Raw genomic sequence first — 57,671 nt, forward strand, 5'->3', positions numbered from 1 at the left:
GTCGTGGGAGGCGTTCGAGCGGGCCGGGATCGACCCGGCCGGGTTGAGGGGCAGCCAGACCGGCGTCTTCGCCGGCGTCATGTACCACGACTACGCGGCCCGTCTCGCCGACGTTCCCGAGGAAGTGGAGGGCTACCTCGGCACCGGCTCGTCGGCGAGCGTGGTGTCGGGCCGGGTCGCGTACACCTTCGGGTTCGAGGGCCCGGCGGTGACCGTCGACACGGCGTGCTCGTCGTCGTTGGTGGCGCTGCACCTGGCCGGTCAGGCGCTGCGCAGCGGCGAGTGCTCGATGGCCCTCGTCGGCGGGGTCACCGTGATGACCAACCCGGGCCTGTTCGTCGAGTTCAGCCGTCAGCGCGGAATGTCGCCGGACGGGCGGTGCAAGGCGTTCTCGGCCGCCGCGGACGGCACGGGCTGGTCCGAGGGTGTCGGGGTACTGCTGGTGGAGCGGCAGTCGGACGCCGTACGCAACGGCCATCGCGTCCTTGCCGTCGTGCGCGGAACCGCGGTCAACCAGGACGGCGCCAGCAACGGTCTCACCGCGCCCAACGGCCCGTCCCAACAACGCGTCATCCAGCAGGCCCTGGCCAATGCGGGTCTCGGTCGGCAGGACGTGGACTCGGTGGAAGGCCACGGCACCGGTACGACACTGGGTGACCCGATCGAGGCGCAGGCGATCATCGCCACGTATGGCCAGGACCGTACCGACGAACGTCCGCTCTACCTCGGGTCGTTGAAGTCGAACATCGGTCACGCGCAAGCCGCCGCCGGCGTGGCGGGCGTGATCAAGATGGTGATGGCGATGCGTGCGGGCGTGTTGCCGCAGACGCTGCACGTCGATGAGCCTTCCCCGCACGTGGACTGGTCGGCGGGTGCGGTCGAGCTGCTCACCGAAGCCCGCGCGTGGCCCGATACGGGCCGTCCCCGCCGGGCCGGTGTGTCGTCCTTCGGCGCCAGTGGGACCAACGCGCACGTCGTTTTGGAGCAGGGACCCGAACCGGTGCCCGCTGCCGGGCGCGGAGGACCCACGGCCCCGGAGCGCGTCCTGCCCTGGCTGTTGTCCGCCCGGACGAAGGAGGCCCTCGCCGGTCAGGCGCTGCGCCTCGCCGCTCTGGTGCGTGGTGACGACGCGCTCGGAACGGCTGACATCGGGCACGCCCTGGCGACATCCCGCGCGGTGTTCGAGGAGCGTGCCGTCGTCGTCGGGCGCGGCCGTGACGAGCTGCTGGCCGGGCTCGACGCGCTCGCCGAGGACTGGCCCGCGTCCGGCCTGGTGGTGGGTTCGGCCCGCCCCGATTCCCGGGTGGCGTTCTTGTTCACCGGCCAGGGCAGCCAGCGGATGGGAATGGGCCGCGAGCTGTACGAGGCGTTCCCGGTCTTCGCCGAGGCGTTCGACACCGTGGTGTTCGAACTCGACCGGCAGCTGTCCGGGCATGCGGCCTACTCGGTGCGCGATGTCGTGTTCGGAGCCGACGGCACGGAGGGCTTGCTGAACGAGACGGTCTTCACCCAGGCGGGTCTGTTCGCCCTCGAAGTCGCCGTCTACCGGCTCGCCGAGTCGTTCGGGGTGCGACCCGACTACCTGCTGGGCCACTCGATCGGCGAACTCGCCGCCGCCCACGTCGCGGGCCTCTGGTCGCTGCCGGACGCGGCGGTCGTGGTGGCCGCCCGCGGCCGGCTGATGCACGCGCTGCCCGCCGGCGGCGCGATGGTCGCCGTCTCGGTCTCCGAACAGGAGGCGCTGGACGGCCTGGCCGCCGCGGAACGGGACGACGAGCGCGGGAGCGTGACCGTGGCTGCGGTCAACGGCCCGACCTCGGTAGTCCTGTCCGGCGACGAGGAGCCGGTGTCGCGGGCCGCCGCCCGATTCGCGTTGGCGGGGCACAAGACGCGGCGGCTCCAGGTCAGCCACGCGTTCCACTCGGCGCGGATGGAACCGATGCTGGCGGAGTTCCGGCAGGTCTTGGCCACCGTCACCTTCGGTGCGACCACCGTGCCGCTGGTCTCCAACCTGTCCGGCGCGATCGCCGAGCCCGACGAACTGCGCACCCCCGAGTATTGGGTGCGGCAGGTGCGCGAGGCGGTGCGATTCGCCGATGGCGTGGCGGCACTCGACGCCGAGGGCGTCACGGCCTTTCTCGAACTGGGCCCGGAAGGCGTGCTGACCGCGATGGTGCGCGACTGCCTGGACGCGGGCACCGACGTCACCGCCGTACCGGTACTGCGCCGCGAACGCCCCGAGGTGGAGACGACCGTCGGCGCGCTGGGCGTTGTGCACGTGGCGGGCGTGCCCGTGCGGTGGTCGGCTCTCTTCACGGCGACGGGAGCCGGCGTGGGAACCGGAACGGAAGCCGGAGCCGGAACCGGAGGGCAAACGGGAGTGCGAACGGCGACCGCGAGCGTGGAACTGCCAACGTACGCCTTCCAGCGCCGGCGCTACTGGCTCGACAGCGCCTCTGCCCCGCACACGGACGCCACCGACCTCGGACTCGCCTCCGGCCGGCACCCGCTGGTCGGCGCGGCGGTTCGGCTCGCCGGCACCGACCAGGTCGTGCTCACCGGGCGGCTCTCGCTGTGTACCCACCCCTGGCTCGCGGATCACGCGGTCGCCGGCACCGTCCTGCTGCCCGGCTCGGCACTCGCCGAACTGGCCGTGCACGCCGCCGACACCGTCGGCTGCGCCCGGGTCGCCGAACTGACCCTGGAGGCACCGCTCGTGCTGCCCGAACGGGCAGGCGTACAGGTGCAGGTCGCGATCGGCGGCGTGCAGGGCGACGGTAGCCGCAGTGTCGAGCTGTACTCCCGGCCGGAGGACGACGCCAACGCCGATCCCGGCGACGGGGCGGTCTGGACCCGGCACGCGACCGGCACGCTGGCCGCAGCGGCCGATCCGGGCGCCGACGCCCCGGACCTCGACTTCGACCTCGCCACGTGGCCACCGGCCGGGGCCCGGCCCGTGGAACTGGACGGCTTCTACCCGCACCTGGCCGAGAGCGGATATGGCTACGGCCCGGCGTTTCGGGGCCTGCGCGCCGCGTGGCGCCTCGGCGACGAGGTGTACGCCGAAGTCGCGCTCCCCGACGAACTCACCAATTCCGCAGACCGATTCGGCCTGCACCCGGCGCTGCTCGACGCGGCCCTGCACGCCGCGAAACTCACCGGCGCGGGCGTCGAGGACGGTCTCGTCCGGTTGCCGTTCGCCTGGACCGACGTGGTCCTATTGGCCACCGGCGCCTCGGCGCTACGACTGCGGCTGTCCGTCGCCGGCCCCGAGCGGCTCGCCATCCAGGCCGCCGACGGAGCCGGCCGTCCGGTGCTCGCCGTCGGGCAGTTGGCGCTGCGTACCGTCTCTCCCGAGCAACTCGGCGCCGTGCGCGAGGACACGGGCGGGGCCCTCTACCGGATGAGCTGGGTGCCGGTCGACGTGACCGCAGTGCCCGCGGGTTCCATCGACCCCGGCGAGCCGACCATTCTCGACTGCGTGCCCTCCGCGGCCACGGACCGCGACGGGCTCGCGGACTCGGTGTCGGCGACAACCGCCGCTGTACTGGCGGGGGTTCAGCAGTTGCTCGCGGGTGAGGGCGGTCCGGAACCGCTGGTCGTGGTGACGCATGGCGCGGTGGCTGCGGCGGCCGGCGACACGGTGCCGGATCTCGCGCATGCCTCCGTGTGGGGGTTGGTGCGTTCGGCCCAGAGCGAGCACCCCGGCAGGTTGATGCTGGTGGACACGGACGACAGTCCCGAGTCCGCGATGCTGCTCCGAGCCGCCGTGCGCAGCGGCGAACCGCAGTCGGCGCTCCGCGACGGACAGGCGCTGGTACCCCGACTGGTCCGCTCCGGCCCGACCGGCCGCGATGGCGGCGCCCTGGTCCCGCCGCGCGGCGACTGGGCCTTGCGCACCAGGGGCACCGGCACCCTGGAGGGCCTGGCCCTTCTTCCCCCCGACGACACCGCACAACGGCCGCTCGGCGAGCACGAGATCCGGATCGCCATCCGGGCGGCCGGTCTCAACTTCCGGGACGTGTTGATCGCGTTGGGTGTGTATCCGGGTGCCGCGTCGATGGGCGGCGAAGGTGCCGGTGTGGTCACCGAGGTGGGCGCTGCGGTCGCCGAACTCGCAGTCGGTGACTCGGTGTTCGGGCTCTTCCCGGACGCGTTCGGGCCGCACGCCGTCGCCGACCACCGGATGGTGACGAAGCTGCCGGACGAGTGGTCGTTCGAGCGGGCGGCGTCGGTGCCGGTGGTGTTTCTGACGGCGTATTACGGCTTGGTGGAGTTGGGTGGTTTGCGGGCCGGTGAGTCGGTGTTGGTTCATGCCGGTGCGGGTGGGGTGGGGATGGCGGCGGTGCAGATCGCGCGTCATCTGGGTGCCGAGGTGTTCGCGACGGCGAGTGAGGGCAAGTGGGAGACGTTGCGGTCGCTCGGTGTGGACGACGCGCACATCGCCGATTCCCGCACGCTCGACTTCGAGGAGCACATCCGTACGGCCACCGGTGGGCGTGGTGTGGATGTGGTGTTGAACTCTCTCGCGGGTGAGTTCGTGGACGCCTCGCTGCGGCTCCTGGCCGATGGTGGCCGGTTGTTGGAGATGGGCAAGACCGACATCCGTGACCCGGACGCGGTGCACACCGCCCACCCGGGCACCACGTACCGCCCGTACGACCTGATGACGGTCGCCCCGGAGCACATCCGGGCGCTCTTCGCCCAGTTGATGCCGCTGTTCGGATCAGGCGTGCTGGCGCCGATCACGGTGCGGTCGTGGGATGTGCGGCGGGCGCCGGAGGCGTTCCGGTTCATGTCGCAGGCCCGGCACACCGGGAAGCTCGTGCTGCGGATGCCGGTGCCGCTCGATCCGGGTGGGACCGTCCTGATCACCGGCGGCACGGGCACCCTGGGGGGCCTGGTGGCCCGCCATCTGGTCACCCGACACGGCGTGCGCAACCTCGTACTGGCGAGCCGGCGCGGCCCCGACGCCCCCGAGGCGGACGCGCTGGTGGCGGAGTTGATCGACCTCGGCGCCGAAGTCGCGGTCGAGGCGTGCGACGCGGCCGATCGGGAAGCCCTCGCCGCGGTCCTGGCGCGGATCCCCGCAGGCGCGCCGCTCACGGCGGTTGTCCATGCCACCGGTGTCCTGGACGACGGCCTGATCGAGTCGATGACCCCGGAGCGTCTGGAGCGGGTCCTGCGATCCAAGGTCGACGGCGCGGTCAACCTGCACGAACTCACCGCCGAGCACGACCTCTCCGCCTTCGTTCTCTTCTCCTCGATCGCCGGCATGCTGGGTGGCCCCGGGCAGGCCAACTACGCGGCGGCGAACGCCTTCCTGGACGCGCTGGCCGTCCGCAGGCAGGCCGCCGACCTCCCCGGCACCTCCGTGGCGTGGGGGCTGTGGGCGGCCACGAGTGGCATGACCGGGCAACTCGGCCGGCAGGACCTCGCCAGGATGCACCGCTCCGGCATCGCCGCGATGACGGCCGAACAGGGCCTCGGGCTGCTCGACGCGGCCCTGAACGTCGCCGAGGCGAATCCGGCCGCGGTTCGATTCGACCTCGGTGCGCTGCGGAAGGCGGCCGAGTCCGGTGACCTGCCCGCGCCTCTGCACGGCCTGGTGCGCGCGCCGCTGCGTCGGGCCGCCGCGTCCGCCGAACCCGCGGAGTCGTCGACGCTCGCCCGGCAGTTGGGGGGCCGGTCCGAGGCGGAGCAGGAGCGCATCCTGGTCGACCTCGTCCGCGGCCACTGCGCCGCGGTGCTCGGGCACGCCTCGATGGAGGCGATCTCGTCCGACCGCGGCTTCCTGGAGTCCGGCTTCGACTCGCTCACCGCAGTCGAACTGCGCAACCGGCTCGGCACCGCCACCGGGCTGGGACTGCCCGCCACGGTGATCTTCGACTGCCCGACCCCACAGGCACTGGCCCGGCACCTCAAGGACGGGCTGGGCCTGGTGCGGGAAGTGGACCCGGTGGCACCGCTGGTCGGCGAGATCGACCGGCTCGAAGCGGCGCTCGCCGCCTCGCTCCCGGGCCCGGGCGAGGACCGGGCCGCGGTGCTGCGCCGGCTCCAGACGCTGCTGTGGCGGTTCGAGGAAGTACCGGACGAGGCGGCACCCGCCGCCGGCGACGACCGGCCGGGCGGCTTGAACGCCGCGACCGACGACGAGATGTTCACCCTGCTCGACAAGGAGTTGGGGCTCGACTGACCCTGCGGCCGGCCGCACCCGTCGGCCGCCGACCGATCCGGACCCCTCCGCCCTCTGGAAAGCGTGGACGATGAACGACACCGACACGGAGCAGAAACTCCGCGACTACCTCAAGCGCGCGGCCGAGGAGCTCCAGCAGACCAGGCGGCGGCTGGCCGCCGTCGAGGCGCGCGGCCGGCAACCGATCGCCATCGTGGCCATGTCCTGCCGTTTTCCCGGAGGAGTTCGCTCGCCCGAGGATCTGTGGCGGCTGGTGGCGGCCGAGGCCGACGTGATCTCCGACTTCCCGACCGACCGGGGGTGGGATGTCGAGGGGCTCTACGACCCGGACCCGAACGCGACCGGCAAGAGCTATGTGCGCCAGGCCGGTTTCGTCCACGACGCGGCCGACTTCGACGCGGAGTTTTTCGGTATCTCGCCGCGCGAGGCGCTCGCGATGGACCCGCAGCAGCGCCTGCTCCTGGAGACGTCGTGGGAGGCGTTCGAGCGGGCGGGGATCGATCCGGCCACGCTCAGGGGCAGCCGTACCGGTGTCTTCGTCGGGGCCGGCGCGACCCGCTACATCGAGAACCTGAGCGACCTGCCACCGGCCGTCGAAGGCTACTCGATGACCGGGAACGTCGCCGGCGTGCTGTCCGGCCGGCTCTCCTACACCTATGGGTTCGAGGGCCCGGCGATAACCGTGGACACGGCGTGCTCGTCCTCGCTGGTCGCGCTGCACCTGGCCGCGCAGGCCCTGCGACAGGACGAGTGCTCCTTCGCGCTGGTCGGCGGGGTGACGGTGATGTCGGACCCGGCCCTGTTCGTCGAGTTCAGCCGGCAGCGCGGCCTCGCGGTCGACGGGCGCTGCAAGGCGTTCGCCGCCGCGGCCGACGGCACCGGCTGGTCCGAGGGCGTGGGCGTGGTGCTGGTCGAGCGGCTGGCCGACGCGCGGCGCAACGGCCACCAGGTGCTCGCCGTGCTGCGTGGCAGCGCGGTCAACCAGGACGGGACCAGCAGTGGGCTGACCGCCCCCAGTGGCCCTTCGCAGCAGCGGGTGATCCGTCAGGCGCTGGAGAACGCCCGGCTGACGGCGGATCAGGTGGACGCGGTGGAGGCGCACGGCACCGGCACCGCGCTCGGCGACCCGATCGAGGCGCAGGCGCTGTTGGCCACGTACGGCCGGGACCGCGACCCGGCGCTGCCGCTGTGGCTCGGTGCGCTCAAGTCCAACCTGGGCCATTCGGCCGCCGCTTCGGGTGTGGCGGGGCTGATCAAGATGGTGATGGCGATGCGGCACGGCATCCTGCCCAGGACGTTGCACGTCGATGCGCCGACGCCGCACGTGGACTGGACGGCGGGCGCGGTCGAGTTGCTGACCGAGGCCCGTTTGTGGCCGGAGACCGGCCGGCCGCGCCGTGCGGCCGTCTCCTCCTTCGGGATCAGCGGTACGAACGCGCATGTCGTGATCGAGCAGGCCGCGCCCGCCGAGGAGGCGCCCCGAGCCGAAGGCGACGGCGGGTCCGCGGGTGGGGTCGAAGCGGCGGTGTCCGAAGCGGCGCCCGGCCTCCTACCCTGGCTCGTCTCCGCCCGCTCCGAACCCGGACTGCGCGCGCAGGCCCGCCGTCTGCTGGACCACATCCGGGCGCACCCCGACCTCACCCCGCTCGACCTCGCCTACTCGCTCGCCGCGACCCGCTCGGCGCTGGACGTCCGCGGCGCCGTCCTCGGCGCGGACCGCGCGGAACTCCTCGCCGGACTCGCCTCTTTGGCCGAGGGCGCTCCCGGTCCGGGAGTTCGGCAGGGCAGCGTGCGCGCCGACGGTCGGCTGGCGTTGTTGTTCAGTGGGCAGGGGAGTCAGCGGGTCGGGATGGGGCGTGAGCTGCACGACTGTTTCCCGGTGTTCGCGGAGGCGTTCGATGCTGCTGTTGTCGAGTTGGATCGTCGGTTGGTGGGGCATGTCGCGTATTCGGTGCGGGATGTGGTGTTCGGTGCGGAGGGTGCCGAGGGTTTGTTGGACGAGACGGTGTTCACGCAGGCGGCGTTGTTCGCCGTCGAGGTGGCGCTGTTCCGGTTGGTGGAATCGTTCGGTGTGCGGCCGGACTTCCTGTTGGGGCATTCGATCGGTGAGTTGGCCGCCGCGCATGTGGCGGGGGTGTGGTCGTTGGAGGACGCGGCCGTGGTGGTGGCCGCGCGGGGCCGGTTGATGCAGGCGCTCCCGGCGGGTGGTGCGATGGTCGCGGTGCAGGCCGCCGAGGCCGAGGTTCGTACCGCCCTGGAAGGCTCCGACACGGTCGGTGTGGCCGCGATCAACGGACCGACGTCCGTGGTGATTTCGGGCGACGAGGAAGCCGTTCTGGCGGTCGCCGCGCAGTTCGCGGAGCAGGGCCGCAGGACCAGGCGGCTGCGGGTGGGGCACGCCTTCCACTCGGCGCGCATGGAGCCGATGCTCGCGGAGTTCCGCAGGGTTCTCGAAGGCGTTTCGTACGCGGCCCCGCGGATCCCGGTGGTCGCCAACCTCACCGGCCGAATCGCCGAGGCCGAGGAACTGACCGACCCCGGCTACTGGGTGCGCCAGGTTCGCGAACCGGTCCGCTTCGCCGACGGGATCGGCTCGCTCTCCGCCCAAGGCACCACCGCCTTCGCGGAGATCGGCCCCGACGCTGTGGCCGGCGCGATGGCACGGGAGAACACCGATCCGCAGGCGGGCCCGACCGTCGTGACGTTCCTGCGCCGGGACCACGCGGACACGGCGACATCGATCACCGCGCTGGCCACCCTCCACACGGCGGGAATCCGGGTCGACTGGTCCGGCATTCTGGCCGGGCGCGGCGGCCGCCGCGTGGAGTTGCCGACCTTTGCCTTCCAGCGGCGGCACTACTGGCTCGCGACCGAGCACCCCGCCGTCCGCACCGCTGCCGCCCGAGAGACCGCCGGGATCGACCCCGAGGCCGGCCGGCGGTACACGGTGCGGTGGCGGCCGGTCGCCGAACCGCCGACTGCCAGGCTGTCCGGCGCCTGGATGCTGATCTCGTCGCGCGCGGGCGACACCACGTTCACCACGGCGTGTGGGCGCGCGCTCGAAGAGCGCGGCGCGCACGTCGAGCACGTCACCGTCGAGCCCGGCGCGCTGAACCGCGAGGCGCTGGCCGTACTGCTCCGGAATCACGCCGACGTTACCGGTGTCGTCTCGCTCCTCGGCCGCGAAACGGCCCCCGACCCCGACACCCCCGGGCTGAGCACCGGCCTGGCCGGCACCCTCGCCCTCGTCCAGGCGCTGTGCGACCTGGGTTCGGCGGCCAGGGTGTGGAGCCTGACCCAGGGTGCGGTGACCACCGGCCCCTCGGATCCGCTGCGGTATGTCGAACAGGCCCAGATCTGGGGCCTGGGCCGTACCGTCGCGCTGGAGCACCCCGCCCTGTGGGGCGGTCTGATCGACCTGCCCGACGCGCCCGACGCGCCGGCCTGGTCCCGGACGGCGGCGATGATCGCCGACGGCGCCGAGGACCAGGTCGCCGTACGCGCCGCCGGGGTGCGGGTACGGCGGCTGTCCGCCGCGCGGCCGGCGGGCCGTTGCGCCGACTGGCAGCCCGCCGGTCGGATCCTGATCACCGGAGGGACCACCGGCCTCGGCGCCCGGGTGGCCCGGTGGGCCGCGGAACGTGGCGCGGACGAACTGGTGTTGGTCGGCAGGCGGGGCGCGGACACCCCCGGCGTGGACCGGCTGACGGCCGACCTCGCCGATCTCGGCGCGCGGGCCATCGTGGTGTCCTGCGACCTCGCCGACCGGGCCGCACTGGCCCGGCTCGTCGCCGAGGCGGAAGCCGACGGCGATCCGATCCGGGCCGTCGTGCACACCGCGGGGCTCGCTCAGGACTGCGCCGTCCTCGACACCGACCCGCAGAGCTGCGCGGACATCCTCGCGGGCAAGGCGGTAGGTGCCGCGAATCTCGACGCGGTGCTGGGCGAACGGCCGTTGGACGCCTTCGTGCTGTTCTCCTCGGTCGCCGGCGTCTGGGGCGGCGGCGTCCAGGGCGCCTACGCCGCGGCGAACGCCGCCCTGGACGCGCTGGCCGAGCAGCGCCGCGGCCGCGGCCTGGCCGCGACCTCGATCGCGTGGGGTCCCTGGGCCGACGACGGCATGGTCGGCGCGGAGCGCGACGTGCAACGGCTGGCTCGGCGCGGCCTGCGCCCGCTCGACCCGGCCGACGGCCTGGCCGCGCTCGCCCGCGCGGCCGGCGGCCCGGAGGCGACGGTGGCCGTCGTGGACATGGACTGGCAACGGTTCGCCGCCGCCTTCACCGCGCTGCGACCCAGCCCGCTGCTGAGTGACCTCGCCCCGGCCACCGAAATTCCGGAGGGCGGCAGGCACGAGACCTCGACGGACTCCGAACTCGGACGCCGTCTCGCCGCGGCCCCGCCCGCCGACCGGCCCGCTCTCGCGCTCGACGCGGTACGCGCCCAGGTCGCGCAGGTACTCGGGCACGCCTCGGCGCGGACGGTCGACGCCGACCGCGCGTTCCGCGACCTCGGCTTCGACTCGCTCACCGCGGTCGAACTGCGCGACCGGCTCAGCGTCCTGATCGGCTTCCCGCTGGCCGTCACCACCGTCTTCGACCACCCGACATCGGCCGCGCTGGCCGCGCACCTGTGCGACGAACTGGCCGGTGAACAACGGTTCATCGGCTCGCCGGTCCCGGCCGCCGCCCGGGCCGCGCCGCACGAGCCGATCGCGATCGTCGGAATGGCCTGCCGGTTTCCCGGCGGTGTCGCCTCCCCCGAGGACCTGTGGCGGCTGGTCGCCGACGGCGCCGACGCGATCGGCCCCTTCCCGGCCGACCGGGGCTGGGACCTCGACGGCCTCTACCACCCGGACCCGGACCGTCCCGGCACCTCGTACACCCGACACGGCGGATTCCTACCCGGTGCCGCCGAGTTCGACCCCGGCTTCTTCGGGATCTCGCCGCGCGAGGCGCTGGCGATGGACCCGCAACAGCGGCTGCTCCTGGAGACCTCCTGGGAGGCGTTCGAACGCGCCGGGCTCGACCCGACAGCGCTCAGGGGCACCTCCACCGGCGTCTTCGTCGGCGGCTCACCCTCCGGCTACGGGATGGGCGCGCGCGGAACGGACGGCGCGGAGGGCTACGCGCTCACCGGCAGCGCGGGCAGCGTGCTGTCCGGTCGACTAGCCTACACCTACGGCCTCGAGGGCCCGGCGGTGACCGTGGACACCGCGTGTTCGTCCTCGCTGGTGGCGCTGCATCTGGCCGTCCAGGCGCTGCGGCGCGGCGAATGCGAGGCGGCCCTCGCCGGGGGCGTCGCCGTGATGGCGGTCCCGACGGGCTTCGTCGAGTTCAGCCGCCAGCGTGGGCTGGCCGGGGACGGCCGTTGCAAGTCGTTCGCGGCGGCGGCCGACGGCACCGGCTGGTCCGAAGGCACCGGCGTACTGTTGCTCGAACGGCTCTCGGACGCCCGCCGGAACGGGCACCGGGTGTGGGCGCTGGTCCGCGGCAGCGCCGTCAACCAGGACGGCGCCAGCAACGGTCTGAGCGCGCCGAACGGACCGTCGCAGCAGCGGGTGATCCGACTCGCTTTGGCCGACTCCGAGCTGACACCCGATCAGGTGGACGCGGTGGAGGCGCACGGCACCGGCACCACATTGGGCGACCCCATCGAGGCGCACGCACTGATCGCCACCTACGGGCGGGACCGGCCCGCCGACCGGCCGTTGCGGCTCGGCTCGGTGAAGTCCAACCTCGGGCACGCGGCGGCCGCGGCCGGCATGGCGGGACTGATGAAGACGGTCATGGCGCTGCGGCACGGCGTGCTCCCCAAGACGCTGCACGTGGACGCGCCGTCACCGCACATCGACTGGTCGGCCGGTGGGGTCGAGCTGCTGACGGAGCAGACGCCCTGGCCGGACACCGACCGGCCGCGCCGGGCCGGCGTCTCCTCGTTCGGAATAAGCGGCACCAACGCGCACGTGATCGTGGAACAGGCGCCCCCCGAACCGACGTTCCCGGACGCCCCCGAGCCCACGTACCCGGACGCCACCGCCCCGACGGACCCGGACACCCCCGGGGACGAGCCCCCGGCCACCGCCCCGCTGCCGTACCCGCTGTCCGCCCGCACCGCAAGCGACCTGCGCACCGTCGCCGACCGGCTCCGCAACCACCTCGGGCAGCACCCCGAACTCGACTTGGCCGACGTCTCCTTCTCGCTGGCCACCACCCGAACCCGGCTCGCCCACCGCGCGGTCGCCGTGGCCCGGGATCGGGACGGCCTGTTGCGCGCACTGGACGGCCTGGCCGCAGGCGAGGCACGCACGGGCGTCGCCGAAGGAACCGGCCCCGCCCGCGAACGCGCCGTATTCGTCTTCCCCGGCCAGGGCTCGCAGTGGGCCGGCATGGCCGCCGAACTCCTGGACGAGGAACGGCTGTTCGCCGAGCACATCGAGCGTTGCGCGGCGGCCCTGGCCCCATACGTCGACTGGTCGCTGACCGACGTGCTGCGCGACCCCGAGGGCGCCGGCCTGGCCCGGGTGGACGTGGTGCAGCCCGCCCTGTGGGCCGTGATGGTCTCCCTCGCCGAACTCTGGCGCGCGTACGGCGTCCGACCCGCCGCCGTCGTCGGCCACTCGCAGGGCGAGATCGCGGCGGCCTGCGTCGCCGGCGCGTTGACCCTCCAGGACGGCGCGAAGATTGTCGCGCTGCGCAGCCGGGCACTGCTCGACCTGTCCGACCGCGGCCTGATGGCGTCCGTCACCATGTCGGAAGCCGAGGCGACCGAGCGGATCGCGGCGCTCGGCGGCGGACTGTCCCTCGCCGCGGTCAACAGCCCCGGCCAGGTCGTTGTTTCCGGAGAGCCCGCGGCGGTACGGGCCATGGCCGCCGAGGCTGGACGCGCGCGGATCCTCCCGGTGAGCTATGCCTCGCACTCCGCGCACGTCGACGAGATCCGCGACCGACTGCGCACCGACCTCGCGGAGATCACCCCCGTGACCGGCCGGGTGCCTTTCCACTCGACGGTGACCGGCGGCCCGCTGGACCCGGCGGAACTGGACGCCGAGTACTGGTACACCAACCTGCGCCGCACCGTCCGGTTCGAGCAGACTGTCCGCGGCCTGCTGGAGCAGGGCTACGACACGTTCATCGAAGTGGGCCCGCATCCCACCCTGGTCAACCCGATCGAGGAGATCGCGGCAGCCCTCGGCGCCGAGCACGCGGTGATCGGCAGTCTGCGCCGCCACAACGGCGGCCTCGAACGCTTCCTGCTCTCGGTGGGCGAGGTGGCCGTGCGGGGCGTTGCGCCGCGGTGGAGCACCGTTTTCGCCGGCCGGCGCCCCGGCGTCGTCGACCTGCCGACCTATCCCTTCCACCGGCGGCGCTACTGGCTCGACGCGGCCGACGACACGGCCGCCGCGTACGGCGCCGCGACCGGCGACCCGACCGAGACCCGGTTCTGGGAACTGGTCGAAACCCAGGACCCGCAGGCCCTCGCCGACCTGCTCGACGCCCCCGACCGGCAGCCCTGGCAGGCGGTACTGCCCGCCCTGCACTCCTGGCGGCGCCGGGCCCGCGAGCAGCGGACGGCGGACGGTTGGCGCTACCGCGCCGGCTGGCAGCCCGCCCTCGACCTGCCCGGCGACCCCGCCGCCCCCACCGCCTGGCTGGCAGTCGTACCGGCGGTCCTGGCGGCGGACGAGGAAACCACGGCCCTGATCGCGGCTCTGGCCGACCGCAGCCCGACCGTCACTACCCTCATCGTCGACCCGGCCCGCGGCACCCGGGCCGAACTGGTCCGCAGCCTGGAGGAGGCCCGACCCCAGGGCCCCGGACCGATCGGGATCCTGTCCTTCCTCGGCCTCGACGGCACCGCGCACCCGCATACCGGGGCGGCCCCGGCCGGCCTCGTCGGCACCCTGCTCCTGGCCCAGGCCGCCGCGGACCTCACCGCCGACACCCGGCTGTGGTGCCTCACGCGCGGTGCCGTCGCCGTCGACGGCGAACCGGCGCCCCGGGACCCGCAACAGGCCCGGATCTGGGGCCTGGGGCGGGTGGCCGCACTCGAACTGCCGGACCGCTGGGGCGGCCTGATCGACCTACCGGAACACCTCGACGCGGCCGGCGCCGACCGGCTGCGCCAAGCACTGGTCAACGCCGCGCACGAGGACCAGCTCGCCCTCCGCGCGGCCGGGACCTCCGTCCGCCGGCTGGTCCGGGCTCCACTGCCCGCCGGCGACGCCGTCCGGGACTGGCGGCCGTCCGGCACCGTCCTGATCACCGGCGGCACCGGGCCGTTGGAGATCCGGCTCGCCCACCGGCTGGCCGAGCGCGGCGCCGAACACCTCGTCCTGGCCGGTCGGATCGATCCCGAAGCCGCCGCCCGCCTCGACGCGGAGGCGGGCAGCGCGAGCCCCCGATTCACCACCGCCGAATGCGACATGTCCGACCGCCAGGAGGTGACCGCCCTCCTGGCGCGGCTCACCGCGGCGGGCCACCGGATCACCGACCTGATGCACACCGCAGGAGACCCGGGCCTGGCCCCGCTGCTCGACACCGACCCGGCCGCGCTCGCCGACGTGCTGGCCGACAAGGCGTACAGCGCCCAACTCCTGGACGAGCTGCTCGACCCGGACGAACTGCGCACCGTCGTCTACTTCTCCTCGGTCGCCGCCTCCTGGGGCAGCGGCGAACACGGTGCCTACGCGGCCGCCAACGCGCACCTGGACGCCCTGGCCCAGCGGCACCGCGCACAGGGCCGACACGCCCTGTCCGTGGCCTGGCCGGTCTGGGACCTGTCGGCCGACGCGTACCCGGCCGGCGACCCCGAAGCGACCCGCGCCATCCGCCGGATCGACCTCGGCGGCCTGCGCCTGCTCGACCCCGAACTCGCCCTGACCGCACTCCAGCAGGCCCTCGACCACGACGATACCTGCGTGACCGTCGCCGACGTCGACTGGCCGGTCTTCACCGGCGCCTTCACCGGCCTGCGTCCCAGCCGACTGATCGACACCGTCCCCGAGGCCCGCACCGCCCTCGCCGCACTCGACGAGGAGACCCGCGCCGCCGCCGACCAGGCCGACGAACTCCGGCGCCAACTCCTCGAGTTGTCTCCGGCGGACCGCGCGCACCGCCTGCTGGAGCTGGTCAGCGCGCACACGGCCGCCGCGCTGGGGCACGACTGCGTCGAGGAGATCCGGGCCGAACGCGCCTTCAGCGAACTCGGCTTCGAATCCATCACCGCCGTCGACCTGCGCAACCGGCTGAACCGGCTCACCGGCCTGAACCTGCCGGCCACGCTCGTGTTCGACTACCCGACCCCGCTCGCCCTCGTCGACCTGCTGCTCGCCGAACTCCTGGAGGACGGCATGGCGGGCGCCGATTTCGTCCACGCCGAACTCGACCGCCTGGCCACCGGCCTGGCGTCGGCCACCGTCGGTGAGACGGATCGAGCCGGCATCACCAAGCGGCTCCAAACCCTGCTCGCCACCTGGAACGGCGGCACCGGCACGAACACCGGCGGCGCGACACCCGCCGGGCACAGCGTCGCAGAGGAACTCGAAGCGGCCTCGGACGACGAGATGTTGGCGTTCATCAACACCCGGCTGCGCCGCAGCACCTCGGCGGGATGAACGCCGTGAACCGTCCCGGCTCGCCGAACACCGTGACCCCAGTACCGGAGGACTGCCGTGGCCAATGAAGAGACCCTTCGCGAGTACCTGAAGTGGACCACGGCCGAACTGCACGACGCGCGGCAGCGGATCGAGGAGTTCGAGGCCGAGGCCGCGACCGGCGAGCCGGTGGCGATCGTCGGCATGGCCTGCCGCTTCCCCGGCGGTGTCGCCTCACCGCAGGACCTGTGGGAACTGGTCGACCGCGGCGAGGACGCGATCGGCCCGCTGCCCCGGGACCGCGGCTGGGACCTGGACCGGCTCTACCACCCCGACCCGGAACACCCCGGCACCAGCTACGCCGCGTCCGGCGGCTTCATCGTGGACGTGGCCGGCTTCGACGCCGACTTCTTCGGGATCTCCCCGCGCGAGGCCGTCGCGATGGACCCGCAGCAGCGGCTGCTCCTGGAGACCTCCTGGGAGGTCTTCGAGAACGCCGGGATCCTGCCGGCCACCCTGCGCGGCAGCACGACGGGCGTGTTCATGGGCACCAACACCCTGGACTACGGCTGGACGGCCGGCCGGGTGCCCGACGAGTACGCCGGACACCTGACCACCGGCACCGCCGCCGCCGTGCTCTCCGGCCGACTGTCCTACCTGTACGGGCTCGAAGGCCCCGCCGTGACCGTGGACACCGCGTGCTCGTCCTCGCTGGTGGCCCTGCACCTGGCCGTGCAGTCGCTGCGCAACGACGAGTGCTCGCTGGCTCTGGTCGGCGGCGTCACGGTGCTGTCGTCCCCCGGCCAGTTCCTCGGCTTCAGCGCCCAGCACGGACTGGCCGAGGACGGCCGCTGCAAGGCGTTCGCGGAGGCGGCCGACGGGATGGGCCTCGCCGACGGCGTGGGTGTACTCCTGGTCGAGCGGCTGGCCGACGCGCGGCGCAACGGCCGCCGGGTGCTTGCGGTGGTACGCGGCAGCGCGGTCAACCAGGACGGCGCCAGCAACGGCCTGACCTCGCCCAACGGCCCCTCGCAGCAACGGGTGATCCGGCTGGCGCTGGCCAACGCCGGTCTGTCGGCCGCCGACGTGGACGCGGTGGAGGCACACGGCACCGGCACCCGGCTCGGCGACCCGATCGAGGCGCAGGCACTCCTGGCCACCTACGGTCGGAGCCGCCCGGCGGACCACCCGCTCTGGCTCGGCTCGGTGAAGTCGAACATCGGCCACACCGGCGCCGCGGCCGGCGTCGCGGGCCTGATCAAGACCGTCCTGGCGATCCGGGCCGGGACCCTGCCGAAAACCCTGCACGCCGACGAGCGTTCGACGCGGATCGACTGGTCGGCGGGCGCGGTGGAGTTGCTGACCCAGGCGCGGGAGTGGCCCGCCACGGCCGACCGTCCGCGCCGCGCCGCGGTCTCATCGTTCGGGATCAGCGGTACGAACGCGCACGTGATCATCGAACAGGCACCGGCACCGAAGGCCGAGGCGGTCGCGGGGGAGGGGGCACCCGAGACGCTCCCGCCCATGACGGTGCCGTTCGTGGTGTCGGGCAAGTCGCCGGGGGCACTGCGAGCGCAAGCGGGTCGGCTGGCCGAATTCGTCGCGGCGCATGCCGAGTCGGACCCGGCGGAGATCGCGTCGGCGCTGGCTGCGTCGCGGTCGGTGCTGGAGTGCCGGGGGGTCGTACTGGCCTCGGGGCGCGCGGAGTTGACGGCGGGGCTGGCCGCGCTGGCCGCGGGGGAGTCCGCCGCGGGTGTGGTGTCCGGTGCGGCGCGGTCCTCGGGCCGGACGGTACTGGTGTTCCCGGGGCAGGGTTCGCAGTGGTTGGGGATGGCCGCGGATCTGCTGGACTCCGCAACGGTGTTCGCGGAGCGGATCGCCGCGTGCGAGGGCGCGTTGGCGCCGTTCGTGGATTGGTCGTTGACGTCGATCCTGCGGTCGGAGTCGGACGAGTGGCTGGACCGGGTGGACGTCGTGCAGCCCGTGCTGTGGGCGGTGATGGTCTCCCTGGCCGAACTGTGGCGCTCGTTCGGTATACGGCCGGCCGCGGTGGTGGGCCACTCGCAAGGGGAGATCGCGGCCGCCTGCGTGGCCGGGGCGCTGTCCCTGGCGGACGGCGCGAAGGTCGTGGCGCTGCGGAGCCGGGCGATTCTGGAGTTGGCGGGTGCGGGCGGGATGGTGTCGCTCGGCGTCCCGGTTGATCGTGCCGCCGAGTTGATCGCGGGGTACGAGGGTCGGATCTCGGTCGCGGCGGTGAACGGTCCGTCCTCGGTGACCGTGTCCGGTGAGCCGGCCGCCTTGAACGAAGTGCTCGCGGACTGCGAACGATCGGGCGTCTGGGCACGGCGGATACCGGTGGACTACGCCTCGCACTCGGTGCAGGTGGAGGCCATCCGTGATCGGCTCTCGACGGAACTGGCCGACACCGAACCGCTTGCGGCCACGGTGCCGTTCTACTCGACGGTCATCGCCGAGCGGGTGGAGGAGACCACCGCGCTCGACGCGAACTACTGGTACACCAACCTGCGGCAAACCGTTCGCTTCGAGGAGACGATCCGGCTGCTGCTCCGGCAGGGGTACGACGCCTTCGTGGAGGCCGGCGCCCACCCGGTGTTGACGACGCCGATCGAGAGCACCATCGAAGCCGCCGAAGCCCGCGCGGTGGTGTTCGGAACGCTGCGCCGAGGCGAGGGCGGACTCGACCGCTTCACCGCCGCGCTCGCGGAGGCGTACGTCAACGGCCTCGCCGTGGACTGGTCGCCGCTGCTGGGCGATCGCCCCACTGTCGACGTCGACCTGCCGACCTACGCCTTCCAGCGCCGGCGGTACTGGCTGCGCGACGTCTCGACGGGCGGCGCCGATGACGCGGCCGGACTCGGGCTCACCGGCGAGGGCCACCCCCTGCTGGGCGCCTCGGTGTCCCTGGCCGATGGGCAGGGACTCCTGCTCACCGGGCGGCTGTCGCTGTCCTCGCACCCCTGGCTCCAGGACCACGCGGTCGCCGGGACGGTGTTGCTGCCCGGCACCGCCTTCGTCGAACTGGCCATCCGGGCCGCAGATTCCGTGGGCTGGGGCCTCCTCGACGAACTGGTCCTGGAAGCACCGCTGGTGCTGCCCGAGCACGGCGGAGTTCAGATCCAGGTCGTGGTCGCGGCACCGGACGTCGACGGCGGTCGGACGGTCTCCGTGTTCTCGCGGACCGACGACGACACCGAGCGGGCCTGGGCCAGGAACGCCGTCGGGCTGCTGCGGCCCGAGTCCGCTGCGGTCGCCGCGCCGCCGAGCGCCGCCGCCTTCGATACGACCGAGTGGCCGCCCGTCGGTGCGCAGCCGATCCCGCTGGACGGCTTCTACGCCGACCTGGCCGACGTCGGCTACGCCTACGGCCCGTCCTTCCAGGGGCTGCGCGCCGCCTGGCGCGTGGCCGACAAGGTGTACGCCGAAGTGGCCCTCCCCGCCGAACAGCGGGAGAGCGCCGACCGCTTCGGGCTGCATCCGGCCCTCCTGGACGCCGCGCTACAGGCGGTGGCGCTGACCGGCGTCGGCGCGGGCGGCACCGCGGTCCGCCTCCCGTTCGCCTGGAACGACGTCCGGCTGCGGGCCTCCGGCGCGTCGTCACTGCGTGTCCGACTGTCGGTGAACGACGGTGACTCCGTGGCCGTCGAGGCCACCGACAGCACCGGCGGACCGGTGTTCTCCGCGATGGGGCTCACCCTGCGGCCGGTCGCCGCCGACCACCTGGCGCCCGCCGCCAGCGAGACGACCGACAGCCTCTATCACCTGGACTGGATCCCGGTTCCTTCCCCGGCGGCCGAACAGCCGAGCGCCGACACCGACCAGGTGGCCTGGCTCGACTGCACCCCCTCGGCGACCCCGATCGGCGACGGCCTCGCGGATGCCGTGTCGGCGGCGACGGCCGACGTGTTGGGGCGGATCCAGGAGTGGCTCGCGGCCGAAGGGGAGACCCGGTCGCGGCTGGTCGTCGTGACGCACAGCGCGGTGGCGGCGGGTCCGGGTGACGTGGTGGCGGACCTCGTGCACGCGCCTGTGTGGGGTCTGATCAGGTCGGCGCAGAGCGAGCATCCCGGCAGGTTCGTCCTGGTGGACACGGACGACACTCCGGCGTCCGGGACGCTGTCGGAGGCTGCCGCGTGGAGTGGGGAACCGCAACTCGCGCTGCGGCACGGCGGGATGCTCGCTCCCCGGTTGGCGCGGGTCGGTGGGTCTGCCGACGTGCTGGTCCCGCCGCCCGGGGCCTGGCGCTTGGACACGACCGGGACCGCGACGCTGGAGAACCTGTCGCTCGTCCCGGTGCCGCGGGACGCGGAGGAAACCGCACTCGATGCGGGGCACATCCGTATCGCGGTGCGGGCCGCCGGTCTCAATTTCCGGGACGTGTTGATCGCGTTGGGTGTGTATCCGGGTGCCGCGTCGATGGGTGGCGAGGGCGCGGGTGTGGTGATCGAGGTCGGTCCGGGGGTGTCCGAGTTCGCGGTGGGTGATCGGGTGTTCGGGATGTTCCCGTCGTTCGGTCCGACGGCGGTGGCCGATGTGCGGACCGTGACTTTGACGCCGGGTGACTGGTCGTTCGAGCGGGCGGCGTCGGTGCCGGTGGTGTTTCTGACGGCGTATTACGGCTTGGTGGAGTTGGGTGGTCTGCGGTCGGGTGAGTCGGTGTTGGTTCATGCCGGTGCGGGTGGGGTGGGGATGGCGGCGGTGCAGATCGCGCGTCATCTGGGTGCCGAGGTGTTCGCGACGGCGAGTGAGGGCAAGTGGGACACTCTGCGGTCGTTGGGTCTGGATGACGCCCATATCGCTTCGTCCCGGACGTTGGGGTTCGAGGACCGGTTTCGTTCGGCGACCGGTGGGCGTGGTGTGGATGTGGTGTTGAACTCTCTCGCGGGTGAGTTCGTGGACGCCTCGTTGCGGTTGGTGGCCGTTGGTGGTCGGTTCGTGGAGATGGGCAAGGCCGATGTGCGGGATGCGGGGGTGGTGCGGTCCGCGTATCCGGGGGTGGTGTCGTACGACGCGTTCGACTTGGTGGAGGCGGCGGGCGCGGATGGGATCGCGGGGTTGTTCGCGGTGTTGATGCCGTTGTTCGGGTCGGGTGTGTTGGTGCCGATCACGGTGCGGTCGTTCGATGTGCGGCGGGCGCCGGAGGCGTTTCGGTTGATGTCGCAGGCGAGGCATGTGGGGAAGGTCGTGTTGCGGATGCCGGTGCCGCTCGATCCGGGCGGGAGCGTTCTGGTCACGGGTGGCACGGGCACGTTGGGTGCTCTGGTGGCCCGTCGTCTGGTTGCGGAACACGGTGTGCGGAGTGTGGTGTTGCTCAGTCGTAGCGGTCCGAACGCCGCGGGCGCGGGGGAGTTGGTGGCCGAGCTCGGCGGTCTGGGTGCCCGGGTCGTTGTCGAGGCGTGTGACGCGGCCGATCGGGAGGCCCTTGCCGGGGCCTTGGCGCGGATACCTGTCACAGCCCCGCTCACCGCGGTCGTCCATGCCACGGGTGTGCTCGACGACGGCCTGATCGAGTCGATGACCCCGGAGCGTCTGGAGCGGGTCCTGCGATCCAAGGTCGACGGCGCGGTCAACCTGCACGAACTCACCGCCGACCAGGACCTCTCCGCCTTCGTCCTCTTCTCGTCCATCGCCGGTGTCTTCGGCGGACCGGCCCAGGCCAACTACGCCGCCGCCAACGCCTTCCTGGACGCGCTCGCCACCCACAGGCAGGGCGCGGGTCTGCCGGGCACCTCGCTCGCGTGGGGACTGTGGGGAGAGGCCACCGGGATGACCGGCCACCTCGGCCGTGACGACCTGAACCGGATGGCGCGCGGCGGCATCCTGCCCTTCGCCGCGCCACTCGGACTGCGGCTCTTCGATGCCGCTCGCGCCCTCCCGCAGGCGCTTCTGGTGCCGCTGCGCCTGGACCCGGCCGCGCTGCGCGCCCTGGCCGGGACGGGCGCGCTGCCGGGCGTGTTCAGCGGCCTGGTTCGCGGCCCGGCTCGCCGGGTCGCGGCGACCGACGCCGGTACGGGCGGGTCGACCTGGCAGCGGCGGACCGCCGCGCTCGCGCCGGTCGACCGCTTCCGCGTGCTCCTCGAACTGGTCCGTACGCATGTCGCCGCCGTGCTCGGCCACGGTGACCCGGCGGCCGTCGCCGCCGACCGCGGGTTCAAGGACCTCGGCTTCGACTCGCTGACCGCGGTCGAACTGCGCAACCGCCTCACCGCCGACACCGGGTTGCGGCTGCCCGCCACCCTGGTCTTCGACTACCCGACCCCGACCGCGCTGGCCCGGCACCTCGGCGCCGAACTGCCCGGTGCGCAGCCGAACGTGGTCGCCGCGACATCGGCGCCGGGGGCGACCGGCGCCGACGAGCCGATCGCGATTATCGGCATGGCCTGCCGCTTTCCCGGGGACGTTCGCTCCGCCGACGATCTGTGGCGCCTGGTCATGGCGGGTGGGGACGCGATCTCCGAGTTTCCCGCGAACCGCGGCTGGGACCTCGCGGGCCTCTTCCACCCGCAGCCCGATCACGCGGGCACCAGCTACACCCGCTCCGGTGGTTTCCTGCACGACGCCGACCGGTTCGACGCCGAACTGTTCGGCATCAACCCGCGCGAGGCGCTGGCGATGGATCCCCAGCAGCGGCTGCTCCTGGAGACCTCCTGGGAGGCCCTCGAACACGCCGGCATCTCGCCGGACACCCTCGGCGGCAGCCGGACCGGCGTGTACACCGGGCTGGTCGCGCAGGGGTATGCAAGTCGACTCGACCGGGCCCCGGAGGAGTTGGAGGGCTACCTGGGCACCGGCAATACGCCGAGCATCGGCTCCGGCCGGGTCGCGTACACCTTCGGCTTCGAGGGGCCCGCGGTCACCGTGGACACCGCCTGTTCCTCGTCGCTCGTCGCGGTGCACCTGGCGGTGCAGGCGCTGCGCGGCGGGGAGTGCTCGATGGCCTTGGCCGGCGGCGTGACCGTGATGTCGGAACCGGGACTGTTCGTCGAGTTCAGCCGCCAACGCGGCCTGGCGGCGGACGGCCGCTGCAAGGCGTTCTCGGCGGACGGCGACGGATTCGGCCCGGCCGAGGGCGTCGGCGTCCTGGTCGTGGAGCGCCTGTCGGACGCCGTGCGCAACGGGCATCGCGTGCTCTCCGTCATCCGCGGTTCCGCGGTGAACCAGGACGGCGCGAGCAACGGCCTGACCGCGCCCAACGGCCCGTCCCAGCAGCGCGTCATCCGGCAGGCGCTGACCGCCGCCGGCCTGTCGCCGCGGGATGTCGACGCGGTCGAGGGCCACGGGACGGGTACCGCGCTCGGCGACCCGATCGAGGCCCAGGCCCTGATCGCGACCTACGGCCGGGACCGGCCGGCGGAACACCCGGTCCACCTCGGCTCGGTGAAGTCGAACATCGGGCACACGCAGGCCGCGGCGGGCGTGGCCGGCGTGATCAAGATGGTCCAGGCGATGCGCGAGGGCGTGCTGCCGCCGACGCTGCACGTGGCGGAGCCGACACCGCACGTGGACTGGGCCGCGAGCTCCGTACGGCTGCTCGCGGAGGCCATGCCGTGGCCGGTCACCGGTCGCCCGCGTCGGGCGGCGGTCTCCTCGTTCGGCATAAGCGGCACCAACGCGCACGTCGTCCTGGAACAGGCCCCCGACACCGCGCCCGCCGACCTGCCGGGCGACCAACCGCCCTCAGGCGCCACCCGGGTCGCGGTTCGGACGAACGTCGCCGCGCTGCCCTGGGTGCTCTCCGGCCACACCGCCGAGGCGCTGTACGCGCAGGCGCGCAACCTCGCGACGTTCCTGCGGGAACAGTCCGGGCTCGCGCTGCCCGATGTCGCACACACGCTGGCGACCGCACGCGCGACGTTGCCGGAGAGGGCCGTGCTGACCGCCGCGGATTCGGCCGAACTCCTGCACAGCCTCCAGGCACTGGGGCGCGGGGAGACCGCACCGGGCGTGGTGACGGGCCCGGCGAGCGCCGACGGTCGGCTGGCGTTGTTGTTCAGTGGGCAGGGGAGTCAGCGGGTCGGGATGGGGCGTGAGCTGTACGACTGTTTCCCGGTGTTCGCGGAGGCGTTCGATGCCGCTGTTGTCGAGTTGGATCGTCGGTTGGTGGGGCATGTCGCGTATTCGGTGCGGGATGTGGTGTTCGGTGCGGAGGGTGCCGAGGGTTTGTTGGACGAGACGGTGTTCACGCAGGCGGCGTTGTTCGCCGTGGAGGTGGCGCTGTTCCGGTTGGTGGAATCGTTCGGTGTGCGGCCGGACTTCCTGTTGGGGCATTCGATCGGTGAGTTGGCCGCCGCGCATGTGGCGGGGGTGTGGTCGTTGGAGGACGCGGCCGTGGTGGTGGCCGCGCGGGGCCGGTTGATGCAGGCGCTCCCGGCGGGTGGCGCGATGGTCGCGGTGCAGGCCGCCGAGGCCGAGGTTCGTACCGCCCTGGAAGGCTCCGACACGGTCGGTGTGGCCGCGATCAACGGACCGACGTCCGTGGTGATTTCGGGCGACGAGGACGCCGTCCTGGCGGTGGCTGCGGAGTTCGCCGCGCAGAACTGCAAAACCCGGCGGCTGCGGGTCGGCCACGCCTTCCATTCGGCGCTTATGGAGCCAATGTTCGCCGAGTTCCGTACCGTCCTGGAGACGGTGTCCTTCGGCGAGCCCACGATCGCCATCGTTTCCAACCTGACCGGCCGAATCGCCGAGGCCGAGGAACTGGCCGACCCGGACTACTGGGTGCGCCACATCCGCGAACCGGTCCGCTTCGCGGACGGAGTCGCCGCGCTTGCCGCCGCCCGGGTCACAGCGGTTCTGGAGGCGGGGCCCAACGGCGTCCTCACCGCGATGGCCCGCGAAAGCCTTCCCGTGAAGCCCGGCATCGCCGTGGTGCCCGTGTTGCGTTCCGAACGGACGGAGCCGGCCGCGCTCATCGGCGCGCTCGGCGCCGCGCACCTCGCCGGAATCGCGGTGAACTGGTCGGCCTTTTTCGCCGGCACCGGAGCGCGGACCACCGAACTCCCCGGCTACGCCTTCCAGCGCCGCCGCTTCTGGCTCGAACCGGTCACCCCCGGGCCGGCCGCCTCCGGCGCACCGGCCGACGCTGACCCGGCGTTCTGGGCCGCCGTCGAGCGCGGCGACGGCGATCAGGTGGCCGACGCACTCGACCTGAGCGACGAGGCGCGGCGCGGATCACTCACCGCACTGCTGCCCGCCTTCGCCTCCTGGCGGCGAAGCCGGCGCGAACGCACCCTGCAGGACACCTGGAGCTACGAAACGACGTGGCGGCCGTGGACGCCGGAGGGCGGACGACGCCTCAGCGGAACCTGGTTGTTGATCAGTCGAGCCGAAGCCGAGCCGGTCACCGCGGACGGCCGGGACGACGCGAACGACCCGGACGGCCCGAACGCGGTGGCGGCTCAGCGGTGTGCCCGTGCGCTCACCGAGGCCGGCGCACAGGTCGAGACGCTGATACCGACCCACGCCGAACGGGAGCGCGAGGCACTGGCCGAGCGGATCCGTATGGCGGGTCCGCTCGCCGGGGTCGTGACGCTGCTTACCGGCGATCCCGGGACGCACCCCGAACACCCCTCCCTCACTACCTGGTTCACCGACACCGTGACGCTGGTCCAAGCCCTCTCCGACGCGGGTCGCACCGCTCCGCTGTGGTGCGTGACCGAAGGAGCCGTAGCCGTCGGCGGCGACCCCGCATCCGGGGCCGCGCCCGCGCAGGTCTGGGGCTTCGGCCGGGCTGCGGCATTGGAATTACCCACCGCCTGGGGTGGGTTGGTGGACGTGCCCACCGGCGCCGACGACCGGGTGTGGTCCCGGTTGGCCCAAGCCGTCGCCGCGGACGGCGCGGAGGACCAGATCGCGCTGCGCGCCACCGGCGCCTGGGTCCCCCGGTTGCGTCGCACCACCACGGACGGCCAGGGCCCGGGCCCCGGCTGGGTGCCCGCCGGCACCATCCTGATCACCGGTGGTACCGGCGGCCTCGGTGCCCAGGTGGCCCGCTGGGCCGCCGCAGGAGGCGCGGAACACCTGGTGTTGACCGGCCGGCGCGGTCCGCTGGCCCCGGGGGCCGACGAACTCGTCGACGAACTCACCGCCCACGGCGTCCGGGTCACCGTGGCGGCCTGCGATGTCGCCGACCGTGGCGCGCTCGCCCGGCTGGTGGCGGAGGCCGAGGCGGACGGACCGCCGATCCGGGCCGTGGTGCACACCGCCGGGATCGGCCAGGCCGCCACCGTGACCGAGACCGACCTCACCGCCTGTGCCCGGATCACCGAGGGCAAGGTGCTCGGCGCCGCGCACCTGGACGCGCTGTTCGGGGACCGGCGGCTCGACGCCTTCGTGCTGTTCTCCTCGATCGCGGGCGTGTGGGGCAGCGGAGCCCAGGGTGCCTACGCGGCGGGCAACGCGTACCTCGACGCCCTGGCTCGGCACCGCCGCTCGCGAGGACTTGCCGCGACGGCCGTCGCCTGGGGCCCGTGGGCGGGCGCCGGCATGGCGGCGGGCGAGAGCGGCGAGCAACTGGCCCGCCGCGGCCTGCGCGCGATGGACCCGCGGACGGCGGTGGCCTTGATGGCCCGAGCCGTTGCCCGCCCCGAGGCCGTCGGCGTCCTCGCGGACGTGGATTGGCCGCAGTTCCTGCGCCGCTTCACCGCGCTGCGGCCCAGCGCCCTCCTCGGCGACCTGCCGGAGACCCGCGCGTATCTGGCCGACCAAGCCCAGTACCGAGCCCAACTCGGCTCCGAGGCCGCGATTTCGGGCGACCCGGTGCTTTCCCGGCAGTTGGCCGAGGCCGGCGCCGGCGAGGGCGAACAGCTCCTGCTCGACCTGGTCCGCCGGGAGGCCGCCGCCGTACTCGCCCTGTCGGCCGGTGAACTGCCCTCGGCCGACCGCGCTTTCCGCGACCTGGGCTTCGACTCGCTCACCGCGGTCGAGTTGCGCGACCGACTGGCGCACAGCAGCGGACTGGAGTTGCCGACCACCCTGGTCTTCGACTACCCCACGCCGACCGCGCTGGCCGGCTTCCTGCTCGACGAACTGGCGGGCGCACAGCCCACGGGCGCCGACCCGATACCGGGCACGGCCGTCGACGGCGAGCCGATCGCCGTCATCGCGATGGCCTGCCGCTACCCCGGCGGGGTCGGCGGCGCCGAGGACCTGTGGCGGCTGGTCGCCGAAGGCGGTGACGCCGTCACGGACTTCCCGGCCGATCGGGGCTGGGACCTCGACGCCCTGTACGACCCCGATCCCGAACACCCCGGCACCAGTTATGTGCGCGAGGGCGGATTCCTGGACACCGCCGCCGAGTTCGACGCGGGGCTGTTCGGGATCTCGCCGCGCGAGGCGCTGGCGATGGACCCGCAGCAGCGGCTGCTCCTGGAGACCTCCTGGGAGGCGTTCGAGAACGCCGGCATCGACCCGACCTCGGTCAAGGGCCATCCGGTCGGTGTCTTCATCGGCGGCGCGGCCTGCGGGTACGGCGCCGGCGCCGGCGACCTTCCGGACGGCGTTGAGGGGTACGCGCTCACCGGCAGCATCAGCAGCGTGATCTCGGGGCGAGTCGCCTACGCCTTCGGCCTGGAAGGCCCCGCACTCACCGTCGACACGGCGTGCTCCTCGTCACTGGTCGCCCTGCACCTGGCCGGCCGCGCCCTCCAGCGCGGCGAATGCACGATGGCGCTGGCCGGCGGCGTGACCGTGATGGCCACCCCGACCGGATTCGTAGAGTTCAGCCGCCAGCGCGGGCTTTCCCCGGACGGCCGCTGCAAGGCGTTCGCCGCCGCCGCGGACGGCACCGGCTGGTCCGAGGGTGTCGGCCTGCTGCTGGTGGAGCGCCTCTCGGACGCGGTACGCAACGGCCATCGCGTCCTGGCCGTGGTCCGAGGCAGCGCGGTCAACCAGGACGGCGCCAGCAACGGCCTAACCGCGCCCAACGGTCCCTCCCAACAGCGCGTCATCCGGCAGGCGTTGGCGGACGCCCGGCTCACCGCCCGCGACGTGGACGCGGTCGAGGCGCACGGTACCGGTACCGCGCTGGGCGACCCCATCGAGGCCCAGGCGCTGCTCGCCACCTACGGCCGCGACCGGCCGGACGCCACCCCCCTGTACCTGGGCTCGGTCAAGTCCAACATCGGCCACACCACGGCCGCGGCGGGCGTCGCGGGCGTGATCAAGATGGTGCTGGCGATGCGCGAGGGCGTATTGCCCGCGACCCTGCACGTGGACGAGCCGACCCCGCACGTGGACTGGTCGGCCGGCACCGTGGAGTTGCTCACCGCGCCCCGCGCCTGGCCCGACCACGACCGGCCGCGTCGCGCGGCCGTGTCGGCCTTCGGCATCAGCGGTACGAACGCGCACGTGGTGCTCGAACAGCCGCCCGCCGCGCCGGTGCGGGCGGGCGAACCCCGCCCCACCGGTGACCCCGGCACCCCCCTGCCCGTCCTGCCGTTCCTGCTCTCCGCGCACTCCGCCAAGGCGCTGCGCGCGCAGGCCCGCAGGCTCGCCGAGCACGTCGAGGCGCTGCCCGGACCGGTCCCGACCGAATCGGACCCGACCGAAACGGTGTCGGCCGAAACGGTGTCGGCCGAGCCGGTGTTGGCCGACCTCGCGTACTCGTTGGTCGTCTCCCGGGCCCGGCTCGAACACCGCGCCGTCGTCACGGCGGCCGACCGGGAGGGGTTGCTCGCCGCCCTTGCGGGGTTGGCGGCCGGGGGCTCTGGGGTCGACGCGGTCGTGGGGGTGGCACAGGCTGGCACCCGTCCGGTGTTCGTCTTCCCCGGTCAGGGTTCCCAGTGGGTCGCGATGGCCGGCGGGCTGCTCTCGGCGTCACCCGCATTCGCCGCGCAGATCGGGGCGTGCGAGGAGGCGCTCGCGCCGTTCGCCGACTGGTCGTTGACCTCGGTGCTGAGCTCTGAATCGGACGCGTGGCTGGAGCGGGTGGATGTGGTGCAACCGGTGTTGTGGGCGGTGATGGTCTCGTTGGCCCAATTGTGGCGGTCGTACGGTGTGCGGCCCGCTGCCGTGGTGGGCCATTCCCAGGGCGAGATCGCGGCCGCGTGCGTCGCCGGCGCGCTCTCGTTGGACGACGGCGCGAAGATCGTCGCGCTGCGCAGCAAGGCGATCCTGGACCTGGCCGGGAAGGGCGCGATGGCCTCGGTGGGCTTGTCCGCCGAGGAAGTCACCGAGCTGATGGCGCCGTTCGGCGACCGGATCTCGCTCGCGGCCGTCAACGGCCCGCACTCGGTGACCCTCTCCGGTGACCCGGACGCGCTGTCCGAGCTGCTGACGCGCTTTCAGGCCCAGGGCACCTGGGCGCGGAGCGTCCCGGTCGACTACGCCTCGCACTCCCCGCAGGTCGAGTCGATCCGGGACGCGTTGCTCGTGGCCCTCGCGGGCGTCGAACCACGCGCCGCGAGCATCCCCTTCTACTCCGCCGTCACCGGTGGCCTGTTGGCCACCACCGCCCTGGACGCCGAGTATTGGTACACCAACCTGCGGCAGACCGTCCGCTTCGACGAGGCGGTCGGGGCCCTGCTCGACCAGGGCCACGACGCGTTCATCGAGACCAGCGCCCACCCGGTGTTGACCACCGCCGTCCTGGAAACCGTCGAGGCGGCCGGGTCGCGGGCCCCGGTCCTGGGCACCCTGCGGCGCGGCGAGGGCGGCCCCGACCGCTTCACCGCCGCCCTCGCCCAGGCGTACGCCCAAGGCGTCGACGTCGACTGGCGGGTCGCCTTCGCCGACATCGAGCCGCAGTCGACCGGCCTGCCCACCTACGCCTTCCAGCGGGAGAGGTACTGGCTCCGGGGCGCGTCCGCCGGCGCGGCCGCCACGCAGGGGCTGGGGCTGATCGCCACCGGGCACCCGGTTCTGGGCGTGGCGGTCGACCTGGCCGACGCGGAAGGAGTGGTGCTCACCGGGCGGGTCAGCCGGCGCACCCACCCCTGGCTGGCCGAATACATCTCCGCGCGCACGGCGCTCCTGCCCGGCGCCGTCTTCGTCGAACTCGCACTGCACGCAGCCCGGTTGACCGGACTCGGCACGGTCGAGGAACTGACCCTCCAGGCGCCGCTGCCGCTGCCCGAGCGCGGCGGCGCGCAGATCCAGGTGTCGGTGGGCGCCGCGCGGCCCGACGGGCGTCACCCCGTGTCCGTGCACTCCTGCCCGGACGACGCCGAGGCGGCCGGGACGTGGACCCGCCACGCCGACGGCCTGCTCGCCCCCGTCGCGGACGGGGCGCAGGACGCACCCGACCCCGAGGACGACCTGGCCGTCTGGCCGCCGACCGGAGCCGTACCCGTACCCGTGCCGCACACCGACGACGCCGAGCCGCGCGCCGATCAAGTGCTGCGCGGCATCTGGAAGTCCGGCGAGACCCTGTACGCGGAAGTCGCCCTCTCCGCCGACCAGCGCCAGGGCGCCGCCGGCTACGGACTGCACCCGCTGCTCCTGACGGCCGCCCTCCGGGCGGTCGGCGTGGCGGCCGGGGAGAGCGCGGCGGCCGAAGGAACCGCGGAACCCGAGGCCGGCGCCGAGGTCCGGATGCCGTTCGCGTGGTCCGGGGTCACCCTGCACGCCCCCGGCGCGACCTCACTGCGCGTACGGCTGGAGGCGGGCGGCGACTCGCCCGACACGCTCTCGCTGGTCGCCGCGACCGGGACCGGCGCGACCGCCTTCACGGTGCGCTCGCTCGCGCTGCGCGCCGTCTCGCCGGACCGGCTCCGAGCCGCGCTCACCGAGTCCGAGTCGGCGACCCCGCGCGCCGGTTCGGTCCCGCTGCTGCGGCCCGGCTCGGCCCGCCCGGCCCAGAACACCGCGTCGGAAGCCGAACCCGAAGCCACCGCCGCCGCACTGCTGCGCCGGCTGGCCGCCCTGAGCGAGGAGGACCGGCAGCGCGCACTGGGCGATCTGGTGGTCGATCAGGTCGCGGCCGTCCTGGGCCACGCCGCGGCCGACGTGGCCGCGGACAAGCCGCTGCGCGACCTGGGCCTGGACTCGATGGCCGCAGTCGAACTGCGCGGCCGACTCGGCGCCGCGCTCGGCCTGCGGCTGCCGGTGACCCTGGTGTTCAGCCACCCCACCCCCGCGGCCCTGGCCGCCCATCTGGGCACCGAGCTCGGGCTGGAGACGGCGGCCGCGGCCGGTCCCGCGCCGGTCGCGTTCGGCCGGTTGGAGCACGCCCTGTCCCGACTGCCGGCCGACCGGGAGACCAGGGCGGCGGTCACCCGGCGCCTGGAGAGCCTGCTCTGGAAGTGGCGTGCCCCGTCGGACGCCGGCGCGGACCCGGCCCTGGGCGAGGACGCCCTCGCCGCCTCCTCCGCCGAAGAGATCTTCGACTTGCTGGACCGGGAGCTGGGCACCGCCTGACCCCGACGTGTACATACCGCCTCCGGCTTCCCTTCGGCCACCCGGTGAAAGTGGGCTCGCGTGTCGACCAACGAAGAAAAGCTCCTCGACTACCTCAAGAGGGCCACGGCGGACCTCGGCCAGACCCGGCAACGGCTGCGCGAGATCGAGGCGGCCGCGTACGAGCCGATCGCCGTGGTCGCGATGGCCTGTCGCTACCCCGGCGGGGTGCGCACGCCGGAGGAGCTCTGGCGGCTGGTCGTCGACGGCGTCGACGCGCTCGTCGACTTTCCGCACGACCGCGGCTGGGACGTGGACGGCATCTACGACCCGGACCCCGAGCGGTCCGGGAAGACGTACGCCCGGCGCGGCGGTTTCCTGGACGGCGCGGCCGACTTCGACGCCGAACTGTTCGGCGTCAACCCGCGCGAGGCGCTGGCCATGGACCCCCAACAACGGCTGCTCCTGGAGACCGCCTGGGAGGCGTTCGAGCGTGCCGGCGTCGACCCGACCTCGCTCAAGGGCAGCCGGATCGGCGTGTTCGCGGGGGCGATCTCCTCGGGCTACGCCGAGCGGCTCACCAGCGTCCCCGAAGAGGTCGAGGGCTACCTCGGCACGGGCAGCATGACCAGCGTCGCCTCCGGGCGGATCGCCTACACGCTCGGTCTGGAAGGTCCGGCCGTCACGATCGACACCGCCTGCTCGTCCTCGCTGGTCGCGATCCACCTCGCCGCCCAGGCACTGCGCCAAGGCGAGTGCACGATGGCGCTGGCCGGCGGCGTGACCGTGATGTCGACGCCGGGCATCTTCATCGAATTCAGCCGTCAGCGCGGCCTCGCCCCCGACGGGCGCTGCAAGGCGTTCGCGGCGGCGGCCGACGGCACCGGCTGGGCCGAGGGCGCGGGCGTACTGCTGCTGGAGCGGCTGAGCGACGCGCGGCAGGCCGGTCACCCGGTGCTGGCCGTGGTGCGCGGCAGCGCGGTCAACCAGGACGGCGCCAGCAACGGCCTGACCGCCCCCAACGACCTTGCCCAGCAACGGGTCATCCGCCAGGCCCTGGACTCCGCGCGGCTGGCCGCCCGAGACGTCGACGCGGTCGAGGCGCACGGCACCGGCACCACGCTCGGCGACCCGATCGAGGCGCAGGCCCTCATGGCCACCTACGGCCGCGACCGACCCGCCGGGCAGCCGCTGCGGCTGGGCGCGGTCAAGTCGAACATCGGCCACACCGGTGCGGCGGCCGGCGTCGCCGGCATGATCAAGATGATCGAGGCGATGCGGCACGAACTGCTGCCGCAGACCCTGCACGTGGACGAGCCGACGCCGCATGTCGACTGGTCGGGCGGCGGGGTGGAACTGCTCACCCACCCCAGTCCGTGGCCGCGCAACGGGCGCCCGCGCCGGGCCGGGATCTCCTCCTTCGGGGTGAGCGGCACCAACGCGCACGTGATCGTGGAGGAGGCGCCGGAACCGGCGGCGGAGCACATCGCGGGGGAGCCGGCCGGCGCCGACGGTGCGGCCACGGCACCCGGCACGGACGCCCCCGCCGCCCACCGCGCCCTGCCCTGGGTCCTCGGCGCCCGTACCGACGAGGCGCTTCGCGACCAGGCCGCCCGGCTCGCCGCGCACGTGCGGGCCCGGCCCGGCCTGCGGCCCGTCGACGTCGGCTACTCGCTGGCCACCTCGCGCGCCGCCCTGGACTCCCGCGCGGTCGTCGTGGGCACCGGCCCCGACGACCTGCTCGCCGGGCTCGACGCGTTGGCCCTCGGCGAGGACGCGGCGAACGCCGTCCGCGGCCGGGCCGGTCAAGGCGGTCGCCTGGCCTACCTGTTCACCGGACAGGGCAGCCAACGCCCGGGCATGGGCCGGGAACTGTACGCGGCCTGGCCGGCCTTCGCCGACGCCTTCGACGCCGCGACCGCCGAACTCGACGCCCGGCTGGCCGGGCAGGTCAGCCGGCCGGTGGCCGAGGTGGTGTTGACCCCCGACGACCCGAGCACCGGGAAACTGCTCGGGCAGACCGTCTACGCGCAGACCGGCCTGTTCGCGCTCCAGGTCGCCCTGTTCCGCCTGTACGAATCCTGGGGGGTGCGCCCGGACCTGCTCCTGGGCCACTCGATCGGCGAGCTGAGCGCCGCGCACCTCGCCGGAGTGTGGTCGCTGCCCGACGCGACGGCGCTGGTCGCGGCCCGGGCCGCCCTGATGCAGGAACTGCCGTCCGCGGGCACGATGATCGCGGTCGCCGCGAGCGAGGAAGAGGTCGGCGCCGCGATCGCCGAACACGCCGGCGCCGTCGCCGTCGCGGCGGTCAACGGCCCGTCCGCGGTGGTGCTTTCCGGCGCCGCCGAGCAGGTGCTCGCGGTAGCCCGGCAGTTCGAGGCGCAGGGCCGCAAGACCCGGCGGTTGCGCACCAGTCACGCCTTTCACAGCGCGGACATGGACGGCATGCTCGACCGGTTCCGCGCCGTGGCGCGGAACATCACGGCCGCGCCCGCCCGGATCCCGGTGATCTCCAACCTGACCGGCCGCCCCGCCGGCGTCGAGGAACTGGGCAGCGCGGACTACTGGGCCCGGCACGTCCGCGAGACGGTCCGATTCGCCGACGGCGTCGCCGCGCTCGCCGACGCGGGCGCCACCGCCCTGATCGAACTGGGCCCCGACGGGGTGCTGAGCGCACTCGCCCGGGACTGCCTGGCCGCCCGCCGGACCTCGGCCGGCCCGACCCCGGTGTGCGTCCCGGCCCTGCGCCGCGACCGGCCGGAACCGATCACCGCGGTACACGCCCTCGGCGCGCTCCACCTGTCCGGTGGCCGGATCGACGGCGAGCGGTTCTTCGCCGGCACCGACGCCCGCCGCGTCGAACTGCCCACCTACGCCTTCCAACGCAAGCGCTACTGGCTCGACGGCGGCGCGGCGGCGCCCGACGCCGCCGGTCTGGGTTTGGCCGCCACCGGCCACCCGCTGCTGGGCGCCGAGTTGCGCCTTGCGGGCAGCGGCGGACTGGTCCTCACCGGACGACTGTCCCTGCACACCCACCCGTGGCTGGCCGACCACGCGGTGGGCGACAGTGTCCTCTTCCCCGGTACCGCGTTCGTGGAGGTCGCCGTCCAGGCCGGCGACCGTGCGGGCTGCCCGCACCTGGCCGAACTCATGCTGGAAACACCCCTCGCCATTCCCCCGGACACCGCCGTGCGCCTGCAGGTCGTGGTGGGACCGGTCGAGGAGGACGGCCGCCGCCGGGTGGAGGTGCACTCCCGGCGCGAGGACGCGGCGGACGACACCGGGTGGACTCGGCACGCGGCCGGCGTGCTCACGCCCGAGGCCGACGCCGACACGGCTCCCGACGCTTCGCCGGCCTGGCCGCCGCCCGGAGCCGAGCCGGTCGACGTCGCCGACTTCTACGCCGACCTCGCGGCCGGCGGATTCGGGTACGGCCGGTCGTTCCGGGGCCTGCGCGCGGCCTGGCGACTCGACGGGTCGGTCTACGCGGAGGTGACCCTGCCCGACGAACACACCTCCGCCGCCGCGGACTTCCTCCTGCACCCCGCGCTCTTCGACGCCGCCCTGCACGCCAGTGGCCTGACCGGGCTCGGCCAGGACACCGGGCAGGCGCGGCTGGTGTTCTCCTGGGGCGGGGTGAGCGTGCACGCCGTCGGAGCGGCCGCGCTGCGCGTGCGGATGTCGATCACCGGCCCCGACACGGTCGAACTGGCCGCCACCGACGGCTCGGGGAACCCCGTGGTCTCGGTACGCGAACTGGTGATGCGTCCCGCCGCACCCGCCCCCGCCCCCGCGGCCGTCGGCGGCTCGCTGTTCCGGCTCGACTGGGTTCCGGTCCCGCCGGCGCCGGCCGAACAGCCGCAACCGGCCACGGGGCCCTGGGCCGTACTGGGCCCTGACCCCTTCGGCCTGTCCGACGCGCTGGAGCAGGCAGGCATTACGGCGCGCGCATACCCCGATGTCGCCGCGCTCGCCGACGAGTCCACGGCCCCCGACATCGTCCTGCTCCCGCTCGCACCGATACCGCCGGCGGGGCTGCCGACCGCTGCCGACCGGGCCGTCGACCGGATGCTGCACACCGTCCAGGGCTGGTTGGCGCACTCCGCCTGGGAGACGACCCGCTTGGTCGTGCTCACCCGCGGCGCGGTCGCGGTCCGCGCCGGCGAGAGCGTCACCGACCTGGCCCATGCGCCGGTCTGGGGCCTGCTGCGCTCCGTACAGGCCGAGCACCCGGAACGGTTCCTCCTCGTCGACCTCGACGCCGACGCGGACGCCGGCTCGCCGACCGCGCCGCCCGACGCCATCCGCGCCGCGCTCACCGCCGGCGAACCGCAGACGGCCGTCCGCGCGGGTGCGGCGCTGGTCCCACGGATCGTCCGGGCCGACACCGACCGGCTGCTGCCCGCCGCCCCGGAAGGACCCTGGCTGCTCGACACCACCTCCGCGGGTGACCTGGACCGGCTCGCGCCGATGCCCTATCCGCCCGCCGCCCGACCGCTCGCCCCGCACGAGATCCGGATCGCCGTGCGCGCCTCCGGCCTCAACTTCCGCGACGTGCTGGTCGGTCTGGGCATGGTGCCCGGCCAGGTCGGCATGGGCACCGAGGGCTCCGGGGTGGTCACCGAGGTCGGTTCGGCGGCCGGTGCCTGGCGGTCCGGCGACCGGGTGATGGGCGTGCTGCCCGCCTCGCTCGGCCCGGTCGCGGTCGCCGACCACCGGGCCGTCGTCCGCATCCCCGCGCACTGGACCTTCGCCGAGGCCGCCGGGATGCCGATCGCCTTCCTGACCGCCTACCGCGCCCTGTTCGACCTGGCCGGCCTCAAGCCCGGCGAGTCCGTGCTGATCCACGCGGCGGCCGGCGGCGTGGGCATGGCCGCCGTACAACTGGCCCGGCACTTCGGCGCCGAGGTGTACGGCACCGCCGGCCCCGGCAAGTGGGACACCCTGCGCGAACTGGGCCTGGACGACGCGCACATCGCCTCCTCCCGGTCGCTCGACTTCGAGCACGACTTCGCCTCGGCGGGCGGCGGGCGAGGCGTCGACGTGGTGCTCAACTCGCTGGCGCGCGACTACGTGGACGCCTCGCTGCGGCTGCTGGCACCCGGTGGCCGGCTGATCGAGATCGGCAAGACGGACCTGCGCGACCCAGGTCACACGGCCGTGCTGTACCCGGGGGTGAGCTACCAACCGTTCGCCGACGCCGACCCCGAGCGGATCGGCCGGATCCTCACCGAGATCGTCGAACTCGTCGAGAGCGGCGCCCTGCGCTTGCTCCCGGTGCGCAGTTGGGACATCCGCGAGGCCGCACACGCGTACCGATACATGAGCCAGGCCAAGCACATCGGCAAGATCGTGCTCACCGTCCCCGCCGCACCCGACCCCGACGGTACGGTGCTGATCACCGGCGGCACCGGCGCGCTCGGCGCACTGCTGGCACGGCACGTGGTGACCGAGCACGGCGCCCGGCATCTGGTGCTCACCAGTCGAGCCGGCGAACAGGCCCCCGGCGCCGCGCGACTGCGCGAGGAACTGACCGGGCTCGGCGCCGTCCACGTGGAGATCGCCGGTTGCGACGTCGCCGACCGGGCGCAGCTCGCCGAGGTGCTGGCCCGGGTCCCCGCCGAACACCCGCTGACCGCCGTCGTGCACGCCGCGGGCGTGGTCGAGGACGGCGTCATCACCTCCCTGACGGCCGATCAGCTCCGCCGTGTACTGCGCCCGAAGATCGACGGCGCGGTGAACCTGCACCGGCTGACCGCCGACGCCGACCTCGCCGTGTTCGTCCTGTACTCCTCGGCGGCCGGCGTCCTGGGCGGCGCGGGCCAGAGCGCCTACGCGGCGGCCAACACCTTCCTCGACGCCCTCGCCCACCACCGCCGGGCGGCGGGCCGACCCGCCGCCTCGCTCGCCTGGGGGCTGTGGGACCAGGCCGGCGCGATCACCGCCGGGCTGGACCAGGTCGACCGGGCGCGGGTGGCGCGCTCCGGGATGCTGCCGCTGTCCGCGGCGCAGGGCCTGGCCCTCTTCGACGCCGCCGCCGACCTCCCCGACCCCCTGGTCCTGCCGGTCCGCGTCGACGGCGCGGCCCTGCGACGGGACGCCGGCGGCGCCGCCGTACCCGCCGCGCTGCGCGGCCTGGTCCGCGCCCCGGGGCGGCCCAGCGCGCAGGCCGCCGGCCGGCCGGAGCCCGCCGTCGACCTGGTTCGGCGGCTGGCCGCGCTGACCGAGGACGACCAGCGCAGGCTGCTCACCGACCTGGTCTGCCGGCACGCCGGCACCGTGCTCGCTCTGGGCGGCGCGGACGCGGTGGACCCGCGACGCGGCTTCACCGAGATCGGCTTCGACTCGCTGACCGCCGTCGAACTGCGCAACCGGCTCGACGCCGCCACCGACCTGCGACTGCCCGCCACCCTCGTCTTCGACTACCCGACTCCGGCCGACCTCGCCGACCACCTGTTCGAGGAGCTCGTTCCCGACACCTCCGCCGCAGCGGTGCCCGCGGTGCTCGACGAACTCGACCGCCTGGCGGCCCGGCTCGCCGGGGTGCGCGCGGACGAATACGACCGGGCCGCGATCTCGACCCGGCTCGACCGGCTCCTGACCGCCTGGCGCAACCAGGAGGAGACCCAGGCCGGCGGCGCACCGCAAACCGCCGCGGAGCAGCTCAAGGAGGCGAGCGCCGACGAGGTGCTCGACTTCATCGACCGCGAACTCGGCTTGGCATGACCTGCGTTCGATCCCTCTTCGCCGAGTTCAGGAAGGACCGACACCACGATGCCGGACCGCGACACGCCGCAGAGTGACAAGCTGGTCGGCTACCTCAAGCGGGTGGCCGCGGAACTGCACGACACCCAGGCGGAACTGCGCCGCGCCGAGCAGCGGGAGACGGAGCCGATCGCGATCGTCGCGATGGCCTGCCGCTACCCGGCCGGGGTGTCCTCGCCGGAGGACCTGTGGCGCCTGGTGGCCGACGGCGGCGACGCGATCGGGCCGCTCCCGGACGACCGCGGCTGGGACCTGGAAGGGCTCTACGACCCCGACCCGGACGCGCCCGGCAAGAGCTACGCCCGCGACGGCGGCTTCCTGGACCACGCGGCCGACTTCGACCCGGAGTTCTTCGGCATCAGTCCGCGTGAGGCGTTGGCGATGGACCCGCAGCAACGCGTCCTGCTCGAAGTGGGCTGGGAGCTGTTCGAACGCGCGGGCCTGGATCGCGCCGCGCTGCGCGGCAGCCGTACCGGTGTGTTCGTCGGCGCCGGCTCGTCGGGATACGGCACCGGCTTTCGGCAGGTGCCCGAGAGCGTCGGCGGCTACCTGGGCACCGGGACGATCATCAGCGTCCTGTCCGGTCGGCTCTCCTTCGTGTTCGGGCTCGAAGGCCCCGCCGTCACGGTCGACACGGCGTGCTCGTCCTCCCTGGTCGCCCTGCACCTCGCCGTCCAGGCGCTGCGCGGCGGCGAGTGCACGATGGCGCTGGCCGGTGGCGTCACGGTGATGTCCAACACCGGCATGTTCAGCGAGTTCAGCCGGCAGCGCGGGATGGCACCCGACGGCAGGTGCAAGGCGTTCGCCGCCGCCGCGGACGGCACCGGCTGGTCCGAGGGTGCCGGGCTGCTCCTGCTGCAAAAGCTCTCCGACGCGCGGCGCGACGGTCACCCGGTGCTCGCGGTGGTGCGCGGCAGCGCGGTCAACCAGGACGGCGCCAGCAGCGGCCTGACCACGCCCAACGGCCCCTCGCAGCGCCGGGTGATCCGGCGGGCCCTGGCCAACGCCCGGCTGACGGCGGACGACATCGACGCGGTCGAGGCGCACGGCACCGGCACCACGCTCGGCGACCCGATCGAGGCGCAGGCCTTGCTCGCCACCTACGGGCAGGGCCGCGACCCGCGGCGGCCGCTGTGGCTCGGCGCGGTCAAGTCCAACCTGGGCCACACCCAGGCGGCCGCGGGGGTGGCCGGGGTGATCAAAACGGTGATGGCCCTGCGGCACGGCCTGCTGCCGAGCACGCTGCACGTGGACGAGCCGTCGCCGCACGTGGATTGGTCGGCGGGCACCGTACGGTTGTTGACCGAACCGCAGCCCTGGCCCGATGCCGAGGACCGGCCGCGGCGGGCCGGGGTCTCCTCCTTCGGGATCAGCGGGACCAACGCGCATGTCGTGCTCGAACAGGCGCCGGACGAGGCCGATTTCACGCCCGCGCCGGGGTCGGTGTCCGCGCCCGGGCCGGGCGCGGCGCCCGCCCCCTGGGTGCTGTCGGCGCGCGACGACGAAGGACTGCGCGCCCAGGCGGATCTGCTGGCGTCCTTCGTCGCCGCCGCACCCGACCTCGCTCCCGACGACGTCGCCTACGCACTGGCCACCACCCGGTCGGCGCTGGAGTGCCGCGCCGCCGTGACCGCCGCGGACCTCGACGGCTTCGCCGAACGGCTACGCGCCCTGGCCGGCGGCGAGGGCGCCGGCGCCGTGCCGGGACCGGACCGGCGCCCGGTCTTCGTGTTCCCGGGCCAGGGCTCGCAATGGGCCGGCATGGCTCGGGAACTGCTGGACGCCTCACCAGAGTTCGCCGCAACGATCGCGGACTGCCAGGCCGCGCTCGCGCCGCACGTCGACTGGTCGACCACCGACGTGCTGCGCTCGCCGGACGAGGACTGGCTGGAGCGGGTCGACGTCGTGCAGCCCGTGCTGTGGGCCGTGATGGTCGCCCTCGCCCGGCTCTGGCAGGCACACGGTGTGCAACCCGCCGCCGTGCTGGGCCACTCCCAGGGGGAAATCGCCGCGGCCTGCGTCGCGGGCGGCCTGAGCCTGGCGGACGGCGCCAAGGTGGTGGCCCTGCGAAGCCGGGCCATCCTGGACCTGGCGGGCACCGGCGGCATGGCCTCGGTCTCGCTGTCGGCCGCCCGCGCGCACGGGCTGATCGGACCGCTCGACGGAGAACTGACCGTCGCCGCGGTCAACGGCCCGCACTCGGTGACGGTCGCCGGCGACCAACCCGCGATCGACGAACTCCTCGCCGTGTGCGAGGGCCAGGGCGTGTGGGCCCGCCGGATACCGGTGGACTACGCCTCGCACTCCGCGCAGGTCGAGACGATCCGCGACCGGCTGGCCAAGGAGCTCGCCGGCATCGCGCCGACCACCTCCACCGTGCCGTTCTACTCCTCCACGACCGGCGCACTGCTGGACGCCGCCGCCCTGGACGCCGGCTACTGGTACAACAACCTGCGCCGACAGGTGCGTTTCCACACCGCGGTCGACGCCCTGCTGGCCGCAGGCCACACCGCGTTCGTCGAGGTCAGCGCACATCCGGTGCTCACCGTCGCGCTGGAGGACACCATCGGCGCCGCCGACGCGGTCGCGGTCGCGCTGGACACCCTCAGGCGCGGCGCCGGCGGCCCCGCCCGCTTCGCCGAGGCTTTGGCCGCCGCGCATGTGCACGGGCTCACCGTCGACTGGCGGCACCTGTTCGCCGGCCGCGCCGGCGCGCCGCGCCGCGTCGACCTGCCGACCTACCCCTTCCGGCGGCGCCGCTTCTGGCTCCAGGCCCCCAGCGACACCGCCCGCGACGCCGCCGGACTCGGCCTGCTGGCGGCCGGACATCCACTGCTCGGCGCCACCGCGGCCCTGGCCGACGGCGGCGGCCTGCTGCTGACCGGACGGCTGTCCGCCCGCGCCCTGGCCTGGCCCGCCGACCACACCGTGGACGGCACCGTACGGCTGCCCGCCGCGGCCATGGTCGAACTGGCGATCCGCGCGGGCGACGAGGCAGGCTGCGACCGGATCGACGAGCTGTCCCTGGAGGCGCCTCTGGAACCGGGCGCCGACGCGGTACGCCTACAGGTCTCGGTCGGCGCGCCCGAGCCGGACGGCCGCCGCTCGCTCGCGGTGTTCTCCCGCCCGTCCGAGGCAACTGCCCAGGAGCCCTGGACCCGGCACGCCACCGGCCTGTTGCGTCCGGGTCGGCCCACCCCGGACGCCGGCTTGCAGACCTGGCCCCCGCCCGGCGCCGAGCCCGTCGAACTCAGCGGCCTCCACGACCGGTTGGCCTCCGCCGGGCATACTCTCGGTCCGGCCTTTCGCGGGCTGCGCGCGGTCTGGCGGCGGGACGGGGAACTCTTCGCCGACGTCGCCCTGCCCGACGAGCACGCGCAGGACGCGGGCGAGTACGGCCTGCACCCCGCCCTGCTCGACGCCGCGCTGCGACTGCGGCTGTTCGACGATGACTTGGCCGTACCCCCCGCGCCCGACACGCTCGGCGGCATCACGCTGTACGCGGCCGGGGCCGCTGCCCTGCGGGTACGGCTGCGCAGCACCCAGGGCCCAGCGGGGACCGCGCGCCACGCCCTCCTGCTGGCCGACCCCACGGGGCAGCCGGTGGCCCGCGTCGACACCGTGGCCACCCGTGGCGCCGCGTCGGCGCCGGACCCCGCCCACCGGGGCCGGCACGAAGCGCTGTACCGGGTCGAGTGGGTGTCCGTCGGCTCCGCCGCCGACGCCACTGCCTCCGACGAGGTCGGCTGGGCCGTGCTGGGCACCGACCCCCGCGGCCTGGCGGACGCACTGCGCGGCTCGGGCGCCGACGTGCGCGCGTTCGCCGACCTCGACGCGCTGGGCGCCGCCCTGGACTCCGGCGCCGCCGTGCCGGACGCGGTGGTGTACCCGGTACAACCGCCCGACGCGCCGCCGGCCGCGGCGGCGCACGCGGCCGCCGCCGACCTGCTGCCCGTACTGCGTACCTGGGCCACCGCCCCCCACTTCGAGACGTCCCGGCTGGTCGTGGTGACCGGCGGCGCGGTGGCCGCCGCGCCCGGTGAGGGCGTGCCCGACCTGTCGTCGGCCGCCGCCTGGGGCCTGGTCCGCTCCGCGCAGACCGAGTACCCCGACCAGTTCGTCCTGGCCGACCTGGCCGACCTGGCCGACCTGGCCGACCTGGCCGACCTGGCCGACCCGGCCGCCTCGGCATCCGAGACTCGGGGGCGGGCGCTGGCCGCAGTCCCCGGCTGCGGCGAACCGGCCGTCGCCATACGCGGCGGCGACCTGCTCGCCGCCCGCCTCACCGGCTACCGAGGCGACCCGGACGCGGCGACCCGGCCGTTCCGCACCGACCGCACCGTCCTGATCACCGGCGGCACCGGCACCCTGGGCCGACTGATCGCCACCCACCTGGCCGCCGAACACGGCGTACGGCACCTGCTGCTCACCAGCCGCTCCGGCCCCGATGCCGAGGGCTGCGCCGAACTGCGGTCCGAATTGACGGCGTTGGGCGCCACCGCGGACATCGCCGGCTGCGACGCCGCCGACCGGGACGCGCTGGAGCGGCTGCTCGCCGCGATCCCCGCAGCCCGACCGCTCGGCGCGGTCGTGCACGCCGCGGGCGTCCTGGACGACGGCGTGATCGAGTCGCTGACCCCCGAGCGACTCGCCGCGGTGCTGCGGCCCAAGGTCGACGGCGCGGTCAATCTGCACGAACTGACCCGCGATCGCGACCTGTCCGCGTTCGTGCTGTTCTCCTCGGCCGCGAGTGTGCTCGGCAGCGCCGGCCAGGCCAACTACGTCGCCGCCAACGCGTTCCTCAACTCCCTGGCCCAGCACCGGCGTTCATTGGGGCTACCGGGACTTTCGCTGGCCTGGGGCTTCTGGGAGCGGGCCACCGGGATGACCGGCCGGCTCGCCGAGGCAGACCTGCGGCGGATGGCCCGCTCCGGCGTCGTCCCGCTGTCCTCCGCGACCGCCCTGGACCTGTTCGACCGCGCGACCGCCGCCGACGAGCCACTCGCGGTGCCGCTCCGGCTGGACCGTACCGCCCTGCGCGCCCAAGCCGACGCCGGCGTGCTGCCCGGACTGCTGCGCGGCCTGGTTCGCGGACCCGTGCGCCGGGCCGCCTCGGCCGCGAGCGGCGGCCGCGTCGCCGACCGCTTCGTCCGCGACCTGCTCGCCCTCGACGCGCCCGAGCAGGAACGGACGCTGACCACACTGGTCCGGGCCCAGGTCGCGGCGGTGCTCGGCCACGACAACGCCGAAGCCGTCGACGTCGACAGCGCCTTCAAGAGCCTCGGCTTCGACTCGCTGATCGCGGTCGACCTGCGCAACCGGCTGGCCGCGCTCACCGGGCGGCGGTTGCCGGCCACCCTGGTCTTCGACTACCCGACCGCCACCGCGCTCGCCGGATACCTGCGCACCGAACTCCTGGGCACCCGAGCCGAGACCGCAACGCCCACGGGCGCACCGCACGCCGGGACGACGGCCGGCACCGACCGGGAACCGATCGCCATCGTCGCGATGGCCTGCCGCTTCCCCGGCGGCGTGATGTCGCCCGAGGACCTGTGGCAGCTGCTGGCCGACGGGCGCGACGGACTGACCGACTTCCCCACCGACCGCGGCTGGCACGTGGACGGGCTCTACCACCCCGACCCCGACCACCCCGGTACCAGCTACGTACGCGAGGGCGGCTTCGTAGAGCACGCGGCCGACTTCGACGCGGGCTTCTTCGGCATCTCGCCGCGCGAGGCACTGGCGATGGACCCGCAGCAGCGCCTGCTGCTGGAGGTCTCCTGGGAGGTGTTCGAGCGGGCCGGCATCGACCCGGCGCTCCTGCGCGGTTCCGCCACCGGCGTGTTCGTCGGCGCCGCCAACATCGGCTACCTGGCCGGGATGCGGGTGCCCGATGAACTGGGCGGCTACCTCGGCACCGGGAACGCCGCGAGTGTCGCGTCCGGCCGGCTCGCCTACACCTTCGGCCTGGAGGGCCCCGCCGTCACGGTCGACACGGCCTGCTCCTCATCCCTGGTCTCGCTGCACCTCGCGATCCAGGCGCTGCGGGTCGGCGAGTGCTCCATGGCGCTGGCCGGCGGCGTCACGGTGATGGCCAACCCCGGCCTTTTCGTGGACTTCAGCCGACAGCGGGTGCTCTCCGCCGACGGCCGCTGCAAGCCCTTCGCGGCCGCCGCCGACGGCACCGGCTGGTCGGAGGGGATCGGCATGCTGCTGCTCGAACGGCTCTCCGACGCGCGGCGCAACGGTCACCGCGTGCTGGCGACGGTGCTCGGCTCGGCCGTCAACCAGGACGGCGCCAGCAACGGACTGACCGCGCCCAACGGGCCCTCGCAGCAACGGGTGATCCGACAGGCGCTCGCGAACGCGCGGTTGAGCGGGCCGGACGTGGACGCCGTCGAGGCACACGGCACCGGCACCGCGCTCGGCGACCCGATCGAGGCGCAGGCGCTGCTGGCCACGTACGGCCGGGAACGACCCGCGGACCAGCCGCTGTGGTTGGGCGCGCTCAAGTCCAACATCGGGCACACCACCGCCGCCGCGGGTGTCGCGGGGGTGATCAAGATGGTGATGGCGATGCGGCACGGCACGCTGCCCAGGACGTTGCACGTGGACGCGCCGACGCCGCATGTGGACTGGACGGCGGGCGCGGTCGAGTTGCTGACCGAGGCGCGTCCCTGGCCGGAGACCGGCCGGCCGCGCCGCGCCGCGGTGTCGGCGTTCGGGATCAGCGGAACCAACGCGCACACCGTGCTCGAATACCGCGCACCCGAGCCGGCCGACGCCCCGCGCGCCCAGCCGCAGGCCGAGCCGGGCGTGCTGCCGTACCTGCTCTCCGCCAAGACCCCGCAGGCATTGGCGGCCCAGGCCGAGCGGCTGCGGGGGTACGTTGAGGCAACCGACGTCGCCCCCGCCGACCTCGCCGCCGCGCTCGCCGGCACCCGCACCGCACTGGACCACCGAGCCGTGGTCACCGCCGCGGACCGGGACGAACTGCTTGCCGGGCTCACGTCCCTCGCGGCGGACGGCCGGGGCGCCGGAGTGACCGCCGGCGTCGCGCGGGCGGACCGCCGATCGGTGTTCCTCTTCGGCGGGCAGGGGAGTCAGCGGGTCGGGATGGGGCGTGAGCTGCACGATCGCTTCCCGGTGTTCGCGGAGGCGTTCGATGCCGCTGTTGTCGAGTTGGATCGTCGGTTGGTGGGGCATGTCGCGTATTCGGTGCGGGATGTGGTGTTCGGTGCGGAGGGTGCCGAGGGTTTGTTGGACGAGACGGTGTTCACGCAGGCGGCGTTGTTCGCCGTGGAGGTGGCGCTGTTCCGGTTGGTGGAATCCCTGGGAGTACGCCCTGACTTCCTGCTCGGGCATTCGATCGGTGAACTCGTCGCCGCGCATGTGGCGGGCGTGTGGTCGCTCGCGGACGCGGCGGCGGTCGTTGCGGCGCGGGGCCGGTTGATGCAGGCGCTTCCGGCGGGTGGTGCGATGGTCGCGGTGCAGGCCGGCGAGGCCGAGGTGACGACGGCGCTGGAAGGTACCGAGGCGGTGGGCGTCGCAGCCGTCAACGGGCCGACCTCGGTGGTGATTTCGGGCGACGAGGACGCCGTTCTGGCGGTCGCCGCGCAGTTCGCGGAGCAGGGCCGCAGGACCAGGCGGCTGCGGGTGGGGCACGCCTTCCACTCGGCGCGCATGGAGCCGATGCTCGCGGAGTTCCGCAGGGTTCTCGAAGGCGTTTCGTACGCGGCCCCGCGGATCCCGGTGGTCGCCAACCTCACCGGCCGAATCGCCGAGGCCGAGGAACTGACCGACCCCGGCTACTGGGTGCGCCAGGTCCGTGAACCGGTCCGTTTCGCCGACTGCGTCGCCGCCGCCGGCGCCCAGGGCGGGTCCGTACTGCTGGAGGTCGGGCCCGACGGGGTGCTGACCGCGATGGCCCGCGAATGCCTCGGCCCGGCCGCCGACACGCTCGCCGTTGCGCTGGTTCGCCGAAATCGGCCGGAACGGGCGACGTTCGCCGCCGCGTTGGGCGCGCTGCATGTGCACGGGATAGCCGTGGACTGGCCCGTCTTCCTCGTGGGCCGGGGCGACCGGGTCGACCTGCCGACCTACCCGTTCCAGCGGCAACGCTACTGGCTGGACCCGCAGCCCGACCCACGAACCGCCGCCGGCGGCAATTCGGACGACCCGAACACCTGGCGCTACCACGCTGAGTGGACGCCCTGGGCCGGCCGGGCGGAGGCGGGCAGCTCCGCGGCCGCGGCATCGGGCGCCGAACTGTCCGGCACCTGGGTGGTGGTGAGCCATCCGGCGAGCCGGCACGCCGACGCGTGCGGGCGCGGGCTCGAACAGCGCGGCGCGCACGTGATGGCACTCCACGTCGACCCGGCGACGTGCGATCGCAGCGTTCTCGCCGACCGCCTGCGCGAACTCGGCCCCCTCGACGGCGTGGTCTCGCTCCTGTCCGACCTGCCGGGGGAGCGCGCCGACCTGCCCGGGCTCACCCACGGCCTGGCGGTCACCCTCGCACTCGTTCAGGCACTCGCCGACACGAACCCGGAGGGCAGGCTGTGGTGCCTGACCTTCGGCGCGGTGTCCACGGCGGCGTCCGAACCGGTCACGCATGCCGAGCAGGCGCAGATCTGGGGGCTCGGCCGGGGTGCCGCGCTCGAACTGCCCGGCGTCTGGGGCGGCCTCGTGGACATCACCGATGCCTTCGCGGCCGGCTCGATACCGGACGGGTCCGAAGCCCGGGCCCTCGATGATGTCGCCGACCTGTGGACGAGCCTCGCGGACGTGATCGCGCACGGCGCCGAGGACCAGGTGGCGATCCGGCCTGCCGGCGTCCGGGTACGGCGCCTGGCCCGCGCGTCGGTACCCGCCGAGACCGGCGACCCTTCCTGGCAGCCCGAAGGCACGGTACTGATCACCGGCGGCACCGGCGGTCTGGGCGCGCACGTGGCGCGCTGGGCGGCCGGCGCGGGGGCGGAGCGTCTGGTCCTGGCCGGCCGCCGCGGCGCGGCGACCCCGGGGGCCGAGGCCCTCACGGCCGAACTGACCGGCCTCGGCGTCGACGTCCTGATCGAGGCCTGCGACGTGGCCGACCGAACCGCGGTACAGCGCCTGATCGAACGCATCGACGCCGCCGGGCCGCCGCTGCGGGCGGTGGTGCACGCCGCCGGGGTGACCCAGGCGGCTCTGATCACGGACACCGATCCGGTCGAGGCCGCGCGAATCACCGCGGGCAAGGCCGCGGGCGCGGCCTTCCTGGACGCCGTGCTCGGCGACCGGCCGCTGGCGGCGTTCGTGCTGTTCTCCTCGATAGCCGGCGTCTGGGGCAGCGGCGCCCAGGGCGTCTACGGAGCAGCCAACGCGCACCTCGACGCGCTGGCCCGGGACCGCCGGGCCCGCGGCCTGACCGCCACGTCGATCGCCTGGGGACCGTGGGCCGGGGACGGCATGGCCGAACAGGACGACGGGGACCAGCTGGCCCGGCGCGGCCTGCGGGCGATGCATCCGCGGGCCGCCGTGGACGCGATGGCCCGCGCGGTGGGCCTGGGCGACACGGACGTGGTCGTCGCCGACGTGGACTGGAGCACCTTCGCTCCCCGCTTCACCTCGATGCGCCCGAGCCCCCTGCTCGACGGCCTGCCCGAGGTCGCCGCCGTCCTCGCCGCGCGGGCCGCTCCGGGCGCCGGCGCCCGCCCGGCGGACCCCGACCTGGCCGGCCGACTGGCGACCGCCGGAGCCGCGGAACGCGAGACGATCCTGCTGGAATTGGTGCGCGGCGAGGTGGCGGCCGTACTCGGCCATGCCTCGGCCGGTCAGGTACAGGCCGACCAGGCCTTCCGCGACCTGGGGTTCGACTCGCTGACCGCCGTGGACCTGCGGGACCGGCTCAGCCGCGCGGCCGGTGTCGAACTGCCGAGCACGCTGGTGTTCGACTACCCGACCCCCATCGAACTGGCCGCTCGACTGCGAACCGAACTGACCGGCGGCGACGCATCCGTCCTGGCCCCGGTGCTCGCCGAACTCGACGGCCTGGAAAACGCGTTCGGTCGCGTGGCGGAGGAGGACCCGCAGCTTCGCGCCCGGGTCGCGCTGCGCATGCGGCGCTTTTTGGATCGACTCGGCTCCCTCGACCGCGAGGACACCGCGACCGCGAACGGGGCGGGCGTCGAGACCGCCTCCGACGACGAACTGTTCGCCCTGCTCGACCACCATCTCGAAGCCCCCGGGCAGGCCCCGAAAGGTGACCACTCATGAGCGGCAGCGAAGACAGGCTGCGGGACTATCTCAAGCGCGCGACGGTCGACCTGCAGCGGGCCCGAGCTCGCATCGCGGAACTGGAGCGCCCCGAGCCGATCGCCGTGATCGGCATGTCCTGCCGTTACCCCGGCGGCATTCGTTCGCCCGAGGACCTGTGGCGGGTGGTCGCCGACGAGGTGGACGCGGTGAGCGGCTTCCCCCTCGACCGGGGCTGGCAGGTCGACGACCTCTACCACCCCGACCCCGACCACCTCGGCACCAGTTATGCGCACGAGGGCGGATTCCTGGACGGCGCGGGTGAGTTCGACCCGGCGTTCTTCGGGATCTCGCCGCGCGAGGCGCTGGCGATGGACCCGCAACAGCGGCTGCTCCTGGAGACTTCCTGGGAGGCGTTCGAACGCGCCGGGGTCGACCGGCGCACCCTGAAGGGCAGCCCGACCGGAGTGTTCGTCGGCGGCACCCCCACCGGCTACGGCGCCGGTGTGCAGCGGATGCCCGAGGGGGTCGAGGGATACGCCCTCACCGGCAGCGTCGGCAGCGTGCTGTCGGGCCGCGTCTCCTACGCGCTGGGCCTGGAAGGCCCCGCGGTGACCGTGGACACCGCGTGCTCGTCCTCGCTGGTGGCGCTGCACCTGGCCGTCCAGGCGCTGCGCGGCGGCGAATGCACGATGGCACTGGCCGGCGGGGTGACCGTGATGGCCACTCCGGCCGCGTTCATCGAGTTCAGCCGGCAGCGCGGTCTGTCCGCCGACGGTCGGTGCAAGCCGTTCGCAGCCGCGGCCGACGGCACCGGCTGGGCCGAGGGCGTCGGCATGCTCCTGGTCGAACGGCTCTCCGACGCGCGCCGCAAGGGCCACCCCGTACTCGCCGTCGTGCGGGGCACGGCGGTCAACCAGGATGGCGCGAGCAACGGCCTCACCGCGCCCAACGGCCCCTCACAGCAACGGGTGATCGAACAGGCGCTGGCCAACGCGGGCCTGGCACCGGCGGACATCGACGCGGTGGAGGCGCACGGCACCGGCACCCGGCTGGGCGACCCCATCGAGGCCCAGGCGCTGATCGCCACCTACGGGCCCGGCCGCTCGCCGGATCGGCCGCTGCGGCTGGGCGCGCTGAAGTCCAACCTCGGGCACACCCAGGCCGCGGCCGGCGTGGCCGGCGTGATCAAAATGGTCATGGCGATGCGCCACGGCACGCTGCCCAAGACCCTGCACGTGGACGCGCCGACACCGGGCGTGGACTGGTCGTCCGGCGCGGTGGAACTGCTGACCGACAGCCTCGCCTGGCCGCCCGCGGCGGGCGAACCGCGCCGGGCCGGGGTTTCCGCGTTCGGGGCCAGCGGCACGAACGCGCACGTGATCCTCGAGGAGGCGGCCGCCGCCCCGGCGCAACCGGCGGACCAAGACGGTGCGGCGTCCCGCGCCTGGTCGGGCCCGCTGCCCTTCGTCGTGTCCGCCCGCGGCGAAGCCGGCCTGCGCGCCCACGCCGCACAACTGGCCCGCCACGCGCGGGTCGAGACCGCGACCCCGCTCGCGGACATCGCGCTCACCCTCGCCGTGCACCGCTCCGCGCTCGACGACCGCGCGGTGGTACTGGCCGCGGAGCGCGCGGAGTTGGTCACGGGCTTGGAGTCGCTGGTCGCGGGGGAGCCGGTGGCGGGCGTGGTGCAGGGCGTGGCGCGCCCGGTGACGCGCCCGGTGCTGGTCTTCCCCGGTCAGGGATCGCAATGGCTGGGGATGGCGGCCGACCTGCTGGACTCCGCACCGGTCTTCGCCGAGCAAATCGCCGCGTGCGAGGACGCGTTGGCGCCGTTCGTCGACTGGTCCGTGACGTCGATGCTGCGGTCGGAGTCCGAGGAGTGGTTGGACCGCGTCGATGTCGTACAACCCGTCCTGTGGGCGGTGATGGTGTCCCTGGCGGAGCTGTGGCGCTCCTTCGGTGTACGGCCCGCCGCGGTGGTGGGCCACTCCCAGGGCGAGATCGCCGCCGCCTGTGTCGCGGGCGCGCTGACGGCGGCGGACGGCGCGAAGGTGGTGGCGCTGCGGAGCAAGGCCATCCTGGATCTGCCCGGCGACGGGGGCATGGCCTCGGTCGCCGCTCCGGTGGAGCGGGTGCGCGAACTGATCGCGGGATACGACGGCCGGATATCGGTCGCCGCGGTGAACGGCCCGGCGTCGGTGACGGTGTCGGGAGAGTCGGCCGCCCTGGACGAACTGCTCGCGAGTTGCGCACGGTCGGACGTATGGGCGCGGCGGGTCCCGGTGGACTACGCCTCGCACTCGGTCCAGGTCGAGTCGATCCGCGCGCGGCTGCTGACCGAGCTGGCCGACATCCGACCGGTCGCGGCCGCGGTGCCGTTCTACTCCGCGGTGACCGCCGACCTGCTGGAGACCACCGCCCTGGACGCGCAGTACTGGTACACCAACCTTCGCCGAACCGTCCGCTTCGAGGAGACGATCCGGCTGCTGCTCCGGCGGGGTCACGACGCCTTCATCGAGGCCAGCGCCCACCCCGTACTGACCACGGCCTTGCTGGGCACGATCGAGTCCGCCGAGGGCGCGGCGCTCTCGCTCGCCACCCTGCACCGTGACCGGGACAGCACGGCGGGCTTTTGCGCCGCACTCGCCCAGGCGTACGCGAACGGCGTCGACGTGGACTGGCGTCCGCTGCTCGCCCACCGGGGCGCGGTCCGTACCGACCTGCCCACCTACGCCTTCCAACGCGAACGGTTCTGGCTGGCGGACGCGCCCGCCGAGGAAGCCGCGCCCGCCGCCGGGTCCGCGCAGCCGGGTGAGGCGCGCTTTTGGGAAGCGGTCGAAGGCCGGGACATCGACGCCCTTACCGCGATGCTCGGGACGACCGGCGCATCCGGACGCGCCGCGCTGGAGACGTCGATCGACGCGCTGGCGGGGTGGCGCGACGGGCGCCGCCTGGACGCCACCGTCGACGAGTGGCGCTATCGCGTGGTCTGGCGACCGCTGACCGGCGCCCCCACCCCGAGCCTGACCGGCACCTGGCTCGTGGTGTCCGCCGAGGACGCGCACGACCCGGACTTCGAGGCGCAGTGCGTCCAGGCGCTGACCACGCACGGCGCGCGGGTGGCGCGGTTGCCGGTCACCGCGGCCGATGTCGAGCGCGGGCCGCTGGCCGAGCAGATCGCCCGGGTGCGGGCGGGGCTGCCGGACGCCGACTTCACCGGCGTGATCTCCCTGTTGGGCCTGGAGGAACAGGCCCGAGAAGATCATCCCGCGCTCTCGCGGGGGATGGCCGCCACGATCGCGCTCGCCCAGGCCCTCACCGACACCGAATCGGGTGGCCCGCTGTGGTGCCTGACCCGGGGCGCGGTCTCCGTCGCGAGTCGGGACGCGCTGACCCACCCGGCCCAGGGTCGGGTCTGGGGCATCGGCCGAGTCGTCGGCCTGGAGTTCCCCCGGCTGTGGGGCGGCCTGATCGACCTGCCCGCCCGGCCCGACGCGCGGGCCTGGGCCCGCGCCGTCGGCATGCTGCCCGGCACCTCGGGCGAGGACCAGCTCGCCATCCGCGACTCCGGCGTCCTGGTCCGGCGGCTGATCCGCGCCTCGGCGGCCGACCGGGCACCGATCCGCGACCCGCGACCCACCGGGACCGTGCTGGTGACCGGCGGCACCGGCGGTCTGGGTGCGCAGGTCGCGCAGTGGGCCGCCGAGAAGGGCGCCGAGCGGCTCGTGCTGACCAGCAGGGCCGGACCGGCGGCGCCCGGCGCCCACGAACTCGCCGAGCGGCTACGCGCGTTGGGCCCACAGGTCACCGTCGCGGCCTGCGACATGGCCGATGAGGACGCGGTGGTCCGGCTGGTCGCCGAGATCGACGCCGACGGCCCGCCGCTGCGGGTCGTCGTGCACGCGGCCGGCCTGGGCCAGGCCAGTGCGCTGGCCGACACCGACCTGACCGAGAGCGCCCGGCTCGCCGCGGGCAAGGTGGCCGGCGCGGCAGTGCTCGACCGCGTCCTGGGCGACCGTCCGCTCGACGCGTTCGTGCTGTTCTCCTCGATCTCCGGCCTGTGGGGCAGCGGCATGCAGGGCGTGTACGCGTCCTCCAACGCCTACCTGGACGCGCTCGCCGAGCACCGCCGCGCCCGGGGTGCGACCGCCACCTCCATGGTCTGGGGCCCGTGGGCCGGCGCGGGCATGGCCGACGACGAGCGAGCCCACGAGATCCTGGCCAGCCGCGGCGTCCGGATGATCGACCCGCGCACGGCCCTCGCCGCGATGGACCGCGCGCTGGAGCTGGACGACACCGTCGTCGTGGCCGCCGACATCGACTGGGAACGGTTCATCACCGGCTTCACCGCCCTGCGCCCCAGCCCGCTGTTCAGCGAACTCCCGGACGCACAGCGCGTGTTGAGCGCAGCCCTGGTACCGGACACCGCCGCCGCGGCGACCAGCGGGTTGGCCCGCCGACTCGCCGAGGTCACCGCCGCCGAACGCGACGCGATCGTCCTGGAGACCGTACGCGCCCAGGTCGCCAAGGTGCTCGGCCACACCGCCCCCGCGGCCGTGCCCGCCGACCGGGCCTTTCGCGAACTCGGCTTCGACTCGCTCACCGCCGTGGATCTGCGCAACCGGCTCAACGCCGAGACCGGCCTGGCGCTGCCGACCACCCTGGTCTTCGACTACCCCACCTCGCAGGTGCTCGCCAAACACATCCTGGCCGCGCTCAGCGGCGAGGAGGACCACGCGGCCCTGGCCGTACCGCAGGCGGCCGGCCGTGACGACGAGCCGATCGCGATCGTCGCGATGGCATGCCGCTTCCCCGGCGGCGTGACCAACCCGGAGGAGTTCTGGGACCTGGTCGCGGCCGGCACCGACGCCATCGGCGGCTTCCCCGCCGACCGCGGCTGGGACGTCGAAGGGCTCTACCACCCCGACCCGGATCGGCCCGGCACCTTCTACACCAACGAAGCCGGATTCCTGGACGCCGCAGGGGACTTCGACGCCGACTTCTTCGGCATCAGCCCGCGCGAGGCACTCGCCATGGACCCGCAGCAACGCCTCCTCCTGGAGACCACCTGGGAGTTGTTCGAGCGGGCGGGCATCGCCCCCGACTCGTTGCACGGCAGCCCCACCGGCGTCTTCGTCGGCGGCACCCCCACCGGCTATGGCACCGACGTGGCGCGGATGCCCGAAGGCGTCGAGGGCTACGTGCTCACCGGCAACGCGGGCAGCGTGATCTCCGGACGACTGTCCTACCTGTTCGGCCTCGAAGGCCCGGCACTGACCGTGGACACCGGCTGCTCCTCCTCGCTGGTGGCCCTGCACCTGGCCGTGCAGTCGCTGCGGCGCGGCGAATGCTCGCTGGCCCTGGCCGGCGGCGTGTCGGTGACCTCGACCCCGGGCGGCTTCGTGGAGTTCAGCCGCCAGCGGGCACTGGCGGGGGACGGACGCTGCAAGCCGTTCGCCGCCTCGGCGGACGGCATGGGCTGGTCCGAGGGCGTCGGCATCCTGCTGGTGGAACGACTCGACGAGGCCCGCCGCAACGGCCACCCCGTGCTCGCCGTCATCCGCGGCAGCGCGATCAACCAGGACGGCGCCAGCAACGGCCTGACCGCGCCCAACGGCCCCGCCCAGCAGCGGGTGATCCGGGCCGCCCTCGCCGACGCGGGCCTCGCCGCCGACCAGATCGACGCGGTCGAGGCGCACGGCACCGGCACCACCCTCGGCGACCCGATCGAGGCCCAGGCACTGATCGCCACCTACGGCAGGGGTCGCGACCCCGAACGGCCGCTGTGGATCGGCTCGGTGAAGTCCAACATCGGCCACACCACGTCGGCAGCCGCCGCGGCCGGGATCATCAAGATGGTGATGGCGATGCGCCACGGCGTGCTGCCCAAGACGCTGCACGCGGACGAGCCGACCCCGCACGTGGACTGGTCCGCGGGCACCGTCGAACTGCTGACCGAGGCCCGGAGTTGGACGGGCGGCGCACAACCGCGCCGCGCCGGGATCTCGTCCTTCGGGATCAGCGGAACCAACGCGCACGTGATCCTGGAGCAGGCCCCCGAGGCGACCGCCGCGGACGCTGCGGCGCCGGCGCCCGAGCAGGACGCGCCGGCGCTGCCCGACGTCACCGTGCTGCCCTTTCTCGTCTCCGCGAAAAGCCCCGAGGGACTGCGTGCGCAGGCCGCGCGACTGGCCGACCACCTGGAGAACGACGCCGGCCACGGCGTCTCCCCGGTCGACCTGGCCCACTCGCTGCACTCCACTCGCTCGGCCCTGCACCACCGCGCCGTCGTGCGGGCCGCCGACCGCGCCGAACTGCTGCACGGGCTGGCCGGCCTGGCCGCCGGCACCCCGGCCGCCCAGGTCGTCCAAGGTCAGGCCCGGCACGGCGAACGCGTCGTCCTGGTCTTCCCCGGCCAGGGCTCGCAGTGGGTCCGGATGGCGGTCGGACTGCTCGACAGCGCGCCGGTGTTCGCGGCGCAAATCGCCGCCTGCCAACAGGCACTCGACCCGTACGTGGACTGGTCCCTCGAAGAGGTGCTGCGCGCAGACGCGGACGCCTCGCAGAGCTGGTTCGCCCGGGTCGACGTCCTCCAACCGGTGCTGTGGGCCGTGATGATCGCGCTGGCCGAGCTGTGGCGTGCCTGCGGCGTCGAACCCGCCGCCGTGGTCGGGCACTCACAGGGCGAGATCGCCGCCGCCTACGTCGCGGGCGCGCTCAGCCTGGCGGACTCCGCCAAGGTCGTCGTCCTGCGCAGCCAGGCGATCACCGCGCTGTCCGGGCGCGGCGGCATGCTCTCCGTCGGCGAACCGGCCGAACGAGTCGCCGCCCGCCTGGAACACTGGACCGGACGGTTGTCGGTCGCCGCGATCAACGGGCCCGGCTCCACCGTCGTCTCCGGCGATACCGCCGCGCTGGACGAACTGACCGCCGACTGCGCGGCCGAAGGCGTACGGCACTGGCGCATCCCCGTCGACTACGCCTCGCACAGCGCCCACGTGGAGGAGATCCGCAACCGGCTCGCCGACGTCCTCGGCGGCATCGAGCCGGGCCCGGCCCGCATCCCCTTCCACTCGACGGTCACCGCGGGCCGGCAGGACACCACCGACCTCGACGCCGACTACTGGTACCGCAACCTGCGGCAGACCGTGCGATTCGAGGAGACCGTGCGCGCCCTCGTCGAAGCCGGACACACCGCCTTCGTCGAGGTCAGCCCGCACCCCGTGCTGGTCGCCGGCATCGAGGAGGTGCTGGACGAGACGGGCGGGCACGCCGTGGCACTGGGCACCCTGCGCCGCGACGAACAGGACGTCGACCGCTTCCTCGGCTCGCTCGCCGAAGCGCACGTACACGGCCTGCCGGTCGACTGGACCGCGGTCCTCGGCGCCGACTTCGGCGTGCGCGTCCCACTGCCGACCTACGCGTTCCAGCACCGGCGCTACTGGCTGGAGTCCGGTACCGGCCGAGCCGGTGCCGGCGACGCCACCGAACTGGGGCTCGCCCCCGTCGACCACCCGCTGCTGCTCGCCGGCACCACCCTGTCCGAACTCGGCCACCTGATCCTGACCGGCCTGATCTCGCTGCGCACGCATCCCTGGCTCAACGACCATGCCGTCGCCGGCACCGTGCTGCTGCCCGGCACCGCCTTCGTGGACCTGGCGGTCCGCGCCGCCGACGAGGCGGGCTGCGGTCGACTCGACGAGCTGACGCTCGAAGCCCCGCTGATCCTGCCGCCGACCGGCGGAGTACGGATCCAGATCGTGGTCGGCCCGCCCGACGAGACCGACCGGCGCACCCTCACCATCCATTCCCGCCCTGCCGCCGACCGGGCCGAGGACGGCGGCGGCTGGGTGCGCCACGCCGGGGCCGTCCTGGCCCCCACCACCCCGGCCGCCGGCTTCGACCTGACCGCATGGCCCCCCGCCGACGCCGTCCCGCTGGACACCGCCGACTTCTACGAGCAGGCCCGCGCCTCCGGGTACGCGTACGGGCCCGCCTTCCAGGGCCTGGAACAGGTCTGGCGGGTCGGTACCGAGGTGTACGCGGAGGTCGCGCTCGGCGAACGCGAGCGCGACGAGGCCGGACGGTACGGCCTGCACCCGGCGCTACTGGACGCCGCGCTCCAGGCGTACGGCTTGGCCGGCTCCGGCGGCCGAGATGCCAGAATCCTGTTGCCGTTCGCCTGGAACGGCGTCTCGCTGCACGCCTCGGGCGCCCAACGGCTGCGCGTACGGCTGATCCCCGAAGGCACCGACACGGTCACCGTGCTGGTCGCCGACCGCGAAGGTGCCCCCGTCCTGCGCGCCGACTCCCTCGTGTTGCGCCCCGTGGCCGTCGACCAGATCATCGGCGGCCGGGACGCCACCCGCGACGCGTTGTTCACCGTCGAATGGAAGCCGGTGACCGCGCCGGCCGGCGGCGGATCCGAGGACACCTGGGTGGTGCTGGGCGCGTCCGACACCCCGGGCACCCGGGACCTGCTCGCCGATCTGGCCGGTGCCGGGATCGCCCCAGCCGTGTACACGGACCCGGCGGCACTGGGCGCCGCCATCGAAGCGGGCGCCCCGGTACCGGACTTCGCCTTGCTCTCGCCCACGGACGCGGCATTGGAGTCCGGGAGCCTGGCCGCGCGGGTGCACACGTCCACGGCACGGGTCCTGGCGGATCTCCAGGCGTGGGTCGCCGACCGGCGCCTGGCCGACGCCCGGCTCGTGGTGCGCACCCGCGGCGCACTGGCCACGGAGTCCGGCGAAGCCGTCGCCGACCTCGGCCGGGCCGCGATCGTCGGTCTCGTCCGCTCCTTGCAGAGCGAACACCCCGACCGCTGCGTCCTGATCGACACGGATACCGCCGCCGACTCCCGTCCGCTGCTGCCCGCCGCGGTCCGCGCTTCGCTTGCCCTCGGCGAGCCGCAACTCGCGCTACGCGGCGGCCGATTGCTCGCACCCCGCCTCGGACGGATCGGCGGGTCCGCCGCGTTGGTGCCACCTCCCGGCGCGTGGCGGTTGGACACCATCAGGGCCGGGACGCTGGAGAATCTCGCGCTGGTCCCGGTGCCGGCCGCCCCGGAGGGCGAGGAACTGGGCGAGGGACAGATCCGGATCGGGGTCCGGGCCGCCGGTCTCAATTTCCGGGACGTGCTGATCGCGCTGGGCATGTATCCGGGTGCCGCGATGATGGGTGGCGAGGGCGCGGGTGTGGTCAGCGAAGTCGGGCCCGGAGTATCGGGATTCGCAGTCGGTGATCGTGTCCTGGGCATGTTCGGGGGCGGCTTCGGCCCGGACGCGGTCGCCGACCACCGGATGGTGGTTCCGGTGCCGGGTGACTGGTCGTTCGAGCGGGCGGCGTCGGTGCCGGTGGTGTTTTTGACGGCGTATTACGGCTTGGTGGAGTTGGGTGGTCTGCGGTCGGGTGAGTCGGTGTTGGTTCATGCCGGTGCGGGTGGGGTGGGGATGGCGGCGGTGCAGATCGCGCGTCATCTGGGTGCCGAGGTGTTCGCGACGGCGAGTGAGGGCAAGTGGGACA

The 57,671-nt window shown here is 74.0% G+C and carries 4 protein-coding genes and 2 pseudogenes (1 of these 6 running past the window's edge); all 6 read left to right on the plus strand.

The features are described 5' to 3' along the window. Positions 1 to 6,196: type I polyketide synthase (locus tag ACIRL2_RS35285; protein ID WP_402237717.1), on the plus strand; the 6,196-nt coding region annotated here is incomplete at its 5' end. A 70-nt stretch (positions 6,197 to 6,266) separates the two neighbouring features. Next, positions 6,267 to 15,809 (plus strand): type I polyketide synthase, encoded by a 9,543-nt coding sequence (locus ACIRL2_RS35290; protein ID WP_402237720.1) that lies wholly within the window; start codon positions 6,267 to 6,269, stop codon positions 15,807 to 15,809. A gap of 57 nt (positions 15,810 to 15,866) precedes the next feature. Continuing rightward, positions 15,867 to 31,163, plus strand: a complete 15,297-nt coding sequence (locus tag ACIRL2_RS35295) for a type I polyketide synthase (protein WP_402237723.1) — start codon at positions 15,867 to 15,869, stop codon at positions 31,161 to 31,163. Positions 31,164 to 31,241: 78 nt separating this feature from the next. Next, a pseudogene (locus ACIRL2_RS35300) lies at positions 31,242 to 37,868 on the plus strand (SDR family NAD(P)-dependent oxidoreductase); the annotation flags it as partial. Between the two features lie 102 nt (positions 37,869 to 37,970). After that, entirely contained in the window at positions 37,971 to 48,164 is a 10,194-nt protein-coding gene (locus tag ACIRL2_RS35305) for a type I polyketide synthase (protein ID WP_402237843.1), read from the plus strand. Positions 48,165 to 48,191: 27 nt separating this feature from the next. Continuing rightward, positions 48,192 to 57,671: pseudogene (locus ACIRL2_RS35310) on the plus strand (type I polyketide synthase); its annotated part runs 1,706 nt beyond the window's last position; the annotation flags it as partial.

Origin of the sequence: Embleya sp. NPDC127516, from assembly GCF_044765325.1 — a bacterium.
Classification (GTDB): Bacteria; Actinomycetota; Actinomycetes; order Streptomycetales; family Streptomycetaceae; genus Embleya.

Coding starts and splice junctions, on each gene's coding strand:
- ACIRL2_RS35290 (WP_402237720.1), top strand. CDS start 6,267: ATGAACGACACCGACACGGAGCAGAAACTCCGCGACTACCTCAAGCGC.